A 57,022-nucleotide genomic window follows, 5' to 3' on the forward strand; every position below is an offset into this window, starting at 1 on the left:
AGTAGCGGCAGAGTGTCGCGTGAACGTCATTTTTCTTTCACGCGGGCACTTTATGCTCAAGGCGCTGGTCATTTGATCAGGCCTTTTTTAATGAGTGACAGGGGGAATATCACAATGGACGATTATCAAGAAGAGTTGCTCGAGTATTCGGCGTTTGAACTGGATCCGCTGGAACCGGCCGAAGACGCCACCGAGCTGTAAGGCTTTACGCGGATTGGCGATGACTGCGGCGAAACTCGCCGGGTGTCTGGCCGTTCCAGCGTTTGAAGGCCCGTTGAAAGGCTTCGGCTGAGGCAAAGCCGAGCAAATAGGCGATTTCCCCGAACGCCAGTTCGGTATCGCGAATGTAGGTCATGGCCAAGTCGCGGCGAGTGTCGTTGAGAATTGCACGAAATTGCGTGCCTTCCTCGGCGAGTTTGCGACGCAAGGTCCAGGTAGGCAGCTTCAGGCGTGCCGCTACTTCTTCCAGGTCGGGTTCCCGGCCACCATTGAGCAACGGCCCCAGCAACTGAGTGATGCGTTCACGCAGGCTGCGGGTGCGTGTCAGCTGTTCCAGTTCCCGTTCACACAATTGCAGCAGGTGCCGCCAAGTGCTGGGGCAGTGTTGCGGGTTGCGCTGGGCGAGGGTGTCCAGGCTCAGGCGCAGTTGATTGTGTTCGGCGCCGAACTGGATCGGGCAGTCGCCCAGTACCCCGTAGGCATCGCGATAGTCAGGTGCCTGGAATTCGATTTCGATGCGTTCGGCCCGCAGCGGGGCAGGGCTCAGGCTGGACAATTGCTGCAACCAGCCGGCGATGATCGAATCCACGACGAAGCGGTTGTAGGCGTTGTAGGGGCTGATGGAATAGAACCGCAGCCACGCGCCCCGTGCGTCTTCGTGAAAACTCGACTGGCCGCGATAGTTGGAGCCGTACAGGGCTTCGAAGCGAATCAGGCAGCGCGCCGCTTCCCGCACCGTCGGCGCCTGGGCGGCCGTGACGCCGGCCAGGCCCGCCTGGCTCAAGCGACTGAGCTGACCCATGCGCAAACCCAGCGCGGGGTCGGCGGTCAGTTGAATCGCCCCGTGACCCAGGCGCATGTAGCGCGGGATCGACAGCCTTGCGCCGGCTTCACCCAAACGCGCCGCATCGAGGCCGTATTGTTCGAGCAGTGGTTGCGGATCGGCACCGTGGCTGCGCACGGCATCGGCCAGGCTGTGGACAAAGCCCACCGACAAATCCCCGAGGCGCATCGGCAGCGGTTTCATGCTTTACAACCAGAGGTTCAGCATGCGTGCGCCACGGGTATTGCTGTCGGCGGAGTGCTGGCCATTGGCGCTGAGAAAGCTCTGCCCGGCGCTGCCCTTGTCCCAGAACTGCCCGCGCAGGAACACGCTCATGCCGGCGATGGCCTGGCTGCTGGGGGGCTGGGCGATCAGGGTCAGGCGATGCCAGGCCTGGCCTTCGCTGAGTTCACCGGCCTTGAGGCTGACCGAACCCGGTGTCGACGCGCCTTTATAGCCGCGCCACGGTTTGTCCCAGGCACCGTGCCCGACTACAAATGCCGGCACCGCCACCAGTTGCGCGCCTTGTTCATCGAGTTTGCGGTAGTTGTCCGGATACCAACTGTCGCTGCCGATCAGGATGCCCAGGCGTCCGGCCGGGGTGTCGATCACGTTGACCGTGTGATCGGTATTGGCAGCGAGAGTGTCCTGTTCGTCGAAGATCGGGTGCATCTGCCGTTGCGGCTGGCCGATCGGCCGACCGTCGCGACCAAACACCACCGTACTGTTGAACAGTGCGCCGCGGCCGATTTTCAGGCTGCCATCGCGCACACTCGGTTCCGGCAACACGATGGAGCCGGCCACCAGGGTGACGTGGAATTCTTTCGCCAGACCACCGAACAGCGCCTGGTAATCCTTGGCCATGTCTTTGGCCTTCATGCGCAGGTGAGCGTCATCCAGGCGACTGGCGCCCTTGGCGCTGATCAGGGCGCGGACGAACTGCAACGGGTTGCTTGCCGCCAGCCAATTCATGGCTTCCTTGAGGGTGCTGGCCTGATACAGCTCGTCCTTCTCGCCACTGACCATCAGCCAAGTGCCGACATGTTCCGGCAGCACGACGATGGTTTTTTCGTTCAACAGGCCCTGGTCCTGGGCCTTTTGCAGATAGGCCGCGAGCTTGCGGTGCAAACGCTCGGGGCTCTGGTAATCAGTGGGGAACAGCTCGGGCTGGATGCCCAGCAGGTTGCCGCGATCGGCCGGGGTGCCTTGATCGACCGCCAGATTGATCCGCAGGTCCGACAGGTAATGACCCACCGGACGGTCCGCGGCCCACATGGCGTAGGTCGTGAGGGCGGCGACCAGCGCCATGGAAAAGGTCAGGTACAAAAGTTTGCGCATGGGAAAGCAGTCGATAACCGTGTGCAGGATTCGCCGACTAGGGTAGGGCGCCTGCCGGCGCTTGCCAAGGGGCGCTGCGCATTTGGATCAATAAGTTGTCAGTTTGGGTCATTGAGTGACAACCACGCGACTCTTAGTCTGTGGCACATGACCGACGGGGGCCGAAGAGCTCCTGCATTTTTCCCGTGATCGCTCGATGTGGAGTTTCCGATGGCCGCTGCTCACTACCCGCACCTGCTGGCCCCGCTGGACCTGGGTTTTACCACGCTGCGCAACCGCACCCTGATGGGCTCGATGCACACTGGCCTGGAAGAAAAACCCGGTGGTTTCGAGCGCATGGCGGCGTATTTCGCCGAACGTGCCCGGGGCGGCGTGGGCCTGATGGTCACCGGCGGTATCGGCCCGAACGATGAGGGCGGCGTGTATTCCGGCGCGGCGAAGCTGACCACCGAGGAAGAGGCGCTCAAGCACCAGATCGTCACCCGCGCGGTGCACGAGGCGGGCGGCAAGATCTGCATGCAGATTCTCCACGCCGGGCGTTATGCCTACAGCCCGAAACAGGTAGCGCCGAGCGCGATTCAGGCGCCGATCAACCCGTTCAAGCCCAAAGAGCTGGACGAGGAAGGCATCGAGAAGCAGATCAGCGATTTCGTCACTTGTTCGGTACTGGCACAAACCGCCGAGTACGACGGCGTCGAAATCATGGGTTCCGAAGGTTATTTCATTAACCAGTTCCTCGCGGCCCACACCAACCACCGCACCGACCGTTGGGGCGGCAGCTACGAAAACCGCATGCGCCTGCCGGTGGAAATCGTCCGTCGCGTGCGCGAAGCGGTGGGCCCGAACTTCATCATCATCTTCCGTCTGTCGATGCTCGACCTTGTTGAAGGCGGCAGCAGCTGGGAAGAAATCGTCACCCTGGCCAAGGCTATCGAGCAGGCCGGCGCCACTATCATCAACACCGGCATCGGCTGGCACGAAGCGCGGATTCCGACCATCGCCACCAAAGTGCCCCGTGCGGCGTTCAGTAAAGTGACGGCCAAGCTGCGGGGTTCGGTGAGCATTCCGCTGATCACCACCAACCGCATCAACACCCCGGAAATCGCCGAGCAGATCCTGGCTGAAGGCGACGCCGACATGGTGTCCATGGCCCGTCCATTCCTCGCCGACGCGGATTTCGTCAACAAGGCTGCTGCGGGGCGTGCTGATGAAATCAACACCTGCATCGGCTGCAACCAGGCGTGCCTCGATCACACCTTCGGCGGCAAGCTGACCAGTTGCCTGGTCAACCCGCGGGCCTGCCATGAAACCGAGCTTAACTATTTGCCGGTTCAACAGATCAAGAAAATCGCCGTCGTCGGTGCCGGTCCTGCGGGCCTGTCTGCTGCCACCGTGGCCGCCGAGCGCGGGCATCAGGTGACGTTGTTCGATTCGGCCAGCGAAATCGGCGGCCAGTTCAACATCGCCAAGCGTGTGCCGGGCAAGGAAGAATTCTTCGAAACCCTGCGCTACTTCAACCGCAAATTGCAGACCACTAACGTCGAGGTGTGCCTGAACACCCGTGTCGATGTGGCACAACTGGTGGCCGGCGGTTACGACGAGATCATCCTCGCCACCGGTATTGCGCCGCGCACCCCGGCGATTCCGGGTGTCGAGAACGCCAAGGTGCTGAGTTATCTGGATGTGATCCTCGAGCGCAAACCGGTGGGCAAGCGCGTCGCGGTGATTGGCGCCGGCGGTATCGGTTTCGACGTCTCGGAGTTCCTGGTTCACGAAGGCGTGGCCACCAGCCTCGACCGTGAAGCGTTCTGGAAGGAGTGGGGCATCGACACGCACCTTGAGGCCCGCGGCGGCGTAGCCGGGATCAAGGCCCAGCCCCACGCGCCGGCCCGTGAGGTGTTCCTGCTGCAACGCAAGACTTCCAAGGTCGGCGACGGCCTGGGCAAGACCACCGGCTGGATTCACCGCACGGGGCTGAAGAACAAGCGCGTGCAGATGCTCAACAGCGTCGAATACCTGAAGATCGACGACGAAGGCCTGCACATCCGCATCGGCGAAACCGGCGAGCCGCAAGTGCTGGCGGTGGACAACATCGTGATCTGCGCCGGGCAGGACCCGCTGCGTGAATTGCAGGACGGCTTGGTGGCGGCGGGGCAGAACGTGCATTTGATTGGCGGCGCGGACGTCGCGGCGGAGCTGGATGCGAAGCGGGCGATCAACCAGGGTTCGCGCCTCGCCGCCGAGCTGTAATCTGCAGGCTAATTCTGCCAATGGCTATCGCGAGCAAGCTCGCTCCCACACTGGATCTGTGTTGCGCCGAAGATCAAATGTGGGAGCGAGCTTGCTCGCGATGGCTGCCTATGAGCGACTAGAATACCGGCTCTATCACCAGAGCCGGCCTCAATGCTCCTCCCTCCCAACGACTGGCTACCCCAGGCCCCGCTCAACCCCCTGCACCTCGACTGGCTCACCGCCGCCAACATCGAAGTCGCGATCCTGCGCCTGGACCAAATCGACCCGCTGATCAGCGGTAACAAGTGGTTCAAACTCATCCAGCACCTCAACGCCGCGAATAGCGCCGGTGCCGATGGCATCATCAGCCTGGGTGGCGCTCACTCCAATCATCTGCACGCACTCGCCGCCGCCGGTAAACGCCTGGGCTTCAAAACCGTCGGATTGCTGCGCGGCCATTCCCAAGTCACTCCGACCGTGACGGATTTGCAAGACTTCGGGATGGAGCTGCACTGGCTGGGTTACGGCGGTTATCGGGCGCGGCATGAGCCGGGTTTCTGGCAGCCGTGGCAGGCGCAATACCCGAACCTGCACCCGGTGCCGGAAGGGGGCGGTGGTTTGCTGGGCGCGCGGGGCTGCATGCAACTCAGGGATCAGGTCTGTGAGCAATTGGCCGATCTGGGCTGGAGCGACTACGACGGTTGGTGGCTGGCCTGCGGAACCGGCACAACGCTCGCCGGACTGGTCCTGGCCGAGGCGGGTGAGCACCCGGTTTATGGCGCGTTGGCAGTGCCGGACGATCATGGCGTGGCGCAACAGGTTGAAGCGATCGTGGGGGTGTCGGAATCGGCTTATGAACTGTTCGATGGCAGTCGCGGTGGGTTTGCCAAGGTTGATTCGCTGTTGCTGGAATTCATCGAAGAGACTGAACAAGCCAGTGGCGTTCCCTTGGAACCGCTGTACACCGGTAAAGCGCTGTTGGCGCTCAAGCAACACGTTGAAGCAGGAAGATTCCCCCAAGGCACGCGGCTGATCTTCATCCACACCGGCGGTTTGCAAGGCCGACGCGGCTTTAACTAACACACCACACATCCAACTGTGGGAGCGGGCTTGCTCGCGAAGGCGGTGTGTCAGTCAACACATGAATCGACTGACCCGACGCCTTCGCGAGCAAGCCCGCTCCCACAGGGTTTTGCGTAATCTTCAGGTATTGCGGCTGACCCGTTTGGGCATCATCCGCAACAAGGTGTTATCCCCCACTACATAGTGGTGATATAGCCCGGCCACGGCGTGCAGGCCGATCAGCCAGTAGCCGATGGTGCCGCCCAGTTCATGCCAGCCCTGGATGCGCCTGGCCAGCGCCTTGTCTTCTGAAACCAGCAACGGCAAGTCAAAGCCGTAAAACATCACCTGATGCCCCTTGGCGCTGGTCACCAGCCAACCGAGCATCGGCATGGCGATCATGAACAGGTACAGCGCCCAGTGCATCAGTTTGGCCAGGGTGGTCTGCCAGTGCGGCGACGCCGGGAAGATCTGCGGCGCCGGGCCCAGGCTGCGGGCGAACAACCGTAGCCACACCAGCACAAACACCGTCAGGCCCAGCATGAAGTGCGATTCGGTGATCAGCGTGCGGCCACCGCTGCCTTTGGGGAAAATCCCGCGAAATTCGATGCAAGCGTAAACCAGGATCAGCAGCACCAGCATCAGCCAGTGCAACGCGATCGACACCGTGCTGTAGCGTGAATCGGAGTTCTTCCAGGGCATACGGGGCTCTCCACAGGTCAATGCTCAAAGCGCCGTTCTTGTGCGGCACTGTGCTTTAACTGTAATCCTGTTTTGTCGTATTTGCCTGAGGCGATTTGCCTTCATGGTGCTCTGGATCAGGTATTACCCCCTGTAGGAGCGAGGCTTGCCCGCGAAGGCGGCGTGTCAGTCGACAAAGATGTTGGCTGACAGGACGCCTTCGCGGGCAAGCCTCGCTCCTACAGGGTAGTGGGTGGGTCAGGCGGTTTGCGGCATCTCGCCGTTCGCCAGGCGTTTGTTGATGTCGGCGATCACCTGGGGCAAATCGGTGATGGTGTCGATCATGTAGTGCGGCCGCGAACCTTCGAACATTGCGTGAATGCGCTTACGCTCGCTGGCCAGTTCCTCGCTGCCGAGGGCCTGATAACCCGCGTAGTCCAGGCCCAGCGCATTGCCGGAGCAGATCAGCGCCACGGTCCACATGCCCGCACGGCGACCTTCCAGAATGCCCGGCACCGTGTCGTCGATCTTCACGCAGGCCGCGACATCATCGATACCCAGGGCAATCACGTTGGCCAGGGCCTGGGCCGGCCATGGGCGACCGTTCGGCACTTCGTCGGTGGCGACCACGTGGTCGGCGAAGTAGCCGTTGGTGGCGGCCAGTTCCACAACTTTATCCATCACCTGTTTCGGGTAGCCGGAGCAGGAGCCAATCTTGATCCCTTGCTGGCGCAGGTTAGCGATGGTGTCCAGAGCCCCGGGGATCAGCGCCGAATGCTCGGCGATTTTCTCGATTTGTAGTGGCATGAAGCGTTTGTAGATGGCGGTGACGTCATCGTCGGTCGGCGTGCGGCCGAAGGCCTTGCGATAACGCTCGGCGACCTGCGGCTGATCACACAGGGTGCGGATGTGGTCCCACTTGCCCATGCCCATCGGCCCACGGGCTTCTTCGATGGAGACCTGGACGTCGAACTCGGCGAAGGCTTCGACAAAAATCTGCGTCGGCGCGAACGAGCCGAAATCGACCACAGTGCCGGCCCAGTCGAGGATGGTGGCTTGGAGTTGGGTTGGGTTGGTGTAGTTCATGGTGATCGGATCCTGTGGCAACTGGCTAATGGGTTGGTTGCTTTTTTGTGGGAGCGGGCTTGCTCGCGAAAGCGGTGTGTCATTTGGCAAATATGTCGACTGACACACCGCTTTCGCGAGCAAGCCCGCTCCCACAGGGGATGGTGGTGGGGCTTAGATTTCGAGTACTTCCATTTCCTGCAACACCTCGGCAATCGCCGCCACTGCCGCGTGCATCTCAGGCGGGTTGACGTGGCCGATGCAGCCGACGCGGAAGGTTTCGACCTGGGTCAATTTGCCGGGGTAGAGGATGAAACCCTTGGCCTTGACTCGTTCGTAGAACTCTTTGAACTGGTAGCGCGGGTCTTTCGGGGCGTGGAAGGTGACGATGATCGGCGCCTGGATCGCGGCGGGCAGGAAGCTGCGCAGTCCCAGTTTGGCCATGTCATCGAGCAACACCTGGCAGTTATTGGCGTAGCGCTGATGCCGCGCCGGCAAGCCGCCTTCTTCGTTGTATTGCAGCAGGGCTTCGTGCAGCGCCGCGACCACATGGGTCGGCGGGGTGAAGCGCCATTGGCCGGTCTTGGCCATGTAGGTGTGCTGGTCAAACAAATCCATTGCCAGGGAATGCGAGTTGCCGGCGGCGTTGGCCAGCGACTCCTTGCGAGCGAAGACGAAGCCCATCCCCGGCACGCCTTCCAGGCACTTGCCCGAAGCGGCGATCAGCGCGTCGAACGGCACCTGTTGCGCATCGACCGGCAGCGCGCCGAAAGAACTCATGGCGTCGATGATCAGGCGTTTGCCGTGTTGGGCAATGACCTGGGCGATTTCCGGCAACGGATTAAGAATGCCGGTGCTGGTTTCGCAATGAATCAGCGCGATGTGAGTGATGCCTGGATCAGCCCGAAGCAGGCGATCCACATCGGCGGCGGTGGTCGGTTCGTCTTCAGCGGTTTCGAAGGTGCTGAAGGGGCGGCCAAGCACTTCGCAGATCTTCGCCAGGCGTTTGCCGTAGGCGCCGTTGATCAGCACTAGGACCTTGCCGTCACGGGGCACCAGGGTGCCGATGGCGGCTTCGACGGCGAAGGTGCCGCTGCCTTGTAGGGGCACGCAGTGGTGAGTGGCGGCACCGTTGATGATCGCCAGCAGTTGTTCGCACAGGCTGGCGGTCAGTTGGTTGAAGCGGTCATCCCATGAACCCCAGTCGACCATCATCGCCTGACGGGTACGGGCCGATGTGGTCAACGGGCCGGGGGTGAGCAGGATGGGTTCGGCAGTACTCATTCTCATGTCCTCGCAATCGATGGGATGACGCTACGGGGCTTAAATTGCAATTTGCCGACGTATCAATCAAATTGTTTGTTGTTATGCCAGCCATCAGTGAGGGTTATTCATGAATCTGTTCCAGCTCCGCGCATTCGACGCCGTAGCCCGGGAAGGCAGCTTTACCCGGGCCGCCGCACGGCTGTTCATCAGCCAACCGGCGGTCACCGGGCACATCAAGGCGCTGGAAGAGCACTACCAAATCACCCTGTTGCGCCGCACCGCCCGACGGGTGGAGCTGACGGAAGAGGGCACCAAACTGGCGGCGATCACCCGGGCAATGTTCGGCCTCGCGGAAGAAGCGCAAGTGATGCTGGAAGCCAACCGCCAGTTGCTGACCGGGCGCCTGGAAGTGGCAGCGGACGGACCGCACATGGTCATGCCGATGCTCGCTAGCCTGCGGGCGCGCTATCCGGGGATCACCGTGAACCTGCGTTTGGGCAATGCTCAGGAAACCCTCGCCGCGTTGCTGTCCGAACATGCCGACGTCGCGGTACTGACCGAAGTCGAGCCGCGCAAGGGGTTGCATCTGCAAGCCCTGAGCGAATCACGGATTTGTGCGCTGGTGCCGGCCGCGCATCCGTGGGCGCAACGCACGAAGGACGTGCAACTCAAGGAACTGGATCAGGTGATCATGGTGCTGCGCGAGCCGAGTTCGATTACCCGGCGTACGTTTGATGAGGCTTGCACTCAGGCCAAGGTCAATCCCCGGGTGTTGCTGGAACTGGACAGTCGCGAGGCGGTGACCGAGGCCGTTGCCGCCGAATTGGGGGTTGGCGTGGTCTCTTCGGTAGAAGTCAGCCATGACCCGAGGGTGGTGGCGGTGCCGATTATTGGCGAGGGGTTGGTCAATCGGCACATGATCGGCTGCATGGAGCGGCGGCGGGATTTGCGTTTGATTCAGGCGTTTTTCGATTTGGCGCCAAATCTGACATGACCGCGCAATCTCTGTAGGAGCTGTCGAGTGAAACGAGGCTGCGATCTTTCCTGGTTCACTTGAGTCTCAAGCGAAAGGTCAAAAGATCGCAGCCTCGTTTCACTCGACAGCTCCTACGGGGAGGGGAGGCTTTCGCGCACCATCTCCAGAAACGTCGCCACCACCCGCCGCGAACTCTGCTCGCGCAAACACACCAGCGTCTCCGTCAGCCGCCGCTTGCAGTCGGTAATCGGCAACGCGCACACCCTGGAGTCAGCACCAAACTCGGCCGCCGACACCACACCAACACCAATCCCCACCACCACCGCCTCTCGCGCTGCTTCCCGACCTTCCACTTGAATCGCCGGCCGAATCCGTAACCCGGCGCCGGCCATTTCCTCCTCCAAAGTTTGCCGCGTCACCGAGCCAATCTCCCGCAGCACCAACGGCGTGTCATCCAGATCCGCCAGGCAAATCGACTCGCGATTCGCCCACGGATGATTGCGCGAGACGAACGCCACCATCGGGTCATTGCGCAGCGGCAGCGAGATCAAGCGCTCGTCGCTGACCTCTCGACCGAGTAACGCCAAATCAGCCTGATAGTTGAAAAGCCTAAACAGCGATTCATCGGTGTTGCCGGTTTCGATTTTCACGCTGATACCGGGGTAGCGCTCGCAGAAGCGGGCGATCTGCGGCAACACGTGCACCGGCGCATCCACAGCGAGGATCAGGCTGCCGGTCTGCAACGCCCGGGAATCCTGCAACAGCTCCTGGGCTTCGGCCTCGATGACGAACAAACGCTGGGTGATGCCCAACAAGCGTTCGCCCAGATCTGTCAGGCGCACGGAGCGTTTGTTGCGGTGGAACAGCAACACGCCGAAGCGTTCTTCGAGTTTGCGCACTTGGTCGGAAATCGCCGGTTGCGTGAGGAATAGCCGCTCGGCGGCCTTGGTGAAGCTTCCGTGAACGGCCACGGCGTGGAAGGCTTTGAGTTGGGCGTGGGAAACCGACATCGAAACCTCCAGTAACAAGCTGAGCTTATATTGGAAATACGATAAATCGATTTCACTTATTAATCAGTAATTGTTTTTATCGGCCTCAGCCCCGGTGACTGGTCAGTCGAACAGCGTCGGTGGCCATGAGCCTGCGGGTGCAACAGCAGGACTCATCTGACCGGTATCGCTTCAGGGAAGCCGCGATATCGAAGTGCTCAACAATAAAAAAACAGGCGTTATTTCTCAATTTCTGCCGGCACACTCACACCCTGAGGTCAGAACCACCATGAACAAGCACATCGGCACCATCAAGCGTTGGCGCGTGCAGATCTTCGCCATCACCTGGCTCGCTTACGCCGCTTTCTACTTCACCCGCAAAGCTTTTTCGGTGGCCAAACTGGGGATCGCCGAAGACCCCACTTTCATGCTCGACAAAATGGCCATGGCCAACCTCGACGCGATCTACCTGGCGGCCTATGCCGTCGGCCAATTCACCTGGGGCATCCTCGCCGACCGCTTCGGCCCGCGGGTGGTGGTGCTCGGCGGCTTGCTGATTTCCGCAGCGGCAGCGCTGGTGATGGGCAATTTCGCCACGTTGCCGATCTTCGCCACCTGCATGCTGATCCAGGGCCTGGCCCAGTCCACCGGATGGTCAGGGCTGTGCAAGAACATCGGCAGTTTCTTTCCCGCCGAGCAGCGCGGGCGGGTGCTGGGGTTGTGGAGTTCCTGTTATGCCTTCGGCGGACTGGTGGCCTCACCGTTCGCCGGTTGGTGGGCTTACACGCTGGTGGGCACTTGGCACGCCGCGTTCATTTCCAGTGCGGCGGTGGTTGGGCTGGTCGCCGTGCTGTTTTTTATTTTCCAACGCAACAAACCGGAAGACGTCGGCTTGCCCGCCGTGGAACCGGAACCGGAGTTGAGCGCCGAGGAGGCCTACGCGCAGAGCAAGATCAGCGTGTGGGAGCCGTTGAAGGAAATCCTGCGCAACCGCACGGTGCTGGTACTCGGGCTCTCGTACTTCCTGTTGAAACCGGCACGTTACGCGATTCTGTTGTGGGGACCGGTGATCGTCTTCGAACAAATGCCCTCGGTGGGCAAGGTCGGTGCGGCGATTATTCCGACGTCTTTTGAACTGGCCGGGCTGCTCGGGCCGATCATGATTGGCCTGGCCTCGGACAAACTGTTCGGCGCCCGGCGCATGCCGGCGTGTGTGATCAGTCTGTTGGCGCTGACGGTTTCCCTGGCGCTGTTCATGGGCGCCCTGCACACCGGCAGTGTGTTGCTGGTGGTGGCGCTGTTGTTTGTCATGGGCCTGACCCTTTACGGCCCGGACTCGATGATCAGCGGCGCGGCGGCGATTGATTTCGGCACAGCCAAGGCCGGCGCCACGGCGGCGGGTTTTGTGAACGGTTGCGGTTCGGTCGGGGCGATTCTTGGCGGCTTGCTGCCGGGGTATTTCGACTCGGTGACGGTGTTCATCATCTTCGCCGGTTGCGCGATGTTCTCGGCCTTCGTCCTGATCCCGCACTGGAACAGCCGCCCGGCCGGCCTGAGCCTCGACTGCGCCTTCGTGCCCAACCAACCGATGACGATCAAACCCCTGCGTACCTGAGGAAACCTCCATGAGACCTTTCTGGCTGGACCAAGCGCTGGCGGCGGAGCCCTGCGCGCCGTGCGAGCCGCTGGCGGGCGACACCCGCGCCGACGTGTGCATCGTCGGCGGCGGTTACACCGGGCTGTGGACCGCGATCATGCTCAAGGAGCAAAACCCTGAGCTTGATGTGTTGCTGATCGAGGCCGACATCTGCGGCGCCGGCGCCAGTGGGCGCAACGGTGGATGCGCGTTGTCGTGGTCGGCCAAGTACTTCACCCTGGAGCGCTTGTTCGGCGTCGAAGAAGCAGTGCGGCTGGTCAAGGAATCAGAGCGCAGCATCTATGCGATCGGCACCTTCTGTGAGCAGTACGGCGTCGATGCCGATTACCGCCTCGACGGCACGCTCTACACCGCGACCAACCGCGCCCAATGCGGCTCGACGGATGCGGTGATCGCGGCGCTGGAACGCAACGGCATCAACTCGTTTACCCAACGGCCGGTGGCGGATGTGCAGCGCATGGCCGGTTCCAGCAAACACCTGGAAGGCTGGTTTTCCCCAGCGGCGGCCAGCGTGCAACCGGGCAAACTGGTGCGCGGCTTGCGTCGGGTGGCGCTGCAACTCGGTGTGAGAATTCATGAAAACACGGCCATGACCGGACTGGAGGAGGGCAAGCCTGCGGGGATTAAAACCCCGAACGGCACCGTCCAGGCGGATCGGGTGGTGCTGGCGATGAACGCGTGGATGGCCCGGGCGTTCCCGCAGTTCGAACGCAGCGTGGCGATTGTCTCCAGCGACATGCTGATCACCGAACCGCGCCCGGACTTGCTGAATGAAATCGGCTTGACCAGCGGCGTGACGGTGCTCGATTCGCGGATTTTCGTGCACTACTACCACAACACCCCGGACGGCCGGATCATGCTCGGCAAGGGCGGCAACACCTTCGCCTATGGTGGGCGGATGCTACCGGTGTTCGACCAGCCATCCCCGTATGCCGGGTTGTTGCGCAGTAGCCTGGCAGACTTCTTTCCGGCGTTTGCCGAGGTCAAGGTCGAAGCCACCTGGAACGGACCTTCGGACCGCTCGGTCACCGGGTTGCCGTTCTTCGGTCAGATGAGCGCCAGCGGCAACGTGTTTTATGGCTTCGGTTACTCCGGCAGCGGCGTCGGGCCGTGTCACATGGGCGGGCAGATTCTGGCCTCGATGGTCCAAGGCCTGGACAACCCGTGGACCCGCTCGCCGTTGGTCAACGGGCCGTTGGGCTACTTCCCGCCGGAGCCGATTCGCTACCTCGGTTCGTTGATGGTGCGCAACGCGATCCGGCGCAAGGAGCGTGCCGAGGATCATGGGCGCCGGCCACGGCATCTGGATGTGCGCCTGGCGAAATTCGCGGCGGCGGCGGGCAAAGCCGACAAAGGCTGAGGGCAACACAAACCCTGTGGCGAGGGAGCTTGCCTGTGGCGAGGGAGCTTGCTCCCGCTGGAGTGCGCAGCGCTCCCAAGCTTTTGGGGCCGCTTCGCAGCCCAGCGGGAGCAAGCTCCCTCGCCACAATGGTGTGTTGTTCGTTAATTATCGGGGCGATTGACCAGCCAATCGAACAGCAGGCGTGTATCGCCACGCGGCGGTGTCATCTGTGGCGGTCGTGGATTCTGAATGCTGGGGCCGGCGCAAATGACCGGACGATCCGGATCGCTGTCGAGAAAACTGATGAATACCTCGCTGCCGGCCACGGGCAACCCGGATGCACCCATGGCCAGCGGCAGCCACAGTCCGACAGACACTTGCGCAGCCGATTCCGGCCACAGGCAGACCTGAATCCGGCCTTGTTCATCGAGCTCCGGCGGTTGCCCGGGCGTGCCCAGCACCCGGGCCGGTTGATAGCCGGGGATGTTCGGCCGGGGTTGTTTAAGCGCCGGTCGGAACTCCGTTGACCAGGGAATGGCGCTGAACCGGTTGCAGTAGCCGGGGCCTTCGACCGGGCCATCCGCGAGGATCGACGGTTGGTGCCCCTGGTGCCGGATTTCGGTGAGCAGCCATTGATCGTTGAAACCCGATATCGGGTGTTCCTCCACTTGCACGATACGGCCGCTGAGCAACGCAGTCTGATCGCTCTGGCCATGGATTTGGCGTTGCTGGCAGCGCAGCCGCTCCAATGTGCGACGACTGCGTTGATCACGGTTCAGCGCCGTTTTGCCGCTCAGCGGATGATTGGCCGCGCCAAAGCTGTCGGCGCCCGTGCTTCTGTCCCGGGCCTGGGGCGGCGCAAGGATCAGCGGCGAATCATGGCGCTGGAACAATTCGCGGATCGCGGCGAATTCAGGCTCGTCCAATGGCTGGTCATGAAAGGGCGTCAGCACCGGTTCCTGGGGGAAACTCAGGCTGTCATCGGCCAGCACCAGTACATGCCCGTCACGCCGGTGTTCGAAGTGATAGTGGATGCCTTCCTCTTCGCAGAGCCGATGCAGCAGGGCCAGATCAGTTTCTTCGTACTGGATGCAAAAGGGCCGCACCGGATAGTGCCCGGTGCTCAGCTCAAAGCGGTAGCTGAGCCTGGGCAGGGCATGCTCTTCCAATAATTGCCGCAGGATCGCTGGCACGCTGAGCTGATGAAACACGCGGCGTACACGCTGTTGTTCGAGGTTTTGCAGATAGGGCACCAACGTCAGTCGATACCCGACCCGATGCGGGCCGCGATGTTCTCGGCGGGCGCTGTGGAGAATGCCGTGGAAACCGTCTTCCTCACCCAGGCTCAGGAACACCGGTTGTTGCAGCAGAGGGGCGAGGTTCATGGCCGGGGCCAGCCCTATCACTTCGATGTCGAAGCGATAGGGCTGGTTGAGGCCTTCGCGACCGTTGAACTGCAACACCTGCAAACTCAAATCAGCCTCGACGAGGGTCAAGGTGAAGGGACTTTCCTTGTCGTTGTGCATCGAGTGCGCTTCTGCCATGAAATACGGGGCGCAGAGGGTACGAAACCACGGCCTCGAATAGTCACCGCAAATCGACTTTTCAGAATTGCCCTACAAGCCCTGTTGAAGATGCCGATGCATCACGGCGCTAAACAGGATGGAATTTTTGGTCGATTGCCAACTTTAGGCCGTATAAACTTGGCGCCATGCGTCGGCCAATAGATGTCTCGGCGCCACAGATCAAGAGAGTGAGTAATGGGCGCACAGTGGAAGGTTAAACACAAAGAAGCGGCATCCAACGCCAAGGGCAAGATCTTCGGCAAACTGGTGAAGGAAATCACCATTGCTGCGCGTAACGGTGCCGATACTGCCACCAACGCACACTTGCGTCTGGTGGTCGAGCAGGCCAAGAAAGCCTCGATGCCCAAGGAAACCCTGGACCGCGCGATCAAGAAAGGCGCGGGCCTGCTGGGCGAAACCGTGCAATACCATCGCGTGACCTACGAAGGCTTCGCTCCGCATCAGGTGCCGCTGATCGTTGAATGCGTGACTGACAACATCAACCGTACCGTGGCGGAAATCCGCGTGGCGTTCCGCAAGGGCCAATTGGGTGCTTCCGGTTCGGTGGCCTGGGACTTCAACCACGTCGGCATGATCGAGGCGTCCCCGGACAGCCCCGACGCCGACCCGGAAATGGCCGCCATCGAAGCCGGTGCCCAGGATTTCGAGCCGGGTGACGAAGAGGGCACGACCCTGTTCCTGACCGAACCAGCGGACCTCGACGCCGTGCAGAAAGCGCTGCCTGGGCAGGGTTTTACCGTGTTGTCCGCCAAGTTGGGCTACCAGCCGAAGAACCCGGTCAGCGGTTTGAGCGATGAGCAAATGGCTGAAGTCGAAGCGTTCCTGGAAGGCCTCGATAACCATGATGATGTGCAGGATATGTTTGTCGGGTTGGCGGGTTAATTTGTTTCGTCAGTAATACCGCTTTCGCGAGCAGGCTCGCTCCCACAGTGGTTTTGTGTCGTACACAAAATGTGTGATCAACATTAATTCCCTGTGGGAGCGGGCTTGCTCGCGAATGACCGCGCAGCGGTCACCGACTATTCAGTTCCCGCACCACTTCTGTGAACCCAGGTCGAGCAAGCACATCCGGCTGACAGCACCGGCGCTGCAAATCCTCCAGCGCCAACTGCTCTTCATCGCTCAACCCCGAATCAATCCGCTCCAGCAATTCCCCCAACAACACCCCGAACGCCCGCACTTCAATGCGTTGCAGCGCACGGGTTTCAAGGCTGTCCGTGGTGGCGTGGAAAGAAGCACCACCAAAGTCCCCCAGCAAACAATCACCGTCCTCGTTCCACATAATATTGTGGGCGTAGAGATCGCCGTGGGTGATGCCTTGCTCGTGCAGATGCTCGGCCGCCGACGCGATGCCCCGAGCGATCCGCAGCGCCACCGCCGCCGAGAAACGGGTGTCATCGCTGTAAACGTCACGGCTGCAAGAGGCCAGGCTCGGCAGTCCGGCCAGGTTGCGGTAACTCGGATCAATCAACTGCATCACCAACCCGGCCTGGGCTTGGGGATGGTCGACGATGCGTCCTTCGACGCGGATCAGGTTGGGGTGCAATCCGGCGGTGATGCAGGCATTCATTTCGTGCAGGGGCGAGCCATCGCTGGTCATTTCGCCTTTGTAGAGTTTCACCGCGACTTCAGTGGTCGGTTGCTGCGCGCGTTCCCAGGTGGCGCGATGGATGACCCCGGACGCGCCTTCACCGAGTTTTTCCTCAAGCTGCAACGCTGACCACGGGATGCTCGGCGTGGCCTCGAGGGCGGCGGCGTCGGCTTCGGTTTCCAGGGGGTTACCGGCGTAGGCCAGCCAGGTCAGGGCCGGCAGGGTCAGCAGCCACTCGGGCAGTTCGGTGAAGCGGTTGGCGGAGATGCGCAGCAGTTCCAGGCGATGGCACTGCATCAGGCTTTCGGGCAGTTGCTGCAAGTGGTTGCCGGACAGCATGAGTTTTTGCAGAAGCGGACGTTCGCCCAGCTCGGTGGGCAGTTCACTGATGCGGTTGTCGGTCAGGATCAGCCAGCGCAGCAGTGGCGGCAACGCGGTGCCTGGCACCCGTTCGATGCGGTTGGCGCGAAAGCCGATCATGCTCAGCGCCGCGCACTGGCCCAGGCATTGCGGCAGTTCGGTGAACGGGTTGTCCGAGCAGAACAGGATGCGCAAACGGGTCAGGCGATGCAGGTCATCCGGCAGGCGGGTCAAGGCGTTGCCGCTGAGGTTGAGAATCTCCAGCGTATCCGCCAGGTCGAAGATTTCCCGGGGGAACTCGGTGAGGCCGCAGGACAGGTCCAGACGGGTGATGCCGGCCAGCTCGCCGGACTGCAGTTGTGCGAGGGTATTCATGAACGGATTCGCTATTGATCGGGAAGAGGGCTGTGGGGGCCTGAAGATGGGCTGCATGATAGCGGGAGTTTGTGGTGTCAGTCAGGCCGCCTTCGCGAGCAAGCCCGCTCCCACAGTGGTTTTGTGGACTACACAAAATCTGTGGCCAACACAAATCCCCTGTGGGAGCGGGCTTGCTCGCGAAGAGGCCGGCAGCCATCCCCAAAATCTATCTTTTAAACAGGCTCCCGGACTTCCACCAACTGCCCCAGGCGACTGCGCGTGCGCGCCAGGTCAATGGCATCCCCATCCAGGCTTTCGCGCAACGACCGCTGCCCGAGCAACACCAGATGCTTGTCCTGATCGTACAAAACGTCGATCAGGTTGATAAACCGTTGCTGCGCCGCCATCGAGCAACTGGCCAGGCTCGGCAGTTCGTCGATGATCCAGTGATCGAATCGGCGGCACAGTTCCAGATAATCCATGACCGCCGTGGGCTGGTCGCACAGATCGCTGAAGGTGAAGCCGACGGTGCGCCCCTCGCAGTAGCGCGCCGGCAGATGCCGGGTCCCGACGGGCAACATGAGGGTGGCGACGCTTTCCGGCAGGTTCAACCGCTGACGTTGAGGCTGCGTCGCCGGCCACACGTACTGGCCCTGGGTAAACACCTGCTGGGTGTGGGTTCGCGCCTGACTTCGGTAGTCGTGGGGGCCGCCGACTTCCATGACGTGCATGCGCGTATTGATCAGGTCGATCACCGGTTTGAAACGTGCGTGGTACAGCGGGTTGGGCAGCAAGCCTTCCGGTGGGTAATTGGAAGTGACCAGCAGCAAAATGCCCCGGCGAAACAGGGCCTTGAACAGCCGCGTAATGAGCATCGCATCGCCGATGTCATGGACGTGAAACTCGTCGAAACACAACACCCGACAATCGCGCAGCAACTCATCGAGGGTCGCCGCCAGGGCATCGGGCTGCTCGCGATGGTTGAACATGCCCTGGTGCAGTTGAGCGAAAAACTCATGGAAGTGCAGGCGTTGTTTTTGCGCGAGAGGCATGGCCTGGAAGAAACCATCCAGCAGCCAGCTTTTGCCGCGCCCCACCGCGCCATGCAGATACAGACCAGGCAGGATTTTCGCCGACTGACCCAGCAACGTTGTCGCCTGTTGGGCCATGCGGTCGATGACCCGTTGCTGGCTGTGGCTAAGGGTGTAGCCCTGGGCGAGTGCCTTGTGGTGGAAATAGTCGTGGATGACTCGATGATTGGCCGGCAGTGCGGTGGTTCTGCCGAACAAGCGGCGCAGCGCGGGCCAGCGTGGTGTGAGACGCAAACGGATTGGCGGTCGAATGGCCACGATACTGTCACCCCCGGGTTCTTCAGGCCGGCTCACCGAGCTGCGGCGGCGTAGTTTAACCAGATGGAGAATTGTCCTACCACCCGTGCTGATTGAGACGTCGCCAAGTGAGACAGAAATCTGCGGCATGTACAGGTTATTTCCCGCAGCTGTATCGAGGTTTTACCAACAAATCGATACATATTGCCTCCACTTTGCTGGATCCAATCGATCCCGCTCACTGGCGAATTCCCGATGGGTTGCTAACCTGATTTTCAGGAGTCACCCCTCACAAGGAACGGGGCCGTGAAAGGACGTTGGATTTTGGTCATCCTGGGCATGATGCTCGGCACATCGGTATTGGCCGCAGAACTTCAGGTGCAAGTACGCGTCGATGTGCAGCGCGGTTGCCAGTTGGTGGGGCAACAACGCAGCGCCGGCGTCGAACAATTGGGGGCGCTGGATTTCGGCAGCACGGCGCGCCTGGATGATCCGGGCGGCCCTTTGGGGGCAGCGCTGATGAACGAGCGCCTGCCACGCCTGGAATGTAATCCCGACACCCCTTATCAACTGCGTGTCGATGGCGGCCAGCACGGCGGCGTCGGCGATGTGCGCTACATGGCGGGTGCCGCCGAACACAGCAAACCCATTCCTTACCGGCTCTACCAGGACCCCGCGCGGTTGATCCCGCTGGCGGTGAACGTCCCGGTGAGCGGCCGCGTGCCGGACAGCGGTTCCGTGGATTTACCTTTGTATGCCCGTATCGAACGACTGGCGGAGATTCCCCGTGTCAGCCGTTATTCAGACCTGGTGAAAGTGACTGTCACCTGGTAGCAGCAACTGTGTAACTGCCCCCGATGGAATCGGGTGGCGCAGGGAAGGGGACGTTCCTCGTTGAGCGTCCGGGTTTCGGCATCCTGAGGGAATTGGGATTGGCACTATGACAAGCAAGTACTGGATGGTGATTGCCGTGGGCGCACTGTTTTTGCTCGCCGAGGACGCCCAAGCGGCGGTCAGCGGGCAAATCCATGCGCGGCTGATCATCACCGCCGGGTGTGAAGTCACCAATGGCGCCAGTGCCGGTGGCCTGCTCAATGGTGTGGGCAATCTGGATTTCGGCCAGCAAGGCCCGACCTGGACCACTCCGATCAAGGCCAGCCTCAGCGACAACACCAGCGGCAAGCTGAACGTGGCCTGCAACCCCTCGGTCACCGGGTTCACCGTCACCATTGACGGCGGCACCCATGGCGACGGCAGCACCCGACGCCTGAGCAACGGCCGCCAGACCCTCTCTTATCAATTGTTCCTCGATGCTTCCGGCAGCCAGAGCTACAGCATCGGCCAACAACACAATTTCGCTGTCACCAACGCGGGCCAGATACCGATCCCGGTATTCGGCGCGGTGGTCGCGAATACCCGCGCGGTTCCGGCCGGTGTCTATACCGACACCCTCATGGTGACGCTCGATTGGTAAACCCGTAGAGGACGGACACCATGCACATGCTCGTATCAAGGATAGGTTTGTCATTGCTCGGCCTCACGCTGGCGTCCAGCGCCGTTGCGGCCACCACGGTCACCGGCCAGATCACCTCCAGCCTGACCCTGATCAGTAGCTGCCAGGTCAATGGCGCCGGCGGTTCCAGTGGCCTGAACTTCGGTGCACTGAACTTCGGCACCGCCAACAGCCTGTTCACCGAGGCCGACGCCCAGGTGCTGGGCGGTGGTGGCGGGGCGCTCTCGATCCTGTGCTCGAGCGGCACCACCCCGGCGGTGAAAGTCCGCGCCGGCGCCCACGACGGACAGTCTCCCGGGGGCGCCCGTGCCCTGGCTGATGGCAGTGGCAACTTCGTGCCCTACGACTTGTACACCGATTCCGGGCATTCGCAGATTCTGGCCATCGACGGTGTGATCAACCTCGCGGCCAGCACGGGCGTAGCGCAGACCGTGAACATCTACGGCAAAGCCGTGGGCAAGGCCGGGCTGCCGGCCGGGACCTACACCGACACCGTCGCCGTCGAACTGACGTTCTAGGGCGATGGCCCGCCATGGATGGGCGGCGCTGACCTTGCTGTGTGCGGGCAGCGTGCCACTGCCGCTGGCGGCGGTGACCAGCCAGAGTTTCCAGGTCAGCGCCACGGTGACGGCCGGCTGCCTGGTGGTGGGCGGCGTGTCGAACTACGGCAGCCTCAACTACGGCAGCCGCTCGGCCCTGGCCACCGGCACCGTGCAAGTCGCGCTGACCGGGGGCGTGCAGTTGCAATGCACGCCGGGGGTGACGCTGAACATGAGCGTCGATGGCGGCCAGTACAACAGCAGCGGGCGGCATATGCAGCTCAATACCGGCAACAACCGGGTGGCCTATTCGCTGTTTCGCGATGCGGCCTTCAGCCAGAGCCTGGGCATCGGCCAGAGCGTCGCCGTGGCCTACACCGATGCGAACAACATCCGCCTGCCGATTTACGGTCAGGTGCAGTTACCGGGCAATCAGCCTGGGGGGACGTACAGCGATGTGCTGCAGGTGCAGCTGTCGTGGTGAAAAAAAGGAGCGGGTCAATGGGGTCACAGGTCTTGCGCAGCGCATTGCTGGCGTTGGTGTTACTCGGGGCGGCCCAGGTCCAGGCCGCCAGTTCGGTGCTGATCTGGCCGATTGACCCGGTGCTGGAGGCCGATCAGCAGGCCAGTGCCTTATGGCTGGAGAACCGTGGCAGCGAGACCGCCAACCTGCAAATCCGCGTGTTTGCCTGGAGCCAGAGCGGCTTCAACGATCAGTACCAGAACCAGCGCGACGTGATCGGCAGCCCGCCGGTGGCGAAGATCGAACCGGGGCAGAAACAACTGGTGCGCCTGACCCGGACCAAGGAGGTTCCCCCGGGGCAGGAGCTGGCTTACCGCATCATCATCGACGAAATCCCCTCGGCCACACCACCCGCCGCCGAGGACGGCAAGACGGCGGCGGCGATCCGTTTCCAGATGCGTTATTCAGTGCCGCTGTTTGCCTACGGCGCCGGGTTGTGGAGCAAGGAAGACGCCACCCGCAAACGTGACCCCAAGGGCGTGGGCGTGCCGGACCTGAGCTGGCGCACCGTGGCGGTGGACGGGCGCCCCTATGTGGAAGTGCGCAACCAGGGCGCGGTGCATGCACGGTTGACCGATGTGGCGCTGAAGCAGGGTGGGCAGAGCAAACCGCTGGTGGAAGGGTTGCTCGGGTATGTACTGCCCGGCGCGATCATGCGCTGGCCGGCGCCCACTGCAATTGCGGGTGATCCGGCGTTGCAGGTGCGGGTGAATGGGGCGACTCAGGTTCAGAGCATCGCACCGCTGCGGTAGGGGGGCTTTTGTGGCGAGGGGGCTCGCCCCCGTTCGACTGCGAAGCAGTCGTGAAACCATTCAACGCGGTGCTTCTGATAAACCGCATCGTCAGGTTTTGGGGCCGCTCCGCAGCCTACGGGGGCAAGCCCCCTCGCCACAAATTGAGACCAGTCAGATAAATCTGACAGGCTGTCAAAGCTGGGCACAGGAGGAACCTGTCCATTGACGGACAAACAACACGAATGAGCCACGGTTGGGCTCGCAGTTTCCAGTGTCCGTTGTGGGCGGCAACTTGCGCGTGCTGGCTGGTGATCATCCCTCGCACCGAGGCCGGCGATTTACCGCCGCCACCCAGCGGCATGGAGGCCGTGGCCGATGCACAGTTGTTTCTGGAGTTGGTGGTCAATCAGATGAATACCGGACGGGTCGTCGCGGTGGAGCAACGGGGCGGACGCTTGTTCCTGCCGGCCACGGCGTTGCGCGACAGCGGCATGAAACTGCCCCAAGACATCGGCGCCGACGTTGATCTCGACAGCCTGCCGGGCCTGCACAGCGAGTACGACAGCGCTGGTCAGCGCCTGCTGCTCAACGTGCCGCCGGACTGGTTGCCGGAACAGTTCGTCGGCAACCGCCAAGCCTACCCGCGCACTCCGGCCCTCAGCAGTTTCGGCGCGTTGCTCAACTATGACCTGTACCTCAACGACACCGACGACGCGGGCACTTATCTGGCGGCGTGGAACGAAGTACGGCTGTTTGACAGTTGGGGCACGCTGTCCAACACCGGGCAATACCGCCGCACGTTGTCGGGGGATGCCGTCAGTACGTTGAACAACGGCTACCTGCGCTACGACACGACATGGCGTTATTCCGATGATGATCGACTGCTGACCTATGGGGCCGGCGATCTGGTCAGTGGCGCCTTGCCCTGGAGCAGCTCGGTGCGACTCGGCGGCGTGCAACTTTCGAGAGACTTCGGCGTGCGCCCGGATCTCGTGACCTACCCGCTGCCGCAATTCGCCGGGGAAGCGGCGGTGCCGTCCTCGGTGGACCTGTTCATCAACGGCTACAAATCCAGCAGCGCCGACCTGCAGCCGGGGCCGTACACCCTGACCAATATCCCGTTTATCAATGGCGCCGGCGAAGCGGTGGTGGTCACCACCGATGCCCTGGGGCGACAGGTCTCGACCACGGTGCCGTTCTACGTCACCAGCAGTTTGCTGCAACAGGGTTTGAGCGATTTTTCCGTGGCTGCCGGGACGTTGCGCCGGGACTACGGCCTCAAGGATTTCGCCTACGGCACCGGCGTCACCTCCGGCAGTCTGCGTTACGGCGTCAGCGACAACTTCACCCTGGAAAGCCACGCCGAAGCTTCGGAGGCTCTGACGCTCGGCGGCTTGGGCGGCAACCTGCGGCTGGGCAATTTCGGCGTGCTCAACACCGCCCTCAGCCAAAGCCAGTTCGACGGCGAAAGCGGCCAGCAATTGAGCCTCGGTTATCAATACAGCAGCCAGCGCTACAGCTTCTCTTATCAGCGTCTGCAACGGCGCGACCAATACGCCGACCTGACGGTGATCGACAGCCCCTACACCACCCTGAGCAAACGCAGCGAACAGGCGACCCTGAGCCTCAATCTCGACACTTGGGGCAGCCTCGGCGTCGGCTATTTCGACGTGCGCGCGGCGGACGATTCGCGCACCCGGCTGCTCAACCTGACGTGGAGCAAACCGCTGTGGCGTAACACCAGTTTCTACCTGTCGGGCAACCGTGAGATCGGTGACAGCAACTGGGCGGTGCAGGCGCAACTGGTGATTCCGTTCGACCTGCGCGGTAGCCTGGCCATCAGCAGCGAACGCAGCAAAACCGGGCAGACTCAACAGCGAGTCAACTACAGCCGTGCCGTGCCGACCGAAGGCGGACTGGGCTTCAACCTCGGCTACGCCCAGGGCGACGGCCCGGCTTATCGTCAGGCCGACCTGACCTGGCGCCTGCAATCGGTGCAGTTGCAGGCCGGGGTCTACGGCACCAGCGACGCGCAAACCCGTTGGGCCGATGCCAGCGGTTCTTTGGTGTGGATGGACCGTCAGGTGTTTGCCGCCAACCGTATCGACGATGCGTTCGTGGTGGTGAGCACCGATGGCTACGCCGACATTCCGGTGCGCTATGAAAACCAACAGGTCGGGCAGACCGACCGCAACGGCCATTTGCTGGTGCCATGGAGCAGTGCCTATTACCGTGGCAAGTACGAAATCGATCCACTGAACCTGCCGGCCAACGTGCGCAGCCCCAACGTCGAACAGCGGATCGCGGTACGTCGTGGCAGCGGTTATCTGCTTGAGTTTCCGTTGAGTCGCGTGGTCGCCGCGAGCCTGGTATTGGTCGACGCCCGGCAGCAGGAATTGCCCCTGGGCAGCGGCGTCGTGCACGAACAGAGCGGCACGCAAACGGTGGTCGGTTGGGACGGCTTGGTGTACCTGGAAAACCTTCAGGCGCAAAACCGTTTGCGGGTGACGCTGCCCGATGGGAGCACCTGTCAGGCGCAGTTTGCCGTGGACATGCAGCAGCAACAGATCCCGCTGATCGGGCCGTTGGTATGCCAATGAAGTGGCTGGCTGGGTTGGCGCTATGGCTGCCGGGCCCGGCGTGGGCGTTGTGCTCGGTGGTCAGCACCACGCCCGTGGCGTTCGGTTCGTTGAGTTCGATCGCGGTGCGCACCACCTCGCAGTCCAGTTCCACCACCAACGCCGGGTTGAGTTGCACAGGCTCGTTACTGTCGTTGCTGACCACCAACGACCATTTCTACGCCACGGTCACCTCCACCCAAAGCGGGCTGCTGGGTCCGACCGGCGACGTCATCGGCTACACGCTGTACGCCAACAACTCCACCAGTTACCCGCTGACCCGTGGCGTGGCCTTTGACTTTGCACGCAACGGGATTATCGATGCGCTGGGATTGCTCGGCAGCGTAGTGCCGAAGACTGCGCCGATTTACCTGGGAACAACCATTGGCAGCAACGTCGCGGCGGGTATTTACACAGAAACCCTGAGCATCGCCTGGAGCTGGAACTATTGCTCCGGCATCGGCATTGGCAACGTGTGCCTGGGGCGCGACATCAACAGTGGCAACACCACGCTGACCGTCAATCTGACCGTGGCCAACGACTGCACCATCACCGCGCCGAACATCAGCTTCGGCAGCGCCCCGGTGATCAGCGCGTTTACCCCGGTCACCGGCCAGACCATCAACCTTGCCTGCACCAAGGGCAGCGCTTACACCGTGGGCTTGAGCGATGGGCAACAGGCCGTGAGTGTCGGCGGGCGGCGGCGGATGATCTCCGGGGGGAATTACTTGGCGTATGACATTTTCAAAAGCGCCGGCACGACGCGCTGGGGCAGTGTCGGCAGTGCGCGCAGGGCGAGTTCGGATGCCGAGGTCAATCCGGGCAATGGGTTGGGGACCGGCAGTCAGGTCTTCAACTACAACGCAAAAATCTACACCGACCAAACCACACCGCCCGCCGGGACTTACCTGGACAGCGTGGTGCTCGACGTAGGTTTCTGATCACTGCGACCCTTGTGGGAGCGGGCTTGCTCGCGAAAGCGTCGTATCAGGCGATATTGATGTGGCTGACACACCGCTTTCGCGAGCAAGCTCGCTCCCACAGGGGACAGTGTTGTTTACACATATTGCAATCAACCCCGATTCATTGTGGGAGCGGGCTTGCTCGCGATAGCAATGTGTCAGCCGCCATCCCTTTTGAATGTACCGCCGCCTTCGCGAGCAAGCCCGCTCCCACAAGGGGTTTGTGGTGTTGGTCAAATATGTCTAGCGCTCGATGCTCCGGTTCCACCGCGCATTCCACGCCGGGCGCTGTTCATTCACCTGGTCCCAATCCACCGCGATCGCGGTCTCCAGGTACTTCTTCATCGCCTCAACCTGACCGCGGGTTTTGTCGGTGGTCGGGGTGTTGGGGTTGGACGGGATCTGGTCGCCATCTTCAAGCGCAGCCGCTTGTGCGTCCGGTGTCAGCAGGAACGCCGCGAGTTTTTGCGCCAGTTCCGGTTGGGTGTTGTTGGCGATGGCGCATTCGGCGACGTTGAGTACCACGGCGCCTTCCTTCGGCTGCGCGTATTCCACCGGCATGCCCTTGAGTTTCAGCGCGGTGACCTGGGTCGGGGTCAGTGGGAATAGCGCGGCTTCGTCGGTTTGCAGCATTTCCGAGATCTTCGCCGAGCTCGGGATGTATTCCAGCACGTTGCGCCCGACGGTGTTCGGCCAGGCCTTGAAGCCCGGTTCGACGTCGGTTTCGCTGCCGCCCTGGATGCGGTTGAACATCAGGAAACCGTGCAGGCCGAAGGTCGAGGAGGCCATCGACTGGAACACCACTTTGTCCTTGAAGCGCGGGTCGGCCAGGTCCATCCACGAGGTCGGCGCGGCCCAGCCTTTTTCCTTGAACAGCCGCGTGTTGTAGGCCAGCCCGGTGACGCCGAGGCTGACCGCCACGGCTTCGTCCTTGATCCGGCCCTTGGCCGGAATCTGCGCCAGGGTCGGGCTGTCCTGGAGTTTGTCGCACAGGCCCATGGAGATAGCGCGGTACATGATGCCGTCGTCGAGGAACATTACGTGCAACTGCGGGTTGCCCTTGCTGGCCTGGACCTTGGCCAGGATATCGGCGGAAGTCCCCGGCACGATCACCACTTTGACGTTGTTGGCTTTCTCGAACACCGGCAGCACCTTGTCGGCGTAGAGCCGCTCCATGGTCCCGCCGTTCATGCCCAGGTAAAGCGTCGGTTCGGCCTGGGCCTGGGCGACCGTGAGCAGGGCGCCCATGCAGGACAACCCGAGCAGTGCAGTGCGTTTGACGTTATTCATTGGCGCGACCTTCCTCTATCAAGCAACTGGGATGGAGTGAAACCGGGTGATGGAAAACGCATCCAGCGACGTTTTTGACGCGCCGCTGCAGATGATCTCGGTGAGCGCCAGGCCCACCGCCGGGCCGATCTGGAAACCGGCACCGGCAAAGCCAAACCCGTGCAACAGACCGGGCCGGGTGCCGCTGTGCCCGATCACCGGTTGGCGATCAGGCAGATAACCTTCGGTGCCGCTCCAGGTGCGAATCGCCTGGGCGCCTTCAAGAAACGGGTAAAGCTCGACGGCTTGGCGCAGGATCTCGATCACCGCGTTCTGGCCCGGCCGGGCGCGGGCGTCGTCGAGGGCGAAACCCTGGCCGCCGCCCAGCACGCAATTGCCGCGAGCGACCTGACGGGCATAAATACCGCCACCCTCGACCCCGGTGCTGGCGTTCATCACCAGCGGCAAGGGTTCGGTGACCAACATCGCCGGGTGGCCGGCGTGCATCGGCACGGGTTCGCCGAATTGAGCGGCCAATTTTCCAGCCCAGGCCCCGGCGCAATTCAACAGCCATGGGGCACGCAGTTTGAGGCCGTTCGCGGTGCTTACGTTAAAGTGCTGGCCGTCGTGTTCCACTTCGGTGACGGCGCATTGCTCATGAATCTGCGCGCCGTGTCGCCGGGCAGTCTGGGCAAATGCCGGGGACACCAGTCGCGGGTTGGCGTGACCGTCGTCGGGGCAGAACGACGCGCCGGCCGCCACATCACCGACCCACGGGAACCGTGCGCGCAGTTCATCCCGTTCAAGAATCTGCAAGTCGAGACCGAAGCCCTGGCTGCTGACGGCATAGTCCTGCAAGGCGCGCAGGTCGTTGAGGCTACGGGCCAGTTTCAGATGGCCGCTGCGCTGGTACTCACCATCGATGCCGATCAACTGCGGCAGTTGTTCCCAGAGTTCGTGGGCCTGTTGCGACAGCGGCAGTTGTGACAAGGGCCGGCCCTGACGGCGCACGCCGCCGTAATTCACGCCGCTGGAGTGTGAGCCGCAAAAGTCTCGCTCCAGCAGCGCCACGCGACGCCCGGCCTTGCTGAGAAACAGTGCGGCGGAGGCGCCGACAATGCCGCCGCCAATAATGATGGCATCCACTTCGATCATGGCTCGACCTCCAGGCCAAACGGCAGCGGTTTGATCGGCGACTGGGCGCGCAGACGGCCGATGTCCGACACGGGACGTTGGCTTTCGCAGGCGATGATTTCTGCGGCGGCGGCACCGCACATCCGGCCCTGGCAACGACCCATGCCGACCCGGCAATGGGCCTTCACCCGGTTGATCTCCCAGTGCCCCTCGCGCACGACCTGGCGAATATCGCCGGCGCGGACTTCTTCGCAGCGGCAGATGATCAGGTTGTCGGCGCTGTTGGCGGCCCAGTCTTCGGGGAACGCGAAGGCGCGCTCCAGGCCCTGGCGAAAATCGCCGATGCGCTGGAGGGCGTGTTCCAGTTGCAGGCTGCGTTGCGCTGGGATCAGGTAGCCGCTGTCTTCGAGCAGGGCCAATGCGGCGCGCTCGCCGGCCATTTCCGCAGCGTCGGCGCCCATGATCCCGGCGCCGTCACCGGCCAGGTAAACCTCGGCGACACTGCTGCGCCCGGCGCTGTCACGCTGGGGCAGCCATGCGCGGTTGAGCGGGTTCCAGGCGAATTCGCAACCGAGCAGATCGGCGAGCTGGGTTTCGCTGCGCAGACCGTGGGCGAAGGCGACGGCATCGCAGTCGATTTGTTGGGAGCCTTTGGCGTTGCGCCAGTTCAGGGATTGCACGCGCTGTTCGCCGTTGACCTGGACCAGGCTGGCGCCCTGATGCACCGGGATGCCGTGGGCGGTCAGCCAACTGCGGTAATAGATGCCTTTGGCCAGGGTCGCCGGTTGCGCCAGCAGGCCGGGCAGGGCGCGGGCCTGAGCGCTGAAGGGCGAGCTGTCGAGCACCGCCACAACCTTCGCCCCGGCCTTGGCGTATTGATAGGCGACGAGGTACAGCAACGGTCCGCTGCCGGCGAACACCACCCGTTCACCGATGGCGCAGCCCTGGAATTTCAACGCAATCTGCGCCGCGCCGAGGCTGTAGACCCCGGGCAACGTCCAGCCCGGCACCGGCAGAACCCGGTCAGTGGCACCGGTGGCGACGATCACCCGGGAGAACGCCAGCCGCGTGGCGCGGCCGTCATGCAAGGTATCGAGCGCACCGGCCTCGGCGTTCCACACCAGGGTGTCGGGGCGGTAATCGAGTTGCCCGCGCAGTGCGTCGAGGGTTTGATGAATCGCACTGGCTTTGCGGGCTTCGAAGCCATACAGCTTCACCGCCGAGCGCTTGAAATTCGCCGGCTGCCGCCGATAAACCTGCCCACCACCGCGCGCCGCCTCATCCAGCAAAATCGGGCGGACACCATGGGCTACCAACGTCTGCGCCGCACGAATCCCCGCAGGGCCGGCCCCGACAACCACCACAGAATTCATACCCGATCCCCTGTGGGAGCGGGCTTGCTCGCGAAGGGGGCTACACATTCAAAAGATGTGGCGACTGACACGACGCCTTCGCGAGCAAGCCCGCTCCCACAGTTGATCGGGGTTGATTGCGATATTTGTGAACGACGCAAAACCCCTGTGGGAGCGGGCTTGCTCGCGAAGGGGGCTACACATTCAAAAGATGTGGCGACTGACACGACGCCTTCGCGAGCAAGCCCGCTCCCACAGTTGATCGGGATTGGTTGCGATATTTGTGAACGACGCAAAACCCCTGTGGGAGCGAGCTTGCTCGCGAAGGGGGCGGCACATTCAAAAGATGTGGTGGCTGACAGATTGCTTTCGCGAGCAAGCCCGCTCCCACAGTTGATCTTGGTTGGCCGCAATATTTGTGAACGGCGCAAAACCCCTGTGGGAGCGAGCCTGCTCGCGAAGAGGCCGGCACATTCAAAAGGGATGGTGGCTGACACGACGCCTTCGCGAGCAAGCCCGCTCCCACAGTTGATCTCGATTGGCCGCAATATTTGTGAACGACGCAAAACCCCTGTGGGAGCGGGCTTGCTCGCGAAGGGGGCGGAACATTCAACAGATGTGGTGGCTGACAGATTGCTTTCGCGAGCAAGCCCGCTCCCACAGTTGATCTTGGTTGGTTGCGATATTTGTGAACGACGCAAAACCCCTGTGGGAGCGGGCTTGCTCGCGAAGGGGGCGGCACATTCAAAAGATGTGGTGGCTGACACGACGCCTTCGCGAGCAAGCCCGCTCCCACAAGGGATCCAGGGTTGGCAGTTGGGTTGGGTGTTCATAGCGAGCGCCCCGGTTCGCGGTTGATCTGTTGCCCGGCTTCGAGCAGCGTCGAGCAGGCTCGTACCCGGCGGCCGTCGCCCAGGCGTACCCAGCAGTCCTGGCACGCGCCCATCAGGCAGAACCCGGCGCGGGGTTCGGCGCTGAAGTCGCTGCCGCGCAGGTGTTCGCTGCAGGTCAGGACGGCGGTCAGTACGGTGTCGCCGAGCAGGGCGGTGGCCGGTTGGCCGTCGAGGACGAAGTCCAGGGCCGGGCGGTCGCCTTCGGCCAGTCGTTTCAGCAGAGCCATGGCGCCCTCATTGTTTGCCCACCAGAACCCGATCCAGGCCATAGACCCGATCAAGCAGAATCATCGTCAACGCCGTCAGGCCAATCACCAGTGCCGACACCGCCGCCATCATCGGGTCGATGGACTCAGTGGCGTACACGTACATCCGCACCGGCAGCGTCTGCGTGGCTGGCGAGGTCACGAAGATCGACAACGTCACCTCATCGAAACTGTTGATAAACGCCAGCAACCAGCCCCCGGCCACCCCCGGCAAAATCATCGGCAACGTGATTTGCTTGAACAGCGTGAATCGCCCGGCGCCCAACGATTGCGCCGCATGTTCGGCACTGCGATCCAGGCCAATCGCCGACGCCAGCACCAGCCGCAGCACATACGGCGTGATCACCAGCACATGCGCAAAGATCAGCCAGCCGAAGCTGCCGTTCACGCCCATCAGCGCAAACAACCGCAGCAGTGCGACACCTAAAACCAAGTGCGGAATGATGATCGGCGACAGGAACAAACCATTGAAAAAGCCCCGCCCGGGAAACTCATAACGGGTGATGGCCAGCGCTGCCGGCACCGCAATCAACGTCGCCAACGTCGCGGCGCAGAACGCCAGGATCAGGCTGTTGTAAAACGCATCGACGAAATCGGCGCGCTCGAATACGGCGCGAAACCAGCGTAGCGAGAAGTTCGTAGTGGGCAGGCTCAGGGTGTTTTCCGGGGTGAACGCCACCAGGCACACCACCACCAGCGGCGCGAGCATGAACAGCACCACCAGGGCATGAAACAGCAGGGCGAAAGGACCGTTCTTGGACATGACGAGTTATCCCAATGACTTCTTGTAGCGGCCTTCGATCATCCGGTTCCACGACAGCATGATCAGCAGGTTGAGCAGCAACAGGGCCACGGCAATCGCCGCGCCCATCGGCCAGTTCAGCTCCGACAGGTATTGGTCGTAGATCAGCGTCGCGACCATTTTCAGACGTCGGCCGCCGAGCAATCCCGGAATGGCGAAGGAGCTGGCAGCGAGGCCGAACACGATCAAGGTGCCGGACAACACGCCGGGCATGATCTGCGGCAGCACCACTTTGCGCATGACGGTGAGGTGGCTGGCGCCGAGGGACAGCGCGGCTTGTTCGGCGGCGGGGTCGAGTTTCTGCAGCGAGGTCCAGACCGGAATGATCATGAACGGCAGCATCACGTGGACGAGCGCAATCACCACCGCGAACGGCGTGTACAGCAGCTTCATCGGCGAGCCGCCGAAGGCTTGCAAGGTTTGGTTGACCAGGCCGTCGGCGCCGAGCAACAGGCTCCAGCCGAAGGCGCGCACCACCACCGAAATCAGCAGCGGGGTGAGGATCAGGATCAGGAAAATCGAACGCCACGGCGCGCCCATGCGGCTGAGGATGTAAGCCTCTGGCACACCGATCACCACGCACAGCAGGGTGGTCAGGCCGCTGATCCAGAACGTGCGCAGGAAGATTTCGTAGAAGTACGGATCGCCCAGCAGGCTGCTGTAGTGGTCGAGGGTATAGGCGTTGCTGTTGATGCCGGAGCTGTAGTCGAAGACGTTGAACGACAGCACCAGCGTCAGCAATAAAGGAATGACCAGCAGGCACACATACAGCGCCAGCGCCGGTGCCGACAATAAATAGCCTTGGCGTCCCTGGCGGGCGGCGGCGAGCAGACTCATGCCGGCACCTCGTCGACACTCAACACCCGCAACAGCGCCGCGTCCCAGTCCAGGCCCACCGCCGTACCTTCGGCCAGCGGCGCCGAGCCATCGTTGCGGCGTACCACGCTGAGTTCGCCCAGGGTCGTGGACACGCCGTACAGCCATTGGCTGCCGAGGAAAAAGCGGCTGACGATCTGACCTTGCAAACGGCCGTGATCTTTATCCCGCAGATCGATTTTTTCCGGGCGCAGGCTCAGGGTCAGGTCGCCGCCACTGCGGACTTGAACAACACCGGCGCCATCGCGCTCACCGGGCAGTAGATTGGCCTTGCCGACAAACCCGGAGATGAACTCGGTGCGCGGGTGTTCATAAAGGGTGTATGGCGCGTCAATCTGGGTGATGCGCCCGGCCTGCATCACCACCACTCGATCGCTGATCGACAGCGCTTCGGACTGATCGTGGGTGACCATCAACGTGGTAATGCCGACTTCACGCTGGATGCGGCGGATCTCGAATTGCATCTCTTCGCGCAAGTTGGCGTCGAGGTTGGACAGCGGTTCGTCGAGCAACAGCACCGGCGGTTCAATCACCAACGCCCGAGCCAGCGCCACACGCTGACGCTGACCGCCGGACAGTTCTCGTGGATAACGTTCGGCGTGCTGATCGAGGCGCACCAGTTTCAGCACCCGCTCCACCCGCTGCTGCAACTCGGCGTTGGGCACTTTGCGCATCCGCAGGCCAAAGGCGACGTTGTCCTGCACGCTCATGTGCGGGAACAGCGCGTAACTCTGAAACACCACGCCCAGGCCACGGCTGGCGGGTTTGGCGTGGGTGATGTCGCGACCATCGAGCACGATGCGTCCGCTGCTGACGTCGACGAAGCCGGCAATCATTTGCAACGTGGTGGTTTTGCCGCAGCCGGAAGGGCCGAGCAGGGATACGAACTCGCCTTTTTCCACCGAGAGATTGGTGGCGACGACCGCGTCGATTGCGCCGTAGCGTTTACCGAGGTTTTCAAGTTGCACGAATGCCATAGCTGCGCTCCACCTGAGATTGTTATGCGCGGCCTTGGGGGCGCGCTTTTTTGTATGGGCAGATACGAAAGGATGATGCGGGGTGCGTTGGCGCTCGACTTGGGTCGGCTGCCGCTGTTGTTCGAATCGCCCCTGTATGGACGCAGAGTAGGACGAAGAATAGGATGCGCTCAATGGCCTATTTCACTGAAGCGATGACTATTTTCAGTTTCATTCGGTGAGTAAATTTATTGTTGAGAAAACCCATGTCTGATTCCACTGAGCGGAATGAAAACAAAAATGAAGTCGGTGTTGGCGCCGTCTCCCGGCTGTTCGCGGTGCTGCGCAGCCTTGGCGATACGGTCGAGGGCGGCGAGCGCGTGACGCAACTGGCCCAGCGCATCGGTCTGTCGCAACCGACCACCCACCGCTTGCTGCGCAGTTTGATGGATGAAGGCATGGTCGAGCAGGACGCGCGCAGCAAACGCTATCGCCTGAGCCTGGATTTCTTCGCCCTGGCGGCCCGCGCTGGCAACACCGGCAACCTGCGGGAACTGGCGCGCCCGGCGTTGCTGCGGCTGTCGGCGTCGTTGGGGGATTCGTTGTTTCTGCTGGCGCGCAGTGGCTTTGATGCGATCTGCCTGGACCGCAGTGAAGGTCCGTTTCCGATTCGCACCTTTACTGGCGATATCGGCGGGCGGGTGGCGCTGGGCGTCGGGCAAGGGAGTCTGGCGATCCTGGCGTTTCTGCCGGAAGAAGAGCGGGACACGGTCATTCACTACAACCTGCCACGGCTCAAGGACTTCCATTTGTATGACGAAGTGTTCCTGCGTTCGGAAGTCGAGAACGTACGGGCGTTGGGGTATGCCGGACGGAATACGGGGGTGTTGCAGGGCATGGCCGGGGTGGCGGTGCCGATTCTGGATCGGGATGGGCGGGCGGTGGCGGCGTTGAGTGTGGCCACCGTCAGTGATCGGTTGGGGCCGGATCGGTTGCCGACGGTGGTGGAAATGCTCAAGCGTGAGGCGGCGCTGATCGGGCCACGGATTAATCCGTTTGATCCGTTGTTGCGCAGGCCTTCGCAGGTATTCGGTCAGGGCTGACACCCCGCATTTCCCCTTGTGGGAGCGGGCTTGCTCGCGAAAGCGGTGTGTCAGTCAGTACTTATGTGTCTGATATACCGCTTTCGCGAGCGAGCCCGCTCCCACAGGGGATTTTTGGTGTGATCAGAATTGTGCGGTTTGCTTGAGCATCCGCGCCGCCGCCGTATCACTGGGGCTGACCATCGCATAGTTGTACCCGGCGCCCGACCAGTATTCGGCCTGCAACTCGCCATCGCTGCGACTGCCTCGCGGCAACAGGTAGTTTTTCGGGCCGGGCGGGCGCACGTAGAAGCTGATCTTGTGCCCGCCCGCATCTTCATAGACCACCATTGCCGCCGGCCCTTGCTCGGTACTCAGCAACCTGCCGCTGACCGGTTTGAACCCGGCGCCCGCCAGGTCCGGCAAGCGATTGGCCTGGGTGAAGTAGCGGTCGAGCCAGCGCTGCATATCGCCGTCATCACTGACCTTGTAATCCGCCGGCAAGATGCCTTGCTGGGCGAACAAACGGTAGGCCTGCATGGCATCGGCCATCGGCGCCTGGGTGCTGACAAAAGTCATTTCCCGGGCCTGCCAGCCGCTGATCGCGCCGACGCTGACGGCGATCAACAACACCGCCGCGCTGGCCAGATGGCGTCGGGACTGGCGTTTAAGGCGTTGGCGAATCACGGCGGGATCGAGGTCCGGATTGGCCGGTTGCTGCAACGCGCCGCTTAAGGCTGCGCGCAGTTGCTGGGCGTCCTGCTGCCAGGCCCGCACTTGCTCGGAAACTTCGGCATTGCTGGCCAGAAAAGTCTCCACCAGACGTCGGTCCGCATCGCTGAGTTGGTGATCGATGTAGGCGTGCAGGTCACGCTCGCTTGGGGGCATGCTGATCATTTGAGTCTCCGCAGGGAAGGGCGGCTGATTTCGCCGTCGCTGAGTTCGCGCAAGGCCTGGCGAGCGCGGGACAGGCGGGACATCACGGTGCCCGTCGGGACGCCGAGAATCTCGGCGACCTCTTTATACGTCAGGCCTTCCACCGACACCCACAGCAGCAGGGCGCGCTGTTCGGTGTTGAGCTGGTCGAAGGCTTGCAGGGTGGTTTGCGCGATCACCGTGCGCTCGGCGGACGGCTGCGCATCGTCACGTCCGGTAAAGAATTCGAGCATCCGCGCATACCGCCGGGAGCGCCGGTGAGCGTCGAGAAACTGCCGATACAGAATCGAAAACAACCAGGCCCGCAGGTCGCCGTCGGGGCGTTTGTCACTCCAACTCGACAGCGCCCGTTCGAGGCTGGCCTGGACCAAGTCGTCGGCGCTGCTGGGGTTGCGGGTCAACGACACCGCGAACCTTCGCAATCTGGGAATGATTTCTCTCAGTTGTTCGTCGATATCGTTCATGAGTTTCTGACTAGTCACTACGCTGGACTAGGAAGACGCCCGGCATTCGAGGTTATTCCACGCCTGCAAAAATAAATACCGGCCGATGGAATAAACCTGCGCGGGGTGCGTCTGCTTGGTTCTTCTCACTTGTGGCCGATGGCCCTGGAGTCTTTCATGGTAGATCGCTCAACACCGCCCAACCGGCCGCCGCTGAGTACCGCCAGCCTGACAGCCCGCCTGGCCGGCATTGCGGTCATCGTCGCCGCAGTGGCCGGGGCTTTTGCCTACGTCAATGGCACCTTTGACCCACAACGCCTGACGCCGAAAAAACTGATCAATGTGCTGGAAACCAACAACGGCGTGCACCCGGGGTTCCGGCGTAATCACTCCAAAGGCGTGTGCGTGATCGGCCATTTCGAAAGCAGCGGTGAGGCGCGCAGCTATTCCAGCGCCCAGGTGTTCAATGAACCGCAGACCCCGGTGGTAGGACGTTTCGCACTGCCGGCCGGCAGTCCTTATGCGCCGGACTCCGCCGTGCCAATCCGCAGCATGGCGCTACGCTTCACCCAGGCCAATGGCCAACAGTGGCGCACCGGGATGAACAGCATGCCGGTGTTCCCGGTGGGCACGCCCGAGGCGTTTTATCAGTTGCAGCAAGCGCAATCGCCGGACCCGGCCACGGGTAAACCCAATCCTGCGGCGGTGCCGGCGTTTTTTGGTTCGCACCCCGAAGCCGGGCCGTTCCTGGCCTGGATCAAAACGGCGAAGCCGTCCGCCAGTTACGTGACGGAGACCTATAACAGCGTCAACGCGTTTTACCTGGTGAATGCGTCCGGGCAGAAGCAGGCGGTGCGTTGGAGCATGGTCCCGGTGGCCCAGGACGCGGCGGGTGCCACGGCGCCTGAAGGTGGGGATTTCCTGGAGAAAGACCTGGTGCAGAAGATTGCCGCAGGACCGCTGCGCTGGAAGTTGAACATCATCCTGGCTAACCCCGGTGACCCGGTGAATGACGCCAGCAAGGCCTGGCCCGAGGGCCGCAAAGTGATCAACGCCGGGACCCTGGTGCTCGACGCGACCCAGCCGCAACTCAACGGTGAGTGCCGCGACATCAACTACGACCCGCTGGTGTTGCCGGCCGGTATCGAAGGTTCCGACGACCCGTTGCTCGCCGCGCGCTCCGCCGGTTACGCCAGTTCCTATCTGCGTCGCACCAGCGAAGTTAATCAGTTGCCCGCCGCCAAACAGGAGGCTCAACAATGAGCGCCCAACCCAAGCATTTCGTCCCGCTGGCGCGCCTGCTGCACTGGCTGATGGCGTTGATGGTCATTGCGATGCTGTTTATCGGCGCGGGCATGGTGGCCTCGGTGTCCGAGCGTCATGAATGGCTGATCCACCTGCACAAACCTTTGGGTATTGCGATTCTGCTGCTGGTGATCGTGCGCCTGGCTGTGCGGTTCTCCACCCAGCAGCCGCCGCTGCCGGCGGACCTGCCCGGTTGGCAGGTGCTGGCGGCCAAGGCGTCGCATGTCTTGCTGTATGCGCTGATGCTGATTTTGCCGTTGCTGGGCTGGGCGATGATTTCGGCGGCGGGGGATCCCGTGATGCTCAGCAGCTCGCTGCAACTGCCGTCGATTGTGCCGGCCAATGCCCAGGTGTTTGCGGTATTGCGCAAGGCTCACGGGTATCTGGCGTATCTGCTGTTCCTGACGGTGCTGCTGCACCTGGCGGCGGCGCTGTTTCATGGTTGGGTGCGCCGCGATGACGTGCTGGACAGCATGTTGCGGGGTAAGGATCGCGGTTGAGTTGATCTCCGCTGAATCATTGTGGGAGCGGGCTTGCTCGCGAAGTCGGCGTGTCAGTCGGTATTCATGTCTCTGACACACCGCCTTCGCGAGCATGCCCGCTCCCACAGACTTCGGGTGTTTTGGCGGGCAGCGTTCGCCACCAATAGATCAGCGCCACGGCATTGATCCCGGCACCCAACAGGCAAACACCGATCCATCCACCCCACGCATACATCGCCGTCGAACCAATCGACCCCAGCGCACTGCCTATCGAATAAAACAGCATATACCCGGCGGTCAGTCGACTCTGCGCTTCGGGCCGCACGCTGTAGATCATGCTCTGGCTAGTGACGTGTACCGCTTGCAAACCCAAATCCAGCGTAATCACCCCCAGCAACAGCGCCCACAGCGAGGATTGGGTGAAGGCGATGGGCAGCCACGACGCCAGCATTAGCAACAGCGATAAACCGCTGGTCCATTGCCCCAAGCCGCGATCAGCCAGGTGACCCGCCCGGGCCGCTGCGAGGGCTCCGGCCGCACCGGCCAGTCCGAATAATCCGATTTGCGTGTGGGACAACGACAGCGGCGGGGCGCTGAGGGGCAGGACCATGGGCGTCCACAACACCATGGCACTGGCGAAGGTCAGCAGGGCGAGAGTCGCCCGTTGGCGCAGCAGCGGTTCTTCCTTGAACAAGGCGAAAACCGAGCCGATCAGCGCGGCGTAAGTGTGCGGCGGTTGCGGGGCTTCGTGTTTGGGCAGCACGCGAAACAGCAGCAACGCCATCACCAAGGTCAACCCTGCCGACAAGATATAGATCGAGCGCCATCCCGCCAGATCCGCCATGCCACCGGCCACCGTGCGAGCCAGCAAAATGCCGACGACGATGCCGCTGGTGATGACCCCGACCACGCGTCCCCGTTGAGCGGGAATCGCCAACGTCGCGGCGTAAGCCACCAACACCTGCGTCACTACCGCGAGCAACCCGGTCAACGCCATGCCGATCAGCAGCCAGATGCTGTTTTGCGCGAACGCGATCATCAGCAACGCCAGCGCCGACAACAGTGTTTGCGTGACGATCAGGCGCCTGCGATTGAGCAAATCCCCGAGCGGCACCAGCAACAACAACCCCAAACCGTAGCCGACTTGAGTCAGGGTGACGACGAGGCCGATGGTTGCCGGGTGGATGGAAAAGGCTTCAGCCATGGCGTCGAGCAGCGGTTGTGCGTAATACACGTTGCCGACGGCCAGACCGCAGGCGATGGCGAACAGCAGCACCACGCTTTTATTCAAGGGTTGATGAGGCTTCATGCCAGGCTCCTGATGTGGTTTCAAAATAAAACCAGTTGTACCGTAGAGATACTGGTTTTATATTGCAACCACATTTGCAGTCTGCGAGCAGGATCATGGTCAAGCGAACAAGCATGGAAGGCGCCGAATGCCCGGTCGCCCGTTCACTGGATGCCATCGGCGATTGGTGGTCGTTGCTGATCGTGCGTGATGCCTTCGATGGCATTCGCCGGTTTGGCGAGTTCCAGCGCAATTTGGGCATGGCCAAGAACATACTCTCGGCGCGGCTGCGCACGTTGGTGGCCCACGGGATTTTCGATCTGGTGCCGGCGTCGGATGGCAGCGCGTATCAGGAATATGTGCTGACGGAGAAGGGCAAAGGCCTGTTCCCGTTGATCATCGGCTTGCGGCAGTGGGGCGAGGCGTTTTTCTTTGAGGCGGGGGAGGCGCATTCACGGGTGGTGGATCGTGAACAGGGGCGGCCGGTGCGACCGTTGGAGTTGCGCGCCGAGGATGGCCGGTTGTTGGGGCCGGAGGATTGCGTGCGAGTGGCCGCCGAATGAGGCGCGGCTGCATGCCAGGCATGCAGCCAACGCGGGGGATCAGCGCACGGTATCAATCATCTCGGCGATGGTCGTCAGCACATCTTTACCCAACTGCTTGGAGCGCTTGCCCGACCAGCCGGTGAGTGCATTCGGCGCGTCGTTGTTGTCCTTGAACGGCATCTCCAGGGTCAGCGACAGGCAATCAAACTTCTGGCCAACGCTGTTGCAGGCCAGGGTCATGTTGGCCTTGCCCGGCAAATCACGGGTGTAGCCGTGCTTGGTTTGGAAGTCCTTGGTCAGGTGCTTCAAGTGATCACGGAAGTGAGTTTCAAGCTTCTCGAGCCGCGGCGTATACCCCGGATTGCCTTCGCAACCGGCGGTGAACACGTAGGGGATTTCTTCATCGCCGTGGATATCGAGGAACAAATCGACGCCGTATTTTTCCATCTGCTGCTGGACAAAAAAGACTTCCGGGCTGATTTCCTGGCTGGCGCTCTGCCAGGCGCGATTGAGGTCCTGGCCCATTGCGTTGGTGCGCAGGTGACCGTGGAAGGCACCATCCGGGTTCATGTTCGGCACCAGGTAGAGGTCGGCGCTGGCCAGGAGTTTATTCAGTACAGGGTCGTCATGCTTTTCCAGGCGTTCGATCACGCCTTCCATGAACCACTCGGCCATGTGCTCGCCCGGATGCTGTTGCGCGATGATCCAGACCTTGCGCTGACCTTCGGCGCCCGTGCCTTTGCGCAGCAATTGAATGTCGCGACCTTCGGCACTTTTGCCGGTGGCCAGCAACTCGGTGCCGGCCTTGGTCAGCGCCTGTTCGATCAGCCAGTCATGGCGACCGCGGCTGTAGGGTTCGAAGTAGGCAAACCAGGCGTGGGTAGCGGTGGCTTCGAGGCTGAAGCGCAGGCAGTCGCCTTCGAAAATGGTCGGTACGCGGAACCAGTTGACGTGATCGTAGGACGCCACGGCCTGATAACCGTCCCAGGCTTTGTTGTACGAGGATTTGCTGGCGTTGTTCAGGCGAAACCAATGCTCTTGACCGACATGCAGACCGCTGGCCTTGAAGTGGAACCACTGGAAATGCTGGCTGCGGGTATCTGGTTTGATCGCCAGCAAGGCTTGCAACGGATTGCTGATGTCCAGCACTTCAATGTTGCCGCTGTCGAAATTGGCACTGATGTCGAAAGAGGATTTAGCCACGGTCATAGTCGGTTCCTGATTATGATTTTATGGCTGCTACTTTACACGCAAGGCGGGGATGAATCGGCGGAAAATTACGGGGTGACGCGGGGGGCGTCCTCCTTGACGCCGAAGCAGCTTAGAGACTGTGTGATTGATTCTCAAGTGCTATTTTGGATTAGTTTGGCCCAATGTGGACGGGGTTCTCTTGCCATCAGATATTCTTTTGATATCATGCCGGCCATTGAATTCGCTGCACCTACAGTCTTCATTAGCCTGAAGCCAAAGCCAGAATAACTGGCAAAAAAAGACCCGGCAAAAAGCCGGGTCAAAAACCGTGATTAGCCTGATGAGGAGATAGTCCAGGAGACCGACCTAAGGTCCTCTGGTCCATCGACTGATCTCGCGACCAGCTGCATGCAATAATAATCATTCTCGTTTGCAAGTCAAATGATTTTATCTGCCCGATTGGAAAATTCTTTCCCGTCCTCCCCGAAAAATCCGTCTCAGTCGTTCTGATCGCCATCCAGGGATCGGTCGACCATCGCCTGCGCCATATCAATCATGTGCACCACCGAAAACGCCAGCGCCCGTTTTGCGCCTTGCTGATTGTCGGCGGCTTCCTGGGCGGTGGCGGCGGCACAGCGCAGCAGGTCGGAGGCGTGCACCAGCGCCTCTTCGCTGCTGACGTTGCGATTGACATCGAAAAAGCGCGACTGGACTTCCACTTCTGAAACAGTTGGTTTCAAGTAATAGTCCAGCGCCCGCTGCGCGGCGGCACAGCCTTTTGGCGAGGTGAAGGTGGTGTCGAATTGCATGTCTGGCACGTCGTGGCTGGGGTTGGTCATGATATTGGTGAACTCCGTGATTGATTCAGATCCGTTCACCCATCCTAGTACTTACTGTATTTGTGACCAGAATTTAAATACTACAATTTGTGTTTTGATGGCCGGAGGCGCCCACGTATCGTGCCGCACATGGATAAATGGATTGAATTGGTCAAGGCCAAAATGAGTGAACTCAAAATCACTCAAGACGAACTCGCAGATCGCCTCGGGATGTCCCAGGGCGGCGTCGGCCACTGGCTGAACAAACGCCGCGACCCTGGCATCGTCAACATGAACCGCGTGTTGAAGGCGCTGGGCATGGACTTTCTCGAAGTGGCGCTGGTGATCCGCGAACCGCTCATTCTGGAAGAGGAGGAGATGCCGCTTGCGCTCAAGTACAACCCGTACTTCCGCTACCCGGTCAGTGACTGGAAGGAGCCGGCGCAACTGCGCGATGGCGAGCTGACGGTGTATCGCAAGGAGGAACGCTACGAGCTGACCGACTACCACGCCCAGGGCCCGGCCTTCTGGCTGAGTGTGGTGGGCGACGCGATGACCGCTCCCACCGGCATCAGCATTGCCGAGGGCATGATGATCCTGGTGGACCCGGCCATTGTGCCGGAGCCCGGAAAACTGGTGATCGCCCAGTGGCCGGACAGCGCCGAGGCGACCTTTCGCAAACTGATCGAAGAGGGCGGGCAGCGTTACCTGGTCCCGCTGAATCCGACCTATCCGAAAGCCCTTTTCACCGAGGAGTGCCGAATTATCGGCGTGGTGGTTCAGGCAACCGCCAAATTCTAATCAGATCGGTCCTCGCAATGCGTAGGACCGATCCTCATTTCACGCTTCTTCCAACTCCACCAACGCACTGCCTTCGCTGACCATTTCGCCTTCCTGGCAATACAGCGCCTTGATCACCCCGGCATGGGGCGCACGAATGCTGTGCTCCATTTTCATCGCCTCCAGCACCACCAGTTGCGCCCCGGCTTCGACCGTTTGCCCGGCCTCCACCAATACCCGCACGATGCTGCCATTCATGGGCGCAGTCAGGCCGCCCTGATGACTGTGACTGGATTCGACGGCGGCAATCGGGTCGTAGGTCTCGACCCGACGCAGTTCACCTTCCCATTGCAGGTACAGGCTGTCGCCACGATGGATGGCCCGATGCTGGCGGCGCACGTCGTCGTGCTCGATCAGCAGGTGTTCGCCCTTGAGTTGCGCGGTGCTTACATTGCCAAGGGTCAATGCGCGATCCTGACCTTCGCAGCTCAAATGCAGCGTGATTTCCTTCGGCAATCCGGCGCGGAAACCACTGTTGCTGGCCCACGGCGAACTTGGGTCATCCATACGCGACACCGACGGTTGGCCCTGTGCAAACGCCTGGGCCGCCACCTGCCAGAACCCATCGCTGAGGTCGGCAGGCGCTGGCAGCAGTTGCTCCTGATAACGGGGAATGAACCCGGTATCCAGTTCCGCCGCGGCAAAGGCAGGATGACCGATGATGCGGCGCAGGAAGTTGATGTTGGTCTTGAGGCCGCCGATGGCGAATTCATCGAGCATGCTCAACAACCGCAGACGCGCCTGTTCCCGGTCTTCGCCCCAGGCAATCAGCTTGCCGAGCATCGGGTCATAGAACGGCGAAATTTCATCACCTTCCTCGACACCGCTGTCCACCCGACGGCCAGGCGCTTCGGTCGATTCACGATACAAATCCAGTCGCCCGGTAGCCGGCAGGAAATCATTGCCCGGATCTTCGGCGTACAACCGCACTTCAATGGCATGGCCGATCAGCGGCACCTGCTCCTGAGTCATCGGCAGCGCTTCACCCCGGGCCACGCGGATCTGCCAGGCCACCAAGTCCAGGCCGGTGATGGCTTCGGTGACCGGGTGTTCGACTTGCAGGCGGGTGTTCATCTCCATGAAGAAGAACTCGCCACGCGAATCCAGCAGAAATTCCACGGTGCCGGCGCCAACATACCCAATCGCCTGGGCCGAACGCACCGCCGCTTCACCCATGGCCCGCCGCAGTTCCACACTGAGGCCCGGGGCCGGCGCTTCTTCAACGACTTTCTGGTGTCGGCGCTGGATCGAGCAATCCCGTTCATTCAAATACAGGCAGTTGCCGTGCTGATCGGCAAACACCTGGATTTCCACGTGGCGCGGCTTGAGCAGGTATTTCTCCACCAGCATCCGCGAATCGCCGAACGACGATTGCGCTTCACGCTGGGCCGAGGCCAGGGCTTCGGCCAATTGGCTGACGTCCTCGACCACTTTCATGCCTTTGCCGCCGCCACCGGCCGTGGCCTTGAGCAGCACCGGATAACCGATGCGTTCGCAGGCGTCGCGGAAGGTGTCGAGGTCCTGGGCTTCGCCGTGATAACCCGGCACCAATGGCACGCCAGCGGTTTCCATCAAAGCTTTGGCCGCGGATTTGCTGCCCATGGCGTCGATGGCCGAGGCGGGCGGGCCGAGGAAAATCAGGCCTGCCGCTTCAATTGCGCGGGCGAACCCGGCGTTTTCCGAAAGAAAGCCATAGCCCGGATGAATCGCCTGGGCGCCACTGGCCTGGGCGGCGGCGATGATTTTGTCGATTTGCAGGTAGCTGTCGGCAGCCTTGCTGCCGCCCAGGTCGACGCGGATATCCGCTTCGCGGCTGTGCCGGGCGTCGCGGTCGGTGGCGCTGTGCACGGCGACGGTGGTCAGGCCCAGGGCTTTGGCGGTGCGCATTACCCGGCAGGCGATTTCGCCGCGGTTGGCCACCAGCAGGGTGGTGAGAACAGGTGCGCTCATCAACGGGGCTCCTTGGTGGTGTCGGCTTGCCAGGTCGGCGGACGTTTTTGCAGAAAGGCGCGCAAGCCTTCCTGGCCTTCAGGGCTGACGCGAATCCGCGCAATGGCGTTTTCGGTGTAGCGCCGCAGCGCCGGGGTCAGTGCGCCGTGGCCGACTTCGCGCAGCAAGTCCTTGCTGGTACGCATTGCCGCCGGGCTGTTGAGCAGCAGGTTATCGATCCACTGTTCGACTTTCTGCTCCAGCTCAGCGACCGGATAGCTCTCCGACAACAAGCCAATTTCCCGCGCCCGTTGCCCGCCGAAACGTTCGGCGGTCAGGGCATAGCGCCGCGCTGCCCGCTCGCCGATGGCCTGCACCACGAACGGACTGATCACCGCTGGCGCCAGGCCGATGCGCACTTCCGACAGGCAGAATTGCGCGTCATCGGCGCCAATGGCCATGTCGCAGCAACTGATCAATCCCAGTGCGCCGCCATACGCCGCGCCTTGCACCACGGCCAGGGTCGGGATTTTCAGCTTGGCGAGGTTGTACATCAACTCTGCCAGTTCCCGGGCGTCGTCGAGGTTGGTGTGGTAATCGAGCTCGGCCGATTGCTGCATCCAGGCCAGGTCGGCGCCGGCACTGAAATGCTTGCCACGTCCACGCACCAGCAAAAACCGCAGGCTGGCATCGCCCGAGACTTTGTCGAGGGCGAGGATCAGCTCGCGGATCATCTCGGCGTTGAACGCGTTGTTCTTGGCTTCACGGCTGAGCCACAGGGTCGCGAAACCCCGTGGGTCGGTCAGCAGTTCGAGGGTGTTGAAGTCGCTCATATCTATCCGTCTCCACAACTCTATTCTGTAGGAGCGAGGCTTGCCCGCGAAGGAAGCGCCGTGGTGTAACTGTTGCACCGCGTCCAGCCTGTTCGCGGGCAAGCCTCGCTCCAACAAATCACATCCGGAACACGCCGAAGCGGCTCGGTTCGATTGGCGCGTTCAGCGACGCGGACAAGGCCAGGGCCAGTACATCCCGGGTTTGCGCCGGGTCGATGACGCCGTCGTCCCACAGCCGTGCGCTGGAGTAGTAGGGGTGACCCTGCTCTTCGTATTGATCGAGGATCGGCTGCTTGATCTCGGCTTCCTGTTCGGCGCTGAAACCCTGGCCACTGCGTTCGGCCTGCTCGCGTTTGACCTGAACCAGCACGCCAGCCGCCTGCTCGGCACCCATCACGCCAATACGTGCGTTCGGCCACATCCACAGAAAACGCGGATCGTAGGCCCGCCCGCACATCCCGTAGTTACCCGCGCCGAAGCTGCCGCCGATGATCACGGTGAATTTCGGCACCTTGGCGCACGCCACGGCAGTCACCAGTTTGGCGCCGTGCTTGGCGATGCCGCCGGCCTCGTATTTCTGGCCGACCATGAACCCGGTGATGTTCTGCAGGAACAGCAGCGGAATGCCGCGTTGGCAGGCCAGTTCGATAAAGTGCGCGCCTTTCTGCGCGGCCTCGGCGAACAGGATGCCGTTGTTGGCGAGGATCGCGATCGGGTAGCCGTGCAGGTGGGAAAAGCCGCACACCAATGTAGTCCCGAACAGCGCTTTGAATTCGTCGAATACCGAACCGTCCACCAATCGCGCAATCACTTCGCGCACGTCGAATGGCTGCTTGGCATCCGCCGAAACCACGCCATACAACTCGTCGCTGCCGTACAGCGGCGCAATCGGTGTGCGTTGCTGCAATTCGCCGAGCTTGCGCCAGTTGAGGTTGGCGATGCTGCGTCGCGCGATGGCCAAGGCGTGTTCATCGCTCTCGGCGTAATGGTCGGCCACCCCGGACACCTTGCAGTGCACGTCGGCCCCGCCCAGGTCTTCAGCGCTGACCACTTCACCGGTCGCGGCTTTCACCAGCGGCGGGCCGGCGAGGAAAATCGTCGCTTGATTACGGACCATGATCGCTTCGTCAGCCATCGCCGGCACATAAGCACCACCCGCCGTACAAGAACCCATCACCACGGCAATCTGCGGAATACCCATGGCGCTCATGTTGGCCTGGTTGAAGAAGATCCGGCCGAAGTGCTCGCGGTCCGGGAACACTTCATCCTGACGCGGCAAGTTGGCGCCGCCGGAGTCCACCAGGTAGATGCACGGCAAACGGTTTTGCTGGGCGATGGTCTGGGCGCGCAGGTGTTTTTTCACGGTCAGCGGGTAGTACGAACCACCTTTCACCGTAGCGTCGTTGGCGACGATCATGCATTCGACGCCTTCGACCCGGCCGATGCCAGCGATCACGCCCGCCGCCGGCACCTCTTCGCCGTACACGCCGTAGGCCGCCAGTTGGCTGATTTCCAGGAACGGTGAGCCCGGATCGAGCAGGCGATTGATCCGCTCGCGGGGCAGCAATTTGCCCCGGGAGGTGTGGCGTTCTTGCGCCTTCGGGCCGCCACCTTGCTGCACTTGGGCGAGCAGGGTGTGCAGGGCGTCGACCTGGGAGAGCATCGCCGCGCTGTTGGCGGCGAACTCCGCCGAACGGGGGTTGAGCTGGGTATGCAGAATCATGGGCTACTCCGTAGCAGCTTCGAGTTGCAAGCTACAAGCTACAAGTTGAAGCAAGAGCGCGGTTCTCTTGCAGCTTGAAACTTGCCGCTTGCCGCTGACGAAATTTATTTCGTTTCGTTGAACAGTTCGCGACCGATCAGCATGCGACGGATCTCACTGGTGCCGGCGCCGATTTCGTACAGCTTGGCGTCACGCAGCAGACGACCCGCCGGGAATTCGTTGATGTAGCCGTTGCCGCCGAGAATCTGGATCGCGTCGAGGGCCATTTGCGTGGCGCGTTCGGCGCTGTAGAGGATCACGCCCGCCGCATCCTTGCGCGTGGTTTCACCGCGTTCGCAGGCCTGGGCCACCGCGTAGAGGTAGGCGCGGCTGGCGTTGAGTTGGGTGTACATGTCGGCGACTTTGCCCTGGATCAGCTGGAATTCGCCGATGCTCTGGCCGAACTGCTTGCGGTCGTGGATGTACGGCACGATCAGGTCCATGCACGACTGCATGATCCCGGTCGGGCCACCCGACAGCACGACGCGCTCGTAGTCGAGGCCGCTCATCAGCACTTTCACGCCGCCGTTGAGCACGCCGAGGATGTTTTCTTCCGGCACTTCGACGTCATCGAAGAACAGCTCGCAGGTGTTTGAGCCGCGCATGCCGAGCTTGTCGAACTTGTTGCTGCGGCTGAAGCCTTTGGAATCACGTTCAACGATAAATGCGGTGATGCCATGAGGGCCTTTTTCCAGGTCGGTCTTGGCGTAGATCACGTAGGTGTTAGCGTCGGGGCCGTTGGTGATCCAGGTTTTGCTGCCATTGAGGACGTAGTGATCGCCACGCTTGTCGGCGCGCAGTTTCATCGACACCACGTCGGAACCGGCATTCGGCTCGCTCATGGCCAGGGCGCCGATGTGCTCGCCGCTGATCAGTTTGGGCAGGTATTTGGTTTTCTGTTCGTGATTGCCGTTGCGGTTGATCTGGTTCACACAGAGGTTGGAATGGGCTCCATAGGACAACGCCACCGAGGCCGAGCCACGGCTGATTTCTTCCATGATCACTACGTGCGCCAGGTAGCCCAGGCCCGCGCCGCCGTACTCTTCCGGCACGGTGACGCCGAGCAGGCCCATGTCACCGAATTTGCGCCACAAGTCCGCAGGGAACAGGTTGTCGATGTCGATCTGAGCCGCGCGCGGGGCGATCTCCTTGGCGACGAAGGACTGAACCTGATCGCGCAGCATGTCGATGGTTTCACCGAGGGCAAAGTTCAGGGATGGATAGCTCATGGGTCACCTTTTGGCTTTTTTGTAGGGTAGGGAGGGCAGTGATCCGGCTCTCACCTTTACGTTAACGTAAGCCTGTGACGAATGGCTGTCAATCACCCTTTACGTTAACGTCAACTTGAGCGAGAGTAGGGCCAGTTCAAGATAGAAAAGCGGACCCACCCTGTGGGAGCGGGCTTGCTCGCGAAAGCGGTATGTCAGTCGAAGTAATGTCAGCTGACACGACGCCTTCGCGAGCAAGCCCGCTCCCACAGGTGAACGTCGCCAACCCATAAATAAAGACAATAGGGGTCGTCATGGATCAACCCAGTGCAAACCCGCAGCGCAGCTACACCCGTGGTTCCCAGGACAAAGCTTTGCTGGCGATGACCATCGGCGAAAAGTTCGATCACACGGTCGCGCAATACCCGGACGGGGAGGCGCTGGTCGTGCGTCATCAACAGTTGCGCTACACCTGGCGGCAACTGGCCGATACCGTGGACCTGCACGCCCGGGCACTGCTGGCGCTGGGTTTGCAGACCGGTGATCGCCTCGGTGTCTGGGCGCCAAACTGCGCGCAGTGGTGCATCACCCAGTTCGCCAGCGCGAAAATCGGTGTGATCCTGGTCAACATCAACCCGGCCTATCGCAGTTCCGAACTTGAATACGTACTGAAGCAGTCTGGCTGCCAATGGCTGGTCTGCGCCGGGGCCTTCAAGACCTCCGACTATCACGGGATGTTGCAAGGCCTGGCACCGGAACTGGCGGAGCAATCCATCGGCCAACTGCAGAGCGAACGCCTGCCCGACCTGCGCGGCGTCATCAGCCTCGATACCCAGCCGCCTTCGGGTTTCCTGCCATGGTCGCAACTCGCCGATCTGGCGGCCAGCGTCCCGGTCGAGCAATTGCACGAACGCCAACACAGCCTGCATTTCGACCAACCGGTAAACATCCAGTACACCTCCGGCACCACCGGTTTCCCCAAGGGCGCGACCCTCAGTCACTACAACATTCTCAACAACGGTTACATGGTCGGCGAAAGCCTGGGCCTGAGCGCCGATGATCGACTGGTGATCCCGGTGCCGCTGTACCACTGCTTCGGCATGGTCATGGGCAACCTCGGCTGCATCACCCACGGCAGCACGATGATTTACCCCAACGATGCTTTTGATCCGTTGCTGACCTTGACCACCGTCGCCGAAGAAAAAGCCACCGCGCTTTACGGCGTACCGACGATGTTCATCGCCATGCTCGATCAACCCAGGCGCGCCGAATTCGACCTGTCGACCCTGCGCACCGGGATCATGGCCGGGGCCACATGCCCGATCGAGGTAATGCGCCGGGTCATCAATGAAATGCACATGAGCGAAGTGCAAATTGCCTACGGCATGACGGAAACAAGCCCCGTTTCTTTGCAGACCGGTCCGTCAGACGAACTGGAACTGCGCGTCACCACCGTCGGCCGCACCCAGCCGCAACTGGAAAGCAAAATCATCGACGAGGCCGGCAACCTGGTGCCGCGTGGCACCATCGGCGAACTGTGTACTCGGGGTTACAGCGTGATGCTCGGCTATTGGAACAACCCTCAAGGAACCGCCGAAGCCATCGATCAGGCCGGCTGGATGCACACCGGCGACCTGGCGAGCATGAATGACGAGGGCTACGTGTGCATCGCCGGGCGTAACAAGGACATGATCATTCGCGGCGGCGAAAACGTTTACCCACGGGAACTGGAGGAATTCTTCTTCACCCACCCGGCGGTGGCGGACGTGCAGGTGATCGGCATTCCGTGCTCGCGTTATGGCGAAGAAATCGTTGCCTGGATCAAATTCCACCCCGGCCACAGCGCCACCGAAGAGGAACTGAAAATCTGGTGCAAGTCGCGCATTGCGCACTTCAAGACACCGCGGTATTTCAAGTTTGTCGAAGAATTCCCGATGACCGTGACGGGCAAAATCCAGAAATTCCGGATGCGGGAAATCAGTATCGAGGAGCTCAAAGCGATACCGTAGGAGCGAGGCTTGCCCGCGAAGAACGATGACGCGGTTTTCCTGTTGGATCGAGGCGTTCCCTTCGCGGGCAAGCCTTGCTCCTACAGAAACCGGTTTTAGTGAAACGCAGAAAGCACAAAGGGGAGCCGAAGCTCCCCTTTAATTTGTCGTTGCGCGTGCTCTTTTTTTATTATTGAGGGGCGGTCTATTGTTGTTTTTGGCAACCGTGGCCCTTTACCGCTGTTTTAGTCGACCCCCATCCGGGGTCAAGAGCAAACGTATTTTTTTGAGCGCTGATCTACTTTTTCGCCAAGCGATCCAACCAGTTCGGGAGCTACCTGAAGGTAGTTTTATTGTTCTCTGCCCGGTTGCGGGTTACTCCGAAAAGCACCCTGAAAAGCACACCTTCTCCAAAAAAATCTGTTAGCTGCGTCTCTGCCGTGTTGTTCTTGTTATGTCAGAGTCGTTTCGTCTTATTTTTATTGGTTTGCTGCTTTTTATTCTTGTTATGCCATAGAGATAGCAGGAGCCGTGCCAACTTTATAAAGTCCTTTAAAATCAACGAATTGAGATTTCGTAGGAATTTTCGCTCAGCTCAAACTCGACAATTTGTTTCCGTGTTACTCGTTTTGTACCCGCACTCCAGACACTGCGGTAACACCCGGACACAACCGCAGCGTTACTGGGCGCTGCGCGCCTTGGCCACCCGCGAACCGGTGGCTCGCCCCAGCACGGTGCAAATCTGCTGGCCCGCGAGAATCAAGGCGTCCAGGTCGATACCGGTGTGAATACCCAAGCCATTGAGCAGGTACACCACGTCTTCGCTGGCAACGTTACCGCTGGCACCCTTGGCGTATGGGCAGCCGCCGAGGCCGGCGATAGAGCTGTCGAACACCGCGATGCCTTCCAGCAGGCTGGCGTAGATATTGGCCATGGCCTGGCCGTAGGTGTCGTGGAAATGCCCGGCCAGTTTGTCTCGCGGCACCTCTTTCGACACCACTTCGAACATTGTGCGGGTCGCGCCAGCGTTGCCGGTGCCGATGGTGTCGCCCAGGGAAACCTCGTAGCAGCCCATGGCATACAACTCCCGGGCGACCAGGGCGACTTGCTCCGGCGCGACGTGGCCTTCGTAAGGGCAGCCCAATACACACGACACATAACCGCGCACGCTGACGCCATGTTGCTTGGCCGCCTCCATGATCGGCACGAACCGCGCCAGGCTTTCGCTGATCGAGCAGTTGATGTTGCGCTGGGAGAACGCCTCGGAGGCGGCGGCGAATACCGCCACTTCCTTGACCCCAGCGGCGATTGCGTCTTCAAACCCGCGCAGGTTCGGCGCCAGTGCGCCGTAGGTCACGCCGGGCTTGCGCTGGATCTGCGCGAACACCTCGGCGGAACCGGCCATCTGCGGCACCCACTTGGGCGAGACGAAACTGCCGACTTCTATATAGCCCAGGCCTGCGGCGCTCAAGGCATCCACCAGCCGCACCTTGTCCGCGACGCTGATGGGCTGGGCTTCGTTTTGCAGACCGTCGCGGGGGCCGACTTCGATCAGGCGTACGTGGGTGGGGAGGGACATGGCAGTGGACCTTCTGAATGTTCGCAGAACCCCTGTGGGAGCGGGCTTGCTCGCGAATGCGGTTTTACATTCAACATTGATGTTGGCTGACACACCGCATTCGCGAGCAAGCCCGCTCCCACATTGGATCGTCGTTGGTTATTGAACGGGCTGCTGACTCTTGATCGTCTGTTCCAGCGCCTGGGTGCAGCGCTCTTGCGCCGTATCCAGTTCCAGCTTCATCTGCTCGATATCCAGCATCTGTTGCTCCAGTTGCTCGCGCCGCTCGGCGATTTTGGTCAGCATGGTTTGCAGTTGTTTCTGATTGCCGCCGGTGGGGTCGTAGAGTTCGATCAGTTCGCGGCATTCGGCCAGGGAAAAACCGATGCGCTTGCCCCGCAGGATCAGCTTGAGGCTGACCTTGTCCCGGGGCGAGTAGATGCGTTCCTGACCACGGCGTTCGGGGCTGAGCAGGCCTTGCTCTTCATAAAAGCGAATGGCCCGGGTAGTGATGTCGAGCTCGCGGGCGAGGTCGGAAATGCTGTAGGTCTGGCTGCTCATGGAAGCGCTCGAAGAAGGTCATGGCGCTAAGCTAATGGCAGGTTGACGTTTACGTCAAGGGGCAGGGGGCTATGGTGTTGCGGATGGCCTCTTCGCGAGCAAGCCCGCTCCCACAGGGATCTCTGTAATACACAAATGTTGTGCTCTCTGAAGATCGAATGTGGGAGCGGGCTTGCTCGCGAAGAACGGTAACGCGGTGCAACGTCCTACACCTTATCGAGCTTCTTCTCATGCGCCGTCACTTGCTGGCACAACTCGATCATCTGCTCGCGCATCCAGCGGTTGGCCGGGTCCTGGTCGGTGCTTTCGTGCCAGTAGAGGTGGGTTTCCACCGGCGGCACGTCGTTGACCGGCAGGTTGAACGCGTGCAAATCATGGCGACGGGCAAAGCGTTCCGGCACGGTCATCACCATGTCGGTCTGCTGCAACACCTGGGACGCCATCAAATAATGCTGGGAACGCAGGGCGATCTTGCGCTGAATCCCCATTTTCCCCAGGGCCAGGTCGACATGCCCAAGGCCGCTGCGGCGGCTGGAAATGTGGATGTGGGTCAGCGACAGGTAATCGTCGAGGGTGAATTTTTCTTTGCCCGCCAGCGGATGGCCCTTACGCATGGCGCATACGTAACGGTCCTCCATCAACTTGACGTGACGCACCTGCGGGTCGGTGTTAAGCGGCGCGTCCACGGCAAAATCCAGGCGACCGGCCGCCAGTTCCTTGGTTGTCTCGCGGCGCTTGGACAGAAAACTCTCGATGATCACCGCCGGTGCCAGGCGCCGCAGGCGTTGGAACAAGGCTGGCAGGATCACCGCTTCGGTGAGGTCGGTCATGCTGATGCGGTAGGTCTTGACCGCTTGCAGCGGGTTGAAAATGCGGCTTTCCTGCACCGACACCCGCAACAACGAGAGCGCGTTGCGCACCGGGCCGATGATGTTTTGCGCCATGGGCGTGGGCACCATGCCTTGGGCGGTGCGCACGAACAAGGGGTCGTTGAAGGTCTCGCGCAGGCGTGCAAGGGCGTTGGAAACCGCCGGCTGGGTAATGCCGACAATCTGCCCGGCGCGGGTCAGGTTGGCTTCGGTGTAGATCGCGTCGAAGACGATGAAAAGGTTGAGGTCGACCTTGCTCAGATTCATTGCGCTGCACTCTTATTGTTGGTTCTCAATCACCCGATCATATATCGGTGATGAATGTTAATACACGCCGAGAATAGGCTAGGTAAATTATCAACGCTGTTCTAGCATCGATTGCATGCCCTGAACAACCTCCCGAAAGAAGGTAGCTGCCCATGGATTTCGCTTATTCGCCCAAGGTGCAAGAACTGCGTGAGCGCGTGACCGCGTTCATGGACACCTACGTTTATCCCGCTGAAGCCGTGTTCGAGCGTCAGGTCGCCGAAGGCGATCGCTGGCAGCCGACGGCGATCATGGAAGAACTCAAACTCAAGGCCAAGGCCGAAGGCTTGTGGAATTTGTTTCTGCCTGAGTCCGAACTCGGCGCCGGCCTGACCAACCTTGAATATGCGCCGTTGGCCGAAATCATGGGTCGCTCGCTGCTCGGTCCCGAACCGTTCAACTGCTCGGCACCGGACACCGGCAACATGGAAGTGCTGGTGCGCTACGCCAACGAAGAACAGAAACAGCGTTACCTCGAACCGCTGCTGCGCGGCGAGATTCGCTCGGCGTTCGCCATGACTGAGCCGGATGTAGCCTCGTCCGATGCCACCAACATGGCCGCCCGCGCCGTGCGTGATGGCAACGAATGGGTGATCAACGGCAAGAAATGGTGGACCTCCGGTGCTTGCGATCCGCGTTGCAAGATCCTGATCTTCATGGGTCTGAGCGACCCTGATGCACCGCGTCATGCCCAGCACTCGATGATCCTGGTGCCGGTGGACACCCCCGGCGTGAAAATCGTCCGTCCGCTACCGGTGTTCGGCTACGACGACGCACCCCATGGCCACGCCGAAGTGCTGTTCGAAAACGTCCGGGTGCCGTATGAAAACGTCCTGTTGGGCGAAGGACGCGGCTTCGAAATCGCCCAGGGTCGCCTTGGCCCAGGCCGGATTCACCACTGCATGCGCTCCATCGGTATGGCCGAGCGTGCGCTGGAGTTGATGTGCAAACGTGCGGTCAGCCGTACCGCATTTGGCAAACCATTGGCGCGATTGGGCGGCAACATCGACAAAATCGCCGACTCGCGGATGGAAATCGACATGGCGCGGCTGCTGACGTTGAAAGCGGCGTACATGATGGACACCGTGGGCAACAAGATTGCCAAAAGCGAAATCGCCCAGATCAAGGTTGTTGCACCGAATGTGGCGTTGCGCGTGATCGACCGGGCGATCCAGATCCATGGCGGGGCAGGGGTGTCGAACGACTTCCCGCTGGCCTACATGTACGCCATGCAGCGCACCCTGCGCCTGGCCGACGGCCCGGACGAAGTGCACCGTGCGGCGATTGGCAAATTCGAGATTGGTAAATATGTGCCGAAAGAGATGATGCGTAGCGCGCAATAACACCTACAGATCGTTCCCACGCTCCGCGTGGGAATGCCGCCATGGACGCTCCGCGTCCGCTTTTGTAGCGGTGACGCGGAGCGTCACGGGATGCATTCCCACGCAGAGCGTGGGAACGATCGACGTGGTCAATACACCCAAACCTCAACCCGCCGATTCTTGATCCGTCCCTCATCCGCGCTATTCGCCGCTACTGGCATCTCGGCGCCAAAGCCACGAATCTCGCGAAACACCACACCGCTTTTCACCAGTTCCCGCCGCACCGCCATCGCCCGCAGTTTCGACAGCAGGTCGGCCCGCGCCGGGTCGCTCTTGGCATCGCCAAACCCCACCAGCGTTACCTCGCGGTTGCTCTTGTCGTGCTGCTTTATATAGTCGAGCACCCGGGACAGGTCCTGCCGGGCCTTGTTGTCCAGGCTCGCGCTGCCTTCTTCAAAGCGAAAATTCACAGTCAAACGCTGGGCATGCCGGCTCAGGGCCTGATAGCCCTCGGGCATCAGCGAGTTCGGTGTGACCGCCATGGCCTGAACGGTCTGGGCGATAAAGCCGTTGGCCGCGACAATCGCCTGACCCTTGCTGCTTTGAGCGAAGGCCACCAGCGCCTCGGCCCAGGGATTTTTCCCATTCGGCGGCAGGTAAAAGAACAGTCGTCGGGACAGCGGATAGTCCTCGGTGGCAATCAAACTGTTGAGCGGCAACATCGCCTGGGATTGCCCATCGACAATGGCCACGGCTTTCGCCTGGCGCACGTAGGGCAGGCCGATAAAACCGATGCCTTGCGGGTCGAGGCTGACCGCGTCGGACAATTGCTCGCTGGACTCGAAACGTTTCGCCGTGCTGCTCAGACTTTTCCCACGCCGACTGAGGACCAATTCCTTGAACGTGTCGTAGGTGCCCGACTGATCATCCCGCGCATACAGATGAATCGTCCCACCGATCCCGCCGAGTTCTTCCCACGTGCTGGCCTCGCCACTGAAGATCCGCGCCAGTTGTTCGGTGTTGAGCTGATTCAGCGGATTTTGCGGATGCAGGATGATCGCCAGGCCATCAATGGCGATGACTTGTTCGGCGGTGGGGCTTTTCAGATCGCCCAGGGATTTGAGGTCCGCCAGTTCGCTGTCCTTGATTGGACGGGACGAGGCGGCGAGGTCGGCGGAGGCGTTTTTCAGGGCAGTGAAACCGGTGCTGGAACCGTGGGCCGCGACCTCGATCACCACCCGCCGACCCTGGGCCGTTTGCCCGACGATCCGCTGTTCGTTGGCCGTGTCCGGGGTTTCGCTGTGCACCTTGACCAGGCCTTGCTCCTGCATCAGCCCCGCGACCAGCGCCGGGCCCAAATCCGCGCCAATGGTGTTGGAACCCTGGATGCGCAGCACGGGGCCGCGTTCGGGGATTGGCAAGACGCTGGCGGTGGCCATTAACGGCAGGGTGAGACACACCATTAACAGGAACAATACGCGCAGCGTCATGCCGGCACCTTAATAAGCCAAAGGAAGTGCCGGGAGAATAAGTCAGTAAGGTTTCCGAAAGATGACACTCAACCCTGTGGGAGCGGGCTTGCTCGCGAAGGCGTCGGGTCAGTCAACGCATGCATCAACTGATACACCGCTTTCGCGAGCAAGCCCGCTCCCACAGGGGGGCTGTGTGTTTCACAGAAATTGCGTCTGACACCAAACCAAATGTGGGAGCGGGCTTGCTCGCGAAGGCGCCGTGTCATTCAACACATGCATCAACTGATACACCGCTTTCGCGAGCAAGCCCGCTCCCACAGGGGATTGGGGGTGAATTCGGGGGATCAGCTCAATTCAAGCCAGATCGGTGCATGATCCGATGGTTTTTCCATCGCCCGCAGGTCGTAATCCACTCCGGCATCCTTCACTCGCGGCAACAAGCCATGGGAGGCCATGATCACGTCGATCCGCAGCCCGCGCTTGGGTTCGTCTTCAAAGCCGCGGCTGCGGTAGTCGAACCAACTGAAACGGTCAGCCACTTCCGGGTTCAGGTGCCGGAAACTGTCCACCAGGCCCCAGTTCTTCAGGCGTGCCATCCACTCGCGCTCTTCCGGCAGGAAGCTGCACTTGCCGGTTTTCAGCCAGCGTTTCATGTTGTCCGGGCCGATGCCGATGTCGCAGTCTTCCGGGGAAATGTTGACATCGCCCATCACCACCAGCGGCTGCTCGTTGGTGAACTGGCTTTCCAGCAATGCCTGTAAATCGTTGTAGAAACGCTGCTTGGCCGGGAATTTGGTCGGGTGGTCGCGGCTTTCGCCCTGGGGGAAATAGCCATTCATGATCGTCACCGGCACACCATTGGCGTCGGCGAAAGTGCCCCAGATGAAGCGCCGCTGCGCGTCTTCTTCATCGGTGACGAAGCCTTTATGCAGGGCCAGCGGCTCCTGGCGCGAGAGCAGGGCAACGCCGTAATGG

The 57,022-nt window shown here is 61.4% G+C and carries 50 protein-coding genes (1 of these 50 only partly in view); 20 read left to right on the forward strand and 30 right to left on the reverse strand.

The features are described 5' to 3' along the window. Positions 1 to 205: 205 nt before the first annotated feature. Positions 206 to 1,246 carry an AraC family transcriptional regulator gene (locus BK665_RS29360; RefSeq protein WP_123410003.1) on the reverse strand — a complete coding sequence of 347 codons (1,041 nt, stop codon included), beginning with the start codon at positions 1,244 to 1,246 and terminating at the stop codon, positions 206 to 208. 3 nt (positions 1,247 to 1,249) lie between these two features. Further along, positions 1,250 to 2,380: a carbon-nitrogen hydrolase family protein gene (locus tag BK665_RS29365; RefSeq protein ID WP_123410004.1), complete on the reverse strand. Its 1,131-nt coding sequence runs from the start codon at positions 2,378 to 2,380 to the stop codon at positions 1,250 to 1,252. Between the two features lie 210 nt (positions 2,381 to 2,590). On the opposite strand from BK665_RS29365, the gene BK665_RS29370 reads away from it, so the two are divergent. Beyond that, positions 2,591 to 4,630 carry an oxidoreductase gene (locus BK665_RS29370; protein WP_123410005.1) on the forward strand — a complete coding sequence of 680 codons (2,040 nt, stop codon included), beginning with the start codon at positions 2,591 to 2,593 and terminating at the stop codon, positions 4,628 to 4,630. Positions 4,631 to 4,783: 153 nt separating this feature from the next. Next, positions 4,784 to 5,692, forward strand: coding sequence for a 1-aminocyclopropane-1-carboxylate deaminase/D-cysteine desulfhydrase (locus tag BK665_RS29375; RefSeq protein ID WP_123410006.1), 909 nt, complete (start codon positions 4,784 to 4,786; stop codon positions 5,690 to 5,692). A 123-nt stretch (positions 5,693 to 5,815) separates the two neighbouring features. Here BK665_RS29375 and BK665_RS29380 read toward each other — a convergent pair whose 3' ends face one another. From BK665_RS29380 to BK665_RS29390, 3 genes are all read right to left on the reverse strand, one after another. After that, positions 5,816 to 6,376, reverse strand: coding sequence for a cytochrome b (locus tag BK665_RS29380; RefSeq protein ID WP_123410007.1), 561 nt, complete (start codon positions 6,374 to 6,376; stop codon positions 5,816 to 5,818). Between the two features lie 237 nt (positions 6,377 to 6,613). Continuing rightward, a complete protein-coding gene (phnX, locus tag BK665_RS29385) occupies positions 6,614 to 7,441 on the reverse strand; it encodes a phosphonoacetaldehyde hydrolase (RefSeq protein WP_123410008.1) in 828 nt (275 codons plus the stop codon). A gap of 153 nt (positions 7,442 to 7,594) precedes the next feature. Further along, positions 7,595 to 8,704, reverse strand: a complete 1,110-nt coding sequence (locus tag BK665_RS29390) for a 2-aminoethylphosphonate--pyruvate transaminase (RefSeq protein ID WP_123410009.1) — start codon at positions 8,702 to 8,704, stop codon at positions 7,595 to 7,597. 109 nt (positions 8,705 to 8,813) lie between these two features. Between BK665_RS29390 and BK665_RS29395 the strand changes: the two genes are divergently transcribed. Beyond that, complete coding sequence (locus tag BK665_RS29395; RefSeq protein ID WP_123410010.1) at positions 8,814 to 9,680, forward strand: LysR substrate-binding domain-containing protein; 867 nt, start codon at positions 8,814 to 8,816, stop codon at positions 9,678 to 9,680. Positions 9,681 to 9,793: 113 nt separating this feature from the next. On the opposite strand, the gene BK665_RS29400 is transcribed toward BK665_RS29395, so the two are convergent. Then, positions 9,794 to 10,672 (reverse strand): LysR family transcriptional regulator, encoded by an 879-nt coding sequence (locus BK665_RS29400; protein ID WP_123410011.1) that lies wholly within the window; start codon positions 10,670 to 10,672, stop codon positions 9,794 to 9,796. A gap of 268 nt (positions 10,673 to 10,940) precedes the next feature. Between BK665_RS29400 and BK665_RS29405 the strand changes: the two genes are divergently transcribed. Both BK665_RS29405 and BK665_RS29410 read left to right on the forward strand, forming a co-directional pair. Continuing rightward, complete coding sequence (locus BK665_RS29405) at positions 10,941 to 12,266, forward strand: MFS transporter (RefSeq protein ID WP_123410012.1); 1,326 nt, start codon at positions 10,941 to 10,943, stop codon at positions 12,264 to 12,266. A gap of 10 nt (positions 12,267 to 12,276) precedes the next feature. Beyond that, positions 12,277 to 13,668, forward strand: coding sequence for an FAD-dependent oxidoreductase (locus BK665_RS29410; protein ID WP_123410013.1), 1,392 nt, complete (start codon positions 12,277 to 12,279; stop codon positions 13,666 to 13,668). A gap of 143 nt (positions 13,669 to 13,811) precedes the next feature. Here the strand turns inward: BK665_RS29410 and BK665_RS29415 are convergent, their stop codons facing one another. Continuing rightward, positions 13,812 to 15,176, reverse strand: a complete 1,365-nt coding sequence (locus BK665_RS29415; protein ID WP_123410014.1) for a type VI secretion system Vgr family protein — start codon at positions 15,174 to 15,176, stop codon at positions 13,812 to 13,814. 234 nt (positions 15,177 to 15,410) lie between these two features. Between BK665_RS29415 and BK665_RS29420 the strand changes: the two genes are divergently transcribed. Beyond that, a complete protein-coding gene (locus BK665_RS29420; RefSeq protein WP_123410015.1) occupies positions 15,411 to 16,118 on the forward strand; it encodes a YebC/PmpR family DNA-binding transcriptional regulator in 708 nt (235 codons plus the stop codon). 130 nt (positions 16,119 to 16,248) lie between these two features. Here BK665_RS29420 and BK665_RS29425 read toward each other — a convergent pair whose 3' ends face one another. Both BK665_RS29425 and zapE read right to left on the reverse strand, forming a co-directional pair. Beyond that, the gene (locus tag BK665_RS29425; protein ID WP_123410016.1) at positions 16,249 to 17,562 is read right to left on the reverse strand and encodes a leucine-rich repeat-containing protein kinase family protein; all 1,314 of its coding nucleotides are present in this window, start codon (positions 17,560 to 17,562) and stop codon (positions 16,249 to 16,251) included. Positions 17,563 to 17,777: 215 nt separating this feature from the next. Beyond that, complete coding sequence (gene zapE, locus BK665_RS29430) at positions 17,778 to 18,893, reverse strand: cell division protein ZapE (protein ID WP_123410017.1); 1,116 nt, start codon at positions 18,891 to 18,893, stop codon at positions 17,778 to 17,780. Positions 18,894 to 19,211: 318 nt separating this feature from the next. On the opposite strand from zapE, the gene BK665_RS29435 reads away from it, so the two are divergent. The 7 genes from BK665_RS29435 to BK665_RS29465 all read left to right on the forward strand — a co-directional run bounded on the left by BK665_RS29435 (position 19,212) and on the right by BK665_RS29465 (position 25,740). After that, on the forward strand, positions 19,212 to 19,706 hold the full coding sequence (locus tag BK665_RS29435) for a Csu type fimbrial protein (RefSeq protein WP_123410063.1): 495 nt from the start codon (positions 19,212 to 19,214) through the stop codon (positions 19,704 to 19,706). A gap of 106 nt (positions 19,707 to 19,812) precedes the next feature. Beyond that, complete coding sequence (locus BK665_RS29440) at positions 19,813 to 20,346, forward strand: Csu type fimbrial protein (protein WP_123410018.1); 534 nt, start codon at positions 19,813 to 19,815, stop codon at positions 20,344 to 20,346. Between the two features lie 20 nt (positions 20,347 to 20,366). Then, complete coding sequence (locus BK665_RS29445) at positions 20,367 to 20,903, forward strand: Csu type fimbrial protein (protein WP_123410019.1); 537 nt, start codon at positions 20,367 to 20,369, stop codon at positions 20,901 to 20,903. Positions 20,904 to 20,907: 4 nt separating this feature from the next. Beyond that, positions 20,908 to 21,408 (forward strand): Csu type fimbrial protein, encoded by a 501-nt coding sequence (locus tag BK665_RS29450; protein WP_123410020.1) that lies wholly within the window; start codon positions 20,908 to 20,910, stop codon positions 21,406 to 21,408. A 17-nt stretch (positions 21,409 to 21,425) separates the two neighbouring features. Then, positions 21,426 to 22,199, forward strand: a complete 774-nt coding sequence (locus BK665_RS29455) for a fimbrial biogenesis chaperone (RefSeq protein WP_123410021.1) — start codon at positions 21,426 to 21,428, stop codon at positions 22,197 to 22,199. A gap of 224 nt (positions 22,200 to 22,423) precedes the next feature. Further along, entirely contained in the window at positions 22,424 to 24,781 is a 2,358-nt protein-coding gene (locus BK665_RS29460) for a fimbria/pilus outer membrane usher protein (protein ID WP_123410022.1), read from the forward strand. Beyond that, positions 24,778 to 25,740, forward strand: coding sequence for a Csu type fimbrial protein (locus tag BK665_RS29465; protein WP_123410023.1), 963 nt, complete (start codon positions 24,778 to 24,780; stop codon positions 25,738 to 25,740). The genes BK665_RS29460 and BK665_RS29465 overlap by 4 nt, the downstream gene beginning before the upstream one ends. A 264-nt stretch (positions 25,741 to 26,004) precedes the next feature. Here BK665_RS29465 and BK665_RS29475 read toward each other — a convergent pair whose 3' ends face one another. The 7 genes from BK665_RS29475 to BK665_RS29515 form a co-directional block, all read right to left on the reverse strand. After that, positions 26,005 to 27,051 (reverse strand): ABC transporter substrate-binding protein, encoded by a 1,047-nt coding sequence (locus tag BK665_RS29475; protein WP_123410024.1) that lies wholly within the window; start codon positions 27,049 to 27,051, stop codon positions 26,005 to 26,007. A gap of 18 nt (positions 27,052 to 27,069) precedes the next feature. Then, complete coding sequence (locus BK665_RS29480; RefSeq protein WP_123410025.1) at positions 27,070 to 28,185, reverse strand: NAD(P)/FAD-dependent oxidoreductase; 1,116 nt, start codon at positions 28,183 to 28,185, stop codon at positions 27,070 to 27,072. Continuing rightward, positions 28,182 to 29,537 (reverse strand): FAD/NAD(P)-dependent oxidoreductase, encoded by a 1,356-nt coding sequence (locus BK665_RS29485; RefSeq protein ID WP_123410026.1) that lies wholly within the window; start codon positions 29,535 to 29,537, stop codon positions 28,182 to 28,184. The genes BK665_RS29480 and BK665_RS29485 overlap by 4 nt, the downstream gene beginning before the upstream one ends. Before the next feature lie 808 nt (positions 29,538 to 30,345). After that, positions 30,346 to 30,636 (reverse strand): (2Fe-2S)-binding protein, encoded by a 291-nt coding sequence (locus tag BK665_RS29500; RefSeq protein ID WP_123410027.1) that lies wholly within the window; start codon positions 30,634 to 30,636, stop codon positions 30,346 to 30,348. A 7-nt stretch (positions 30,637 to 30,643) separates the two neighbouring features. Then, positions 30,644 to 31,438: an ABC transporter permease gene (locus BK665_RS29505; protein ID WP_054053788.1), complete on the reverse strand. Its 795-nt coding sequence runs from the start codon at positions 31,436 to 31,438 to the stop codon at positions 30,644 to 30,646. Positions 31,439 to 31,444: 6 nt separating this feature from the next. Continuing rightward, a complete protein-coding gene (locus tag BK665_RS29510) occupies positions 31,445 to 32,314 on the reverse strand; it encodes an ABC transporter permease (protein ID WP_123410028.1) in 870 nt (289 codons plus the stop codon). Then, a complete protein-coding gene (locus tag BK665_RS29515; RefSeq protein WP_123410029.1) occupies positions 32,311 to 33,330 on the reverse strand; it encodes an ABC transporter ATP-binding protein in 1,020 nt (339 codons plus the stop codon). The genes BK665_RS29510 and BK665_RS29515 overlap by 4 nt, the downstream gene beginning before the upstream one ends. A 245-nt stretch (positions 33,331 to 33,575) precedes the next feature. Between BK665_RS29515 and BK665_RS29520 the strand changes: the two genes are divergently transcribed. Beyond that, on the forward strand, positions 33,576 to 34,412 hold the full coding sequence (locus BK665_RS29520) for an IclR family transcriptional regulator (protein WP_123410030.1): 837 nt from the start codon (positions 33,576 to 33,578) through the stop codon (positions 34,410 to 34,412). Positions 34,413 to 34,535: 123 nt separating this feature from the next. Here the strand turns inward: BK665_RS29520 and BK665_RS29525 are convergent, their stop codons facing one another. Then, positions 34,536 to 35,288, reverse strand: coding sequence for an anti-sigma factor family protein (locus BK665_RS29525; protein WP_123410031.1), 753 nt, complete (start codon positions 35,286 to 35,288; stop codon positions 34,536 to 34,538). Then, on the reverse strand, positions 35,285 to 35,791 hold the full coding sequence (locus BK665_RS29530) for a sigma-70 family RNA polymerase sigma factor (protein ID WP_123410032.1): 507 nt from the start codon (positions 35,789 to 35,791) through the stop codon (positions 35,285 to 35,287). Before BK665_RS29530 ends, BK665_RS29525 begins: the two co-directional genes overlap by 4 nt. A gap of 156 nt (positions 35,792 to 35,947) precedes the next feature. On the opposite strand from BK665_RS29530, the gene BK665_RS29535 reads away from it, so the two are divergent. Together BK665_RS29535 and BK665_RS29540 are read left to right on the forward strand one after the other, a co-directional pair. Next, positions 35,948 to 37,033 (forward strand): catalase family peroxidase, encoded by a 1,086-nt coding sequence (locus BK665_RS29535; RefSeq protein WP_123410033.1) that lies wholly within the window; start codon positions 35,948 to 35,950, stop codon positions 37,031 to 37,033. Continuing rightward, positions 37,030 to 37,575: a cytochrome b gene (locus BK665_RS29540; protein ID WP_123410034.1), complete on the forward strand. Its 546-nt coding sequence runs from the start codon at positions 37,030 to 37,032 to the stop codon at positions 37,573 to 37,575. Before BK665_RS29535 ends, BK665_RS29540 begins: the two co-directional genes overlap by 4 nt. Before the next feature lie 64 nt (positions 37,576 to 37,639). Here the strand turns inward: BK665_RS29540 and BK665_RS29545 are convergent, their stop codons facing one another. Then, positions 37,640 to 38,866 carry an MFS transporter gene (locus tag BK665_RS29545; RefSeq protein ID WP_123410035.1) on the reverse strand — a complete coding sequence of 409 codons (1,227 nt, stop codon included), beginning with the start codon at positions 38,864 to 38,866 and terminating at the stop codon, positions 37,640 to 37,642. Between the two features lie 95 nt (positions 38,867 to 38,961). Here BK665_RS29545 and BK665_RS29550 point away from each other — a divergent pair, with 95 nt between their 5' ends. Further along, a complete protein-coding gene (locus BK665_RS29550) occupies positions 38,962 to 39,408 on the forward strand; it encodes a winged helix-turn-helix transcriptional regulator (protein ID WP_123410036.1) in 447 nt (148 codons plus the stop codon). A 39-nt stretch (positions 39,409 to 39,447) separates the two neighbouring features. Here BK665_RS29550 and BK665_RS29555 read toward each other — a convergent pair whose 3' ends face one another. Then, positions 39,448 to 40,599 (reverse strand): M14 family metallopeptidase, encoded by a 1,152-nt coding sequence (locus tag BK665_RS29555; protein ID WP_123410037.1) that lies wholly within the window; start codon positions 40,597 to 40,599, stop codon positions 39,448 to 39,450. A gap of 479 nt (positions 40,600 to 41,078) precedes the next feature. Continuing rightward, positions 41,079 to 41,420 carry a DUF6124 family protein gene (locus tag BK665_RS29565; protein WP_123410038.1) on the reverse strand — a complete coding sequence of 114 codons (342 nt, stop codon included), beginning with the start codon at positions 41,418 to 41,420 and terminating at the stop codon, positions 41,079 to 41,081. A 129-nt stretch (positions 41,421 to 41,549) separates the two neighbouring features. On the opposite strand from BK665_RS29565, the gene BK665_RS29570 reads away from it, so the two are divergent. After that, positions 41,550 to 42,200: a LexA family protein gene (locus BK665_RS29570; protein ID WP_123410039.1), complete on the forward strand. Its 651-nt coding sequence runs from the start codon at positions 41,550 to 41,552 to the stop codon at positions 42,198 to 42,200. Positions 42,201 to 42,239: 39 nt separating this feature from the next. Here the strand turns inward: BK665_RS29570 and BK665_RS29575 are convergent, their stop codons facing one another. The 4 genes from BK665_RS29575 to BK665_RS29590 all read right to left on the reverse strand — a co-directional run bounded on the left by BK665_RS29575 (position 42,240) and on the right by BK665_RS29590 (position 47,992). Continuing rightward, the gene (locus BK665_RS29575) at positions 42,240 to 44,189 is read right to left on the reverse strand and encodes an acetyl/propionyl/methylcrotonyl-CoA carboxylase subunit alpha (RefSeq protein WP_123410040.1); all 1,950 of its coding nucleotides are present in this window, start codon (positions 44,187 to 44,189) and stop codon (positions 42,240 to 42,242) included. After that, positions 44,189 to 45,001 carry a gamma-carboxygeranoyl-CoA hydratase gene (locus tag BK665_RS29580; protein ID WP_123410041.1) on the reverse strand — a complete coding sequence of 271 codons (813 nt, stop codon included), beginning with the start codon at positions 44,999 to 45,001 and terminating at the stop codon, positions 44,189 to 44,191. The genes BK665_RS29575 and BK665_RS29580 overlap by 1 nt, the downstream gene beginning before the upstream one ends. A 118-nt stretch (positions 45,002 to 45,119) precedes the next feature. Further along, a complete protein-coding gene (locus BK665_RS29585; RefSeq protein WP_123410042.1) occupies positions 45,120 to 46,724 on the reverse strand; it encodes a carboxyl transferase domain-containing protein in 1,605 nt (534 codons plus the stop codon). A 104-nt stretch (positions 46,725 to 46,828) separates the two neighbouring features. Continuing rightward, positions 46,829 to 47,992: an isovaleryl-CoA dehydrogenase gene (locus BK665_RS29590; protein ID WP_123410043.1), complete on the reverse strand. Its 1,164-nt coding sequence runs from the start codon at positions 47,990 to 47,992 to the stop codon at positions 46,829 to 46,831. Positions 47,993 to 48,285: 293 nt separating this feature from the next. Between BK665_RS29590 and BK665_RS29595 the strand changes: the two genes are divergently transcribed. After that, positions 48,286 to 49,980, forward strand: coding sequence for an AMP-binding protein (locus tag BK665_RS29595; protein WP_123410044.1), 1,695 nt, complete (start codon positions 48,286 to 48,288; stop codon positions 49,978 to 49,980). Positions 49,981 to 50,638: 658 nt separating this feature from the next. Here the strand turns inward: BK665_RS29595 and BK665_RS29600 are convergent. The 3 genes from BK665_RS29600 to BK665_RS29610 form a co-directional block, all read right to left on the reverse strand. Beyond that, a complete protein-coding gene (locus BK665_RS29600; protein ID WP_123410045.1) occupies positions 50,639 to 51,538 on the reverse strand; it encodes a hydroxymethylglutaryl-CoA lyase in 900 nt (299 codons plus the stop codon). A gap of 138 nt (positions 51,539 to 51,676) precedes the next feature. Next, positions 51,677 to 52,078, reverse strand: a complete 402-nt coding sequence (locus BK665_RS29605; protein WP_123410046.1) for a MerR family transcriptional regulator — start codon at positions 52,076 to 52,078, stop codon at positions 51,677 to 51,679. A gap of 206 nt (positions 52,079 to 52,284) precedes the next feature. Next, complete coding sequence (locus BK665_RS29610) at positions 52,285 to 53,214, reverse strand: LysR family transcriptional regulator (protein WP_123410047.1); 930 nt, start codon at positions 53,212 to 53,214, stop codon at positions 52,285 to 52,287. Between the two features lie 152 nt (positions 53,215 to 53,366). Between BK665_RS29610 and BK665_RS29615 the strand changes: the two genes are divergently transcribed. Next, entirely contained in the window at positions 53,367 to 54,596 is a 1,230-nt protein-coding gene (locus BK665_RS29615) for an acyl-CoA dehydrogenase (protein ID WP_123410048.1), read from the forward strand. A 128-nt stretch (positions 54,597 to 54,724) separates the two neighbouring features. Here BK665_RS29615 and BK665_RS29625 read toward each other — a convergent pair whose 3' ends face one another. Together BK665_RS29625 and xthA are read right to left on the reverse strand one after the other, a co-directional pair. Continuing rightward, entirely contained in the window at positions 54,725 to 56,065 is a 1,341-nt protein-coding gene (locus BK665_RS29625; protein WP_123410049.1) for a substrate-binding domain-containing protein, read from the reverse strand. A 326-nt stretch (positions 56,066 to 56,391) separates the two neighbouring features. Next, positions 56,392 to 57,022, reverse strand: the 3' portion of a protein-coding gene (xthA, locus tag BK665_RS29640) for an exodeoxyribonuclease III (protein WP_123410050.1). 182 nt of this gene lie beyond the right edge of the window; the window shows 631 of its 813 coding nt (coding positions 183–813); its start codon lies beyond the right edge, outside the window; the stop codon is at positions 56,392 to 56,394.

The organism is Pseudomonas frederiksbergensis, from assembly GCF_003732665.1.
GTDB classification, from domain to species: Bacteria; Pseudomonadota; Gammaproteobacteria; order Pseudomonadales; family Pseudomonadaceae; genus Aquipseudomonas; species Aquipseudomonas frederiksbergensis_G.

Bases quoted from the DNA above. Each gene is read 5' to 3' on its own strand.
- BK665_RS29360 (WP_123410003.1), bottom strand. From the start codon at position 1,246: ATGAAACCGCTGCCGATGCGCCTCGGGGATTTGTCGGTGGGCTTTGTC.
- BK665_RS29365 (WP_123410004.1), bottom strand. From the start codon at position 2,380: ATGCGCAAACTTTTGTACCTGACCTTTTCCATGGCGCTGGTCGCCGCC.
- BK665_RS29370 (WP_123410005.1), top strand. From the start codon at position 2,591: ATGGCCGCTGCTCACTACCCGCACCTGCTGGCCCCGCTGGACCTGGGT.
- BK665_RS29375 (WP_123410006.1), top strand. From the start codon at position 4,784: ATGCTCCTCCCTCCCAACGACTGGCTACCCCAGGCCCCGCTCAACCCC.
- BK665_RS29380 (WP_123410007.1), bottom strand. From the start codon at position 6,376: ATGCCCTGGAAGAACTCCGATTCACGCTACAGCACGGTGTCGATCGCG.
- phnX (WP_123410008.1), bottom strand. From the start codon at position 7,441: ATGAACTACACCAACCCAACCCAACTCCAAGCCACCATCCTCGACTGG.
- BK665_RS29390 (WP_123410009.1), bottom strand. From the start codon at position 8,704: ATGAGTACTGCCGAACCCATCCTGCTCACCCCCGGCCCGTTGACCACA.
- BK665_RS29395 (WP_123410010.1), top strand. From the start codon at position 8,814: ATGAATCTGTTCCAGCTCCGCGCATTCGACGCCGTAGCCCGGGAAGGC.
- BK665_RS29400 (WP_123410011.1), bottom strand. From the start codon at position 10,672: ATGTCGGTTTCCCACGCCCAACTCAAAGCCTTCCACGCCGTGGCCGTT.
- BK665_RS29405 (WP_123410012.1), top strand. From the start codon at position 10,941: ATGAACAAGCACATCGGCACCATCAAGCGTTGGCGCGTGCAGATCTTC.
- BK665_RS29410 (WP_123410013.1), top strand. From the start codon at position 12,277: ATGAGACCTTTCTGGCTGGACCAAGCGCTGGCGGCGGAGCCCTGCGCG.
- BK665_RS29415 (WP_123410014.1), bottom strand. From the start codon at position 15,176: ATGCACAACGACAAGGAAAGTCCCTTCACCTTGACCCTCGTCGAGGCT.
- BK665_RS29420 (WP_123410015.1), top strand. From the start codon at position 15,411: ATGGGCGCACAGTGGAAGGTTAAACACAAAGAAGCGGCATCCAACGCC.
- BK665_RS29425 (WP_123410016.1), bottom strand. From the start codon at position 17,562: ATGAATACCCTCGCACAACTGCAGTCCGGCGAGCTGGCCGGCATCACC.
- BK665_RS29435 (WP_123410063.1), top strand. From the start codon at position 19,212: ATGATGCTCGGCACATCGGTATTGGCCGCAGAACTTCAGGTGCAAGTA.
- BK665_RS29440 (WP_123410018.1), top strand. From the start codon at position 19,813: ATGACAAGCAAGTACTGGATGGTGATTGCCGTGGGCGCACTGTTTTTG.
- BK665_RS29445 (WP_123410019.1), top strand. From the start codon at position 20,367: ATGCACATGCTCGTATCAAGGATAGGTTTGTCATTGCTCGGCCTCACG.
- BK665_RS29450 (WP_123410020.1), top strand. From the start codon at position 20,908: ATGGCCCGCCATGGATGGGCGGCGCTGACCTTGCTGTGTGCGGGCAGC.
- BK665_RS29455 (WP_123410021.1), top strand. From the start codon at position 21,426: ATGGGGTCACAGGTCTTGCGCAGCGCATTGCTGGCGTTGGTGTTACTC.
- BK665_RS29460 (WP_123410022.1), top strand. From the start codon at position 22,424: ATGAGCCACGGTTGGGCTCGCAGTTTCCAGTGTCCGTTGTGGGCGGCA.
- BK665_RS29465 (WP_123410023.1), top strand. From the start codon at position 24,778: ATGAAGTGGCTGGCTGGGTTGGCGCTATGGCTGCCGGGCCCGGCGTGG.
- BK665_RS29475 (WP_123410024.1), bottom strand. From the start codon at position 27,051: ATGAATAACGTCAAACGCACTGCACTGCTCGGGTTGTCCTGCATGGGC.
- BK665_RS29480 (WP_123410025.1), bottom strand. From the start codon at position 28,185: ATGATCGAAGTGGATGCCATCATTATTGGCGGCGGCATTGTCGGCGCC.
- BK665_RS29485 (WP_123410026.1), bottom strand. From the start codon at position 29,537: ATGAATTCTGTGGTGGTTGTCGGGGCCGGCCCTGCGGGGATTCGTGCG.
- BK665_RS29500 (WP_123410027.1), bottom strand. From the start codon at position 30,636: ATGGCTCTGCTGAAACGACTGGCCGAAGGCGACCGCCCGGCCCTGGAC.
- BK665_RS29505 (WP_054053788.1), bottom strand. From the start codon at position 31,438: ATGTCCAAGAACGGTCCTTTCGCCCTGCTGTTTCATGCCCTGGTGGTG.
- BK665_RS29510 (WP_123410028.1), bottom strand. From the start codon at position 32,314: ATGAGTCTGCTCGCCGCCGCCCGCCAGGGACGCCAAGGCTATTTATTG.
- BK665_RS29515 (WP_123410029.1), bottom strand. From the start codon at position 33,330: ATGGCATTCGTGCAACTTGAAAACCTCGGTAAACGCTACGGCGCAATC.
- BK665_RS29520 (WP_123410030.1), top strand. From the start codon at position 33,576: ATGTCTGATTCCACTGAGCGGAATGAAAACAAAAATGAAGTCGGTGTT.
- BK665_RS29525 (WP_123410031.1), bottom strand. From the start codon at position 35,288: ATGATCAGCATGCCCCCAAGCGAGCGTGACCTGCACGCCTACATCGAT.
- BK665_RS29530 (WP_123410032.1), bottom strand. From the start codon at position 35,791: ATGAACGATATCGACGAACAACTGAGAGAAATCATTCCCAGATTGCGA.
- BK665_RS29535 (WP_123410033.1), top strand. From the start codon at position 35,948: ATGGTAGATCGCTCAACACCGCCCAACCGGCCGCCGCTGAGTACCGCC.
- BK665_RS29540 (WP_123410034.1), top strand. From the start codon at position 37,030: ATGAGCGCCCAACCCAAGCATTTCGTCCCGCTGGCGCGCCTGCTGCAC.
- BK665_RS29545 (WP_123410035.1), bottom strand. From the start codon at position 38,866: ATGAAGCCTCATCAACCCTTGAATAAAAGCGTGGTGCTGCTGTTCGCC.
- BK665_RS29550 (WP_123410036.1), top strand. From the start codon at position 38,962: ATGGTCAAGCGAACAAGCATGGAAGGCGCCGAATGCCCGGTCGCCCGT.
- BK665_RS29555 (WP_123410037.1), bottom strand. From the start codon at position 40,599: ATGACCGTGGCTAAATCCTCTTTCGACATCAGTGCCAATTTCGACAGC.
- BK665_RS29565 (WP_123410038.1), bottom strand. From the start codon at position 41,420: ATGACCAACCCCAGCCACGACGTGCCAGACATGCAATTCGACACCACC.
- BK665_RS29570 (WP_123410039.1), top strand. From the start codon at position 41,550: ATGGATAAATGGATTGAATTGGTCAAGGCCAAAATGAGTGAACTCAAA.
- BK665_RS29575 (WP_123410040.1), bottom strand. From the start codon at position 44,189: ATGAGCGCACCTGTTCTCACCACCCTGCTGGTGGCCAACCGCGGCGAA.
- BK665_RS29580 (WP_123410041.1), bottom strand. From the start codon at position 45,001: ATGAGCGACTTCAACACCCTCGAACTGCTGACCGACCCACGGGGTTTC.
- BK665_RS29585 (WP_123410042.1), bottom strand. From the start codon at position 46,724: ATGATTCTGCATACCCAGCTCAACCCCCGTTCGGCGGAGTTCGCCGCC.
- BK665_RS29590 (WP_123410043.1), bottom strand. From the start codon at position 47,992: ATGAGCTATCCATCCCTGAACTTTGCCCTCGGTGAAACCATCGACATG.
- BK665_RS29595 (WP_123410044.1), top strand. From the start codon at position 48,286: ATGGATCAACCCAGTGCAAACCCGCAGCGCAGCTACACCCGTGGTTCC.
- BK665_RS29600 (WP_123410045.1), bottom strand. From the start codon at position 51,538: ATGTCCCTCCCCACCCACGTACGCCTGATCGAAGTCGGCCCCCGCGAC.
- BK665_RS29605 (WP_123410046.1), bottom strand. From the start codon at position 52,078: ATGAGCAGCCAGACCTACAGCATTTCCGACCTCGCCCGCGAGCTCGAC.
- BK665_RS29610 (WP_123410047.1), bottom strand. From the start codon at position 53,214: ATGAATCTGAGCAAGGTCGACCTCAACCTTTTCATCGTCTTCGACGCG.
- BK665_RS29615 (WP_123410048.1), top strand. From the start codon at position 53,367: ATGGATTTCGCTTATTCGCCCAAGGTGCAAGAACTGCGTGAGCGCGTG.
- BK665_RS29625 (WP_123410049.1), bottom strand. From the start codon at position 56,065: ATGACGCTGCGCGTATTGTTCCTGTTAATGGTGTGTCTCACCCTGCCG.